50 protein-coding genes, 2 tRNA genes and 1 pseudogene (2 of these 53 cut by a window edge) are annotated in these 56,564 nt (G+C 65.6%); 33 read left to right on the top strand and 20 right to left on the bottom strand.

The features are described from left to right. Together QOL68_RS17225 and glpX are read right to left on the bottom strand one after the other, a co-directional pair. Positions 1-1,033 carry the 5' portion of a TIR domain-containing protein gene (locus QOL68_RS17225; RefSeq protein ID WP_282950228.1) on the bottom strand. Its footprint begins 71 nt before the window's first position, so only the first 1,033 of its 1,104 coding nucleotides appear in the window; the start codon lies at positions 1,031-1,033; its stop codon lies beyond the left edge, outside the window. A 53-nt stretch (positions 1,034-1,086) separates the two neighbouring features. Beyond that, complete coding sequence (gene glpX, locus QOL68_RS17230; RefSeq protein ID WP_058456031.1) at positions 1,087-2,061, bottom strand: class II fructose-bisphosphatase; 975 nt, start codon at positions 2,059-2,061, stop codon at positions 1,087-1,089. 129 nt (positions 2,062-2,190) lie between these two features. On the opposite strand from glpX, the gene QOL68_RS17235 reads away from it, so the two are divergent. Then, positions 2,191-2,592: a hypothetical protein gene (locus tag QOL68_RS17235; RefSeq protein ID WP_282950229.1), complete on the top strand. Its 402-nt coding sequence runs from the start codon at positions 2,191-2,193 to the stop codon at positions 2,590-2,592. Here QOL68_RS17235 and QOL68_RS17240 read toward each other — a convergent pair. Beyond that, positions 2,589-3,908, bottom strand: coding sequence for a homoserine dehydrogenase (locus QOL68_RS17240; RefSeq protein WP_282950230.1), 1,320 nt, complete (start codon positions 3,906-3,908; stop codon positions 2,589-2,591). The two genes, QOL68_RS17235 and QOL68_RS17240, sit on opposite strands and share 4 nt — an antisense overlap. A 111-nt stretch (positions 3,909-4,019) precedes the next feature. Next, complete coding sequence (locus QOL68_RS17245) at positions 4,020-4,814, bottom strand: hypothetical protein (protein WP_231729025.1); 795 nt, start codon at positions 4,812-4,814, stop codon at positions 4,020-4,022. 358 nt (positions 4,815-5,172) lie between these two features. On the opposite strand from QOL68_RS17245, the gene QOL68_RS17250 reads away from it, so the two are divergent. The 4 genes from QOL68_RS17250 to QOL68_RS17265 all read left to right on the top strand — a co-directional run bounded on the left by QOL68_RS17250 (position 5,173) and on the right by QOL68_RS17265 (position 7,820). Next, positions 5,173-5,829 carry an energy transducer TonB gene (locus QOL68_RS17250; RefSeq protein WP_058455922.1) on the top strand — a complete coding sequence of 219 codons (657 nt, stop codon included), beginning with the start codon at positions 5,173-5,175 and terminating at the stop codon, positions 5,827-5,829. A 74-nt stretch (positions 5,830-5,903) separates the two neighbouring features. Next, positions 5,904-6,719, top strand: coding sequence for a MotA/TolQ/ExbB proton channel family protein (locus tag QOL68_RS17255; RefSeq protein ID WP_197410132.1), 816 nt, complete (start codon positions 5,904-5,906; stop codon positions 6,717-6,719). A 124-nt stretch (positions 6,720-6,843) separates the two neighbouring features. Then, positions 6,844-7,362: an ExbD/TolR family protein gene (locus QOL68_RS17260; RefSeq protein ID WP_058455923.1), complete on the top strand. Its 519-nt coding sequence runs from the start codon at positions 6,844-6,846 to the stop codon at positions 7,360-7,362. 32 nt (positions 7,363-7,394) lie between these two features. Then, positions 7,395-7,820 carry an ExbD/TolR family protein gene (locus QOL68_RS17265; protein WP_058455924.1) on the top strand — a complete coding sequence of 142 codons (426 nt, stop codon included), beginning with the start codon at positions 7,395-7,397 and terminating at the stop codon, positions 7,818-7,820. A gap of 270 nt (positions 7,821-8,090) precedes the next feature. Here QOL68_RS17265 and QOL68_RS17270 read toward each other — a convergent pair whose 3' ends face one another. Beyond that, on the bottom strand, positions 8,091-8,342 hold the full coding sequence (locus tag QOL68_RS17270) for a hypothetical protein (RefSeq protein ID WP_282950231.1): 252 nt from the start codon (positions 8,340-8,342) through the stop codon (positions 8,091-8,093). 182 nt (positions 8,343-8,524) lie between these two features. Between QOL68_RS17270 and QOL68_RS17275 the strand changes: the two genes are divergently transcribed. Further along, the gene (locus QOL68_RS17275) at positions 8,525-9,097 is read left to right on the top strand and encodes a superoxide dismutase family protein (protein WP_282950232.1); all 573 of its coding nucleotides are present in this window, start codon (positions 8,525-8,527) and stop codon (positions 9,095-9,097) included. Between the two features lie 7 nt (positions 9,098-9,104). Here QOL68_RS17275 and QOL68_RS17280 read toward each other — a convergent pair whose 3' ends face one another. Continuing rightward, positions 9,105-10,706, bottom strand: coding sequence for a spinster family MFS transporter (locus QOL68_RS17280; protein ID WP_282950233.1), 1,602 nt, complete (start codon positions 10,704-10,706; stop codon positions 9,105-9,107). A 107-nt stretch (positions 10,707-10,813) separates the two neighbouring features. On the opposite strand from QOL68_RS17280, the gene QOL68_RS17285 reads away from it, so the two are divergent. Continuing rightward, complete coding sequence (locus QOL68_RS17285; protein ID WP_282950234.1) at positions 10,814-11,293, top strand: low molecular weight protein-tyrosine-phosphatase; 480 nt, start codon at positions 10,814-10,816, stop codon at positions 11,291-11,293. Here the strand turns inward: QOL68_RS17285 and thpR are convergent. Continuing rightward, positions 11,209-11,817 carry an RNA 2',3'-cyclic phosphodiesterase gene (gene thpR, locus QOL68_RS17290; protein WP_204993458.1) on the bottom strand — a complete coding sequence of 203 codons (609 nt, stop codon included), beginning with the start codon at positions 11,815-11,817 and terminating at the stop codon, positions 11,209-11,211. The two genes, QOL68_RS17285 and thpR, sit on opposite strands and share 85 nt — an antisense overlap. 138 nt (positions 11,818-11,955) lie before the next feature. Here thpR and QOL68_RS17295 point away from each other — a divergent pair, with 138 nt between their 5' ends. Beyond that, positions 11,956-12,693, top strand: coding sequence for a Bax inhibitor-1/YccA family protein (locus QOL68_RS17295; protein WP_215349165.1), 738 nt, complete (start codon positions 11,956-11,958; stop codon positions 12,691-12,693). Positions 12,694-12,765: 72 nt separating this feature from the next. Next, positions 12,766-13,665: a DUF2785 domain-containing protein gene (locus QOL68_RS17300; protein WP_204993456.1), complete on the top strand. Its 900-nt coding sequence runs from the start codon at positions 12,766-12,768 to the stop codon at positions 13,663-13,665. Here the strand turns inward: QOL68_RS17300 and QOL68_RS17305 are convergent. Then, positions 13,662-14,297: a glutathione S-transferase family protein gene (locus QOL68_RS17305; protein ID WP_282950235.1), complete on the bottom strand. Its 636-nt coding sequence runs from the start codon at positions 14,295-14,297 to the stop codon at positions 13,662-13,664. The genes QOL68_RS17300 and QOL68_RS17305 overlap by 4 nt on opposite strands. Positions 14,298-14,402: 105 nt before the next feature. Between QOL68_RS17305 and QOL68_RS17310 the strand changes: the two genes are divergently transcribed. Further along, entirely contained in the window at positions 14,403-15,164 is a 762-nt protein-coding gene (locus QOL68_RS17310) for a competence/damage-inducible protein A (protein WP_058455931.1), read from the top strand. Here the strand turns inward: QOL68_RS17310 and QOL68_RS17315 are convergent. Continuing rightward, positions 15,137-16,372 carry an MFS transporter gene (locus QOL68_RS17315; protein ID WP_282950236.1) on the bottom strand — a complete coding sequence of 412 codons (1,236 nt, stop codon included), beginning with the start codon at positions 16,370-16,372 and terminating at the stop codon, positions 15,137-15,139. The genes QOL68_RS17310 and QOL68_RS17315 overlap by 28 nt on opposite strands. Positions 16,373-16,432: 60 nt before the next feature. Here QOL68_RS17315 and QOL68_RS17320 point away from each other — a divergent pair, with 60 nt between their 5' ends. Further along, a complete protein-coding gene (locus QOL68_RS17320; RefSeq protein ID WP_282950237.1) occupies positions 16,433-17,218 on the top strand; it encodes a transglutaminase-like domain-containing protein in 786 nt (261 codons plus the stop codon). A gap of 8 nt (positions 17,219-17,226) precedes the next feature. Here QOL68_RS17320 and QOL68_RS17325 read toward each other — a convergent pair. Continuing rightward, positions 17,227-17,300: transfer RNA gene (locus QOL68_RS17325), tRNA-Gly, on the bottom strand. A 51-nt stretch (positions 17,301-17,351) separates the two neighbouring features. Further along, positions 17,352-17,822 (bottom strand): Lrp/AsnC family transcriptional regulator, encoded by a 471-nt coding sequence (locus QOL68_RS17330; protein WP_282950238.1) that lies wholly within the window; start codon positions 17,820-17,822, stop codon positions 17,352-17,354. Positions 17,823-17,921: 99 nt separating this feature from the next. On the opposite strand from QOL68_RS17330, the gene putA reads away from it, so the two are divergent. Then, the gene (gene putA / locus QOL68_RS17335) at positions 17,922-21,014 is read left to right on the top strand and encodes a bifunctional proline dehydrogenase/L-glutamate gamma-semialdehyde dehydrogenase PutA (protein ID WP_282950239.1); all 3,093 of its coding nucleotides are present in this window, start codon (positions 17,922-17,924) and stop codon (positions 21,012-21,014) included. Here putA and QOL68_RS17340 read toward each other — a convergent pair. After that, complete coding sequence (locus tag QOL68_RS17340) at positions 21,011-21,949, bottom strand: tetratricopeptide repeat protein (RefSeq protein ID WP_282950240.1); 939 nt, start codon at positions 21,947-21,949, stop codon at positions 21,011-21,013. The genes putA and QOL68_RS17340 overlap by 4 nt on opposite strands. A 158-nt stretch (positions 21,950-22,107) precedes the next feature. Here QOL68_RS17340 and gdhA point away from each other — a divergent pair, with 158 nt between their 5' ends. The 9 genes from gdhA (at position 22,108) to ribA (ending at position 38,649) form a co-directional block, all read left to right on the top strand. Continuing rightward, entirely contained in the window at positions 22,108-23,463 is a 1,356-nt protein-coding gene (gene gdhA, locus QOL68_RS17345) for an NADP-specific glutamate dehydrogenase (protein ID WP_204993449.1), read from the top strand. 48 nt (positions 23,464-23,511) lie between these two features. After that, a complete protein-coding gene (locus tag QOL68_RS17350) occupies positions 23,512-24,972 on the top strand; it encodes a multiheme c-type cytochrome (RefSeq protein ID WP_282950241.1) in 1,461 nt (486 codons plus the stop codon). Between the two features lie 4 nt (positions 24,973-24,976). Further along, a complete protein-coding gene (locus tag QOL68_RS17355) occupies positions 24,977-26,950 on the top strand; it encodes a heme-binding protein (protein WP_282950242.1) in 1,974 nt (657 codons plus the stop codon). Between the two features lie 159 nt (positions 26,951-27,109). Continuing rightward, positions 27,110-28,894, top strand: coding sequence for a hypothetical protein (locus tag QOL68_RS17360; protein WP_282950271.1), 1,785 nt, complete (start codon positions 27,110-27,112; stop codon positions 28,892-28,894). A 3-nt stretch (positions 28,895-28,897) separates the two neighbouring features. After that, positions 28,898-33,229, top strand: a complete 4,332-nt coding sequence (locus tag QOL68_RS17365) for a hypothetical protein (RefSeq protein ID WP_282950243.1) — start codon at positions 28,898-28,900, stop codon at positions 33,227-33,229. 197 nt (positions 33,230-33,426) lie between these two features. Next, complete coding sequence (locus QOL68_RS17370; protein ID WP_282950244.1) at positions 33,427-35,739, top strand: FtsK/SpoIIIE family DNA translocase; 2,313 nt, start codon at positions 33,427-33,429, stop codon at positions 35,737-35,739. Between the two features lie 110 nt (positions 35,740-35,849). Next, positions 35,850-36,491 (top strand): LolA family protein, encoded by a 642-nt coding sequence (locus QOL68_RS17375; RefSeq protein ID WP_282950245.1) that lies wholly within the window; start codon positions 35,850-35,852, stop codon positions 36,489-36,491. 302 nt (positions 36,492-36,793) lie between these two features. Next, the gene (locus QOL68_RS17380; RefSeq protein WP_282950246.1) at positions 36,794-37,585 is read left to right on the top strand and encodes an exodeoxyribonuclease III; all 792 of its coding nucleotides are present in this window, start codon (positions 36,794-36,796) and stop codon (positions 37,583-37,585) included. A 5-nt stretch (positions 37,586-37,590) separates the two neighbouring features. Next, entirely contained in the window at positions 37,591-38,649 is a 1,059-nt protein-coding gene (gene ribA / locus QOL68_RS17385) for a GTP cyclohydrolase II (RefSeq protein WP_502957421.1), read from the top strand. Positions 38,650-38,722: 73 nt separating this feature from the next. On the opposite strand, the gene QOL68_RS17390 is transcribed toward ribA, so the two are convergent. The 3 genes from QOL68_RS17390 to QOL68_RS17400 form a co-directional block, all read right to left on the bottom strand. Then, a complete protein-coding gene (locus QOL68_RS17390) occupies positions 38,723-39,529 on the bottom strand; it encodes a LytR/AlgR family response regulator transcription factor (RefSeq protein WP_282950248.1) in 807 nt (268 codons plus the stop codon). Continuing rightward, positions 39,526-40,656, bottom strand: a complete 1,131-nt coding sequence (locus tag QOL68_RS17395) for a sensor histidine kinase (RefSeq protein WP_058455973.1) — start codon at positions 40,654-40,656, stop codon at positions 39,526-39,528. The genes QOL68_RS17390 and QOL68_RS17395 overlap by 4 nt, the downstream gene beginning before the upstream one ends. Positions 40,657-40,747: 91 nt before the next feature. Further along, positions 40,748-41,257 (bottom strand): winged helix-turn-helix transcriptional regulator, encoded by a 510-nt coding sequence (locus tag QOL68_RS17400; protein WP_282950249.1) that lies wholly within the window; start codon positions 41,255-41,257, stop codon positions 40,748-40,750. A gap of 127 nt (positions 41,258-41,384) precedes the next feature. Here QOL68_RS17400 and QOL68_RS17405 point away from each other — a divergent pair, with 127 nt between their 5' ends. From QOL68_RS17405 to QOL68_RS17420, 4 genes are all read left to right on the top strand, one after another. Further along, positions 41,385-41,714, top strand: a complete 330-nt coding sequence (locus QOL68_RS17405; RefSeq protein ID WP_282950250.1) for a CC_3452 family protein — start codon at positions 41,385-41,387, stop codon at positions 41,712-41,714. 164 nt (positions 41,715-41,878) lie between these two features. After that, the gene (locus QOL68_RS17410; RefSeq protein WP_058456042.1) at positions 41,879-43,972 is read left to right on the top strand and encodes a RelA/SpoT family protein; all 2,094 of its coding nucleotides are present in this window, start codon (positions 41,879-41,881) and stop codon (positions 43,970-43,972) included. 67 nt (positions 43,973-44,039) lie between these two features. Continuing rightward, positions 44,040-45,269, top strand: a complete 1,230-nt coding sequence (locus tag QOL68_RS17415; RefSeq protein WP_282950251.1) for an FAD-dependent monooxygenase — start codon at positions 44,040-44,042, stop codon at positions 45,267-45,269. A 93-nt stretch (positions 45,270-45,362) separates the two neighbouring features. After that, the gene (locus tag QOL68_RS17420) at positions 45,363-46,070 is read left to right on the top strand and encodes a sigma factor (RefSeq protein WP_282950252.1); all 708 of its coding nucleotides are present in this window, start codon (positions 45,363-45,365) and stop codon (positions 46,068-46,070) included. 105 nt (positions 46,071-46,175) lie between these two features. Here the strand turns inward: QOL68_RS17420 and QOL68_RS17425 are convergent, their stop codons facing one another. Together QOL68_RS17425 and QOL68_RS17430 are read right to left on the bottom strand one after the other, a co-directional pair. Beyond that, the gene (locus tag QOL68_RS17425; protein WP_204993440.1) at positions 46,176-46,829 is read right to left on the bottom strand and encodes an LON peptidase substrate-binding domain-containing protein; all 654 of its coding nucleotides are present in this window, start codon (positions 46,827-46,829) and stop codon (positions 46,176-46,178) included. After that, positions 46,829-47,740, bottom strand: a complete 912-nt coding sequence (locus QOL68_RS17430; RefSeq protein ID WP_282950253.1) for a tetratricopeptide repeat protein — start codon at positions 47,738-47,740, stop codon at positions 46,829-46,831. The genes QOL68_RS17425 and QOL68_RS17430 overlap by 1 nt, the downstream gene beginning before the upstream one ends. 160 nt (positions 47,741-47,900) lie before the next feature. On the opposite strand from QOL68_RS17430, the gene QOL68_RS17435 reads away from it, so the two are divergent. The 5 genes and pseudogenes from QOL68_RS17435 to QOL68_RS17455 form a co-directional block, all read left to right on the top strand. After that, positions 47,901-47,975: transfer RNA gene (locus QOL68_RS17435), tRNA-Gly, on the top strand. A 290-nt stretch (positions 47,976-48,265) separates the two neighbouring features. Then, positions 48,266-49,459 carry a DUF932 domain-containing protein gene (locus tag QOL68_RS17440; protein WP_282950272.1) on the top strand — a complete coding sequence of 398 codons (1,194 nt, stop codon included), beginning with the start codon at positions 48,266-48,268 and terminating at the stop codon, positions 49,457-49,459. Between the two features lie 120 nt (positions 49,460-49,579). Further along, positions 49,580-50,065, top strand: a complete 486-nt coding sequence (locus QOL68_RS17445; RefSeq protein ID WP_282950254.1) for a DUF6878 family protein — start codon at positions 49,580-49,582, stop codon at positions 50,063-50,065. 11 nt (positions 50,066-50,076) lie between these two features. Next, positions 50,077-50,442, top strand: a complete 366-nt coding sequence (locus QOL68_RS17450) for a DUF6915 family protein (RefSeq protein WP_282950255.1) — start codon at positions 50,077-50,079, stop codon at positions 50,440-50,442. Positions 50,443-50,562: 120 nt separating this feature from the next. Then, a pseudogene (locus QOL68_RS17455) lies at positions 50,563-51,120 on the top strand (ParB/RepB/Spo0J family partition protein); the annotation flags it as partial. On the opposite strand, the gene QOL68_RS17460 reads toward QOL68_RS17455, so the two are convergent. After that, positions 51,099-51,575, bottom strand: a complete 477-nt coding sequence (locus QOL68_RS17460) for an RNA polymerase sigma factor (RefSeq protein ID WP_349252336.1) — start codon at positions 51,573-51,575, stop codon at positions 51,099-51,101. The pseudogene QOL68_RS17455 and the gene QOL68_RS17460 sit on opposite strands and share 22 nt — an antisense overlap. Before the next feature lie 602 nt (positions 51,576-52,177). Here QOL68_RS17460 and QOL68_RS17465 point away from each other — a divergent pair. Next, a complete protein-coding gene (locus QOL68_RS17465; protein WP_282950256.1) occupies positions 52,178-52,978 on the top strand; it encodes an Abi family protein in 801 nt (266 codons plus the stop codon). A 15-nt stretch (positions 52,979-52,993) separates the two neighbouring features. On the opposite strand, the gene QOL68_RS17470 is transcribed toward QOL68_RS17465, so the two are convergent. Next, positions 52,994-53,719 (bottom strand): thermonuclease family protein, encoded by a 726-nt coding sequence (locus QOL68_RS17470; RefSeq protein WP_282950257.1) that lies wholly within the window; start codon positions 53,717-53,719, stop codon positions 52,994-52,996. Between the two features lie 255 nt (positions 53,720-53,974). On the opposite strand from QOL68_RS17470, the gene QOL68_RS17475 reads away from it, so the two are divergent. Together QOL68_RS17475 and QOL68_RS17480 are read left to right on the top strand one after the other, a co-directional pair. Further along, positions 53,975-54,298: a DUF736 domain-containing protein gene (locus QOL68_RS17475; protein ID WP_282950258.1), complete on the top strand. Its 324-nt coding sequence runs from the start codon at positions 53,975-53,977 to the stop codon at positions 54,296-54,298. Between the two features lie 76 nt (positions 54,299-54,374). Further along, positions 54,375-55,304 (top strand): HEPN domain-containing protein, encoded by a 930-nt coding sequence (locus QOL68_RS17480; RefSeq protein WP_282950259.1) that lies wholly within the window; start codon positions 54,375-54,377, stop codon positions 55,302-55,304. 6 nt (positions 55,305-55,310) lie between these two features. Here QOL68_RS17480 and QOL68_RS17485 read toward each other — a convergent pair whose 3' ends face one another. Further along, positions 55,311-56,564: the 3' portion of a hypothetical protein gene (locus QOL68_RS17485; protein WP_282950260.1), read on the bottom strand. 135 nt of this gene lie beyond the right edge of the window; only the last 1,254 of its 1,389 coding nucleotides appear in the window; its start codon lies off the right edge, out of view; the stop codon is at positions 55,311-55,313.

Here is a 56,564-nt window from a genome sequence, read left to right on the forward strand (position 1 = left end):
TCCGCTGGCGCATCACGCGCGCCACGCACGCGTCGTCGGGGCAGGCGTCGCGCACCGACACGCGCCACGCGCTCTGTTCGGCGGTGAGCAGCGCGCGCCGGTTGATCGCGATCTGGTTCAGCGCGCGATAGGCTTCGGCCATTTCGCGGTCGAGCGCCGCCAGCTCATCGCTCGCGCAAATCCGCCGCTCGCTGTTGGTGATCGCCCGGTTGCAGTTGAAGGTCGGCGGGATGCGCGAACGCACCGGGGCAGAGGCGTCGGCCGCCTGCGGCGTTGCAGGCGTGGCGGCATATTGCGACGGCGCTGCGACCGGCGATGAAACGGGCGTATCGCCCGTGCCGGGCGCGGGGGTCGCTGCGGCGGGGGGCGACATTGTCGCGGCCGGAGCTTCGGTCGAGGCCGCCACCTCGGTTTTGGGCGCCTCGCCGCCGCGCAGAAACAGCATCGCGGCGAGCACCACGACCGCGACGCCCAGCCCCGCCATCACTAGCGTGCGCACCGACACGCTCGCGGGCGCGGGCGGCGGCGTCTCGGCGGCCTGCGACAGGATGGCCGCGTGCAGATTGTCGGCAGCTGCCGCCGAAGCGCCCCCGGGAATCACCGGCGCGCCCTCCCTGACCGGCGGAACGCCGGCGAGCTGCTGCGCCTTGACCGCGATCCGCGCGATCGAATCGTCGCGCTTTTCCAGCCAGTCGATCCATTGCGCGCTGGCAAGGTGATAGGCGAGGTCGTCGGGGACGATTTCTTCGAGCCGCAACGGGATGATTGCTTTGTGCGCGCTGTCGGCCAGGATCAGCTCGCGCTTCACATGCGGGCTCTTGTCCGATTGGCTGCAGAACAGCAGCAGCACGCCCGACGAATCGCGGATCGCCTTCATGATCGCAGTATCGAACGCCTCGCCGGGGCCGACGTCGCGCGGCGCGATCCAGCATTCGACGCCGTGGCGCGAAAGCGCGCGTTCGACGTGCAGCGCGACTTCATACTTGCTCGAATGATGGCTGACGAACAGCTGCGGACGTCCTGCTTCTCCCATAACCGCTACCTTCCCCCTTTGCGGCGCAGACGATGGCACAGCCTTCGTTAACTTCAAGCCACGCGATGTTCGCCCTTCACCCAGCGCACCGTGCCCGACGAGGCGCGCATCACGACGGTCTCGGTGGTCAGGATGCCGCCACGGCGATGCTTGACCCCCGACAGCAAGGATCCGTCGGTGACGCCGGTCGCGGCGAAGATCACATCGCCCTTGGCCAGATCCTCGAGGTCATAGACGCGGTCGAGATCCTCGATGCCCCATTTCTTCGCGCGCAGCCGCTCGTCATCGTTGCGGAACAGCAGGCGGCCCTTGAACTGGCCGCCGACGCAGCGCAGCGCCGCCGACGCCAGCACGCCCTCGGGCGCGCCGCCCGATCCCATATAGATGTCGATGTTGGTTTCGGGGTTCGTCGTCGCGATCACCCCGGCGACGTCGCCATCGGGGATCAGCGCGACGCCGCATCCGATGCGGCGCAGCTCGGCGATGATCGCCTCGTGGCGCGGGCGGTCGAGGACGCAGACGATGATGTCGGCGGGGGCGCAGCCCTTTTCGCGCGCGACCGCCTCGACATTCTCGCGCACGCTGTTGTCGAAATTGACGATGTTCGGCGAATAGCCGGGGCCGACCGCGAGCTTGTCCATATAGACGTCGGGGGCGTTGAGCAGGCAGCCTTCCTCGGCGATCGCGAGCACCGCCAGCGCGTTCGGGCCGGCCTTGGCGGTGATCGTCGTGCCTTCCAGCGGGTCGACCGCGATATCGATCTTCGGACCCTTGCCCGGGGCACTACCGACCTTCTCGCCGATATAGAGCATTGGCGCCTCGTCGCGCTCGCCCTCGCCGATCACGATGGTCCCGTCCATATAGAGCGTATTGAACGCGTTGCGCATCGCCTCGACGGCGGCGGCATCGGCGGCCTTTTCGTCGCCGCGTCCGATCAGCTTCGCGGCGGCGATCGCCGCGGCTTCGGTGACGCGCACCATTTCGAGCACGAGCACTCGGTCGAGGTTGCTGCCGCCGCTGTTCGTCATCGCCTTCACTCTCCGTCTTTACTTGTCCCGCCCCTTCGGCATGGTGCGCGCCATATGGTTGCCCGCGCCGCTTGTCGAGGATGCTTCGCCCGATTCGGTGCCGCTTTTGCGCCATTCTGCGTCATCGCGATGACGGTATCTCCCGTTTCGGCGCAATTGATCGGCCCGCCGGCCCCGAAGCCCGCTAAGTCCGCCGCCGACGCCGCGGTCGAAAGAAGCCGCGAGCTGACCGACCCGGTCAAGCGCTGCAAGCCCGCCGACGACGGGTCGATCACGGTATGCGGCAGCGACACCGACCGCCATCGCCTGTCGCCCGAACTGCGTGCGATCGCAAACGAGGGACGCGAGGCGCCGCCGAAGCTCCCCCGCGCCGAGGCGAAGGCGATGAGCCTCGACAAGCTGCCGTACAACTGGATGCCGATCGGCGGCCGTTATGCGCCCGGCCCCGAATATAATGCGCTCTACGAAATGGCGAAGCGCGCGACCGACCCCGAAACGGGCGTGGCGCCGCCCGAGGAACCGGAGAACTAGAGCGCGAGGATCGGCATATGCATCGGCGTGCCGATGACATGGTCCGACGCCGCGAGGATCTTCAGCGCGGCGTGGATCGCGCTTGCCGGTCCCTCGTGCGTGACGATCGCGATCACGACGCCGTCGTCGTCGTCGGTGCCGCGCTGGATGAAGCTTTCGATCGATACGCCCGCATCGCGCATCGCGGTCGCGATCTCGGCGAGGACGCCGATCCGGTCCTCGACGATCAGGCGGACATAATGTTTGCCGACGCGCGTGCCGGCATCGGCGACGGGCGCGGCGTCGAGCGCGTCGACGGGCATGGCGAAGGCCGGGCCATATTCGTCTCGCGCGATATCGATGATGTCGGCGACGATCGCCGACGCGGTCGGCCCCGCGCCCGCGCCCGCGCCCTCGAAGAACAGGCGGCCGACGAAATTGCCCTCGGCGACCACCGCGTTCAGCGCGCCGGGGACATAGGCGAGCGGATGGTCGGCGGGAACGAGGCACGGCTGGACATGCTGATAAAGCCCATTCGCGTCGCGTTCGGCCATGCCGATCAGGCGAACGCGGTGGCCCAGCGCCTCGGCCTCGCGAATGTCGGCGGCGATCAGATTGCGGATGCCGCTTGCGGTCACCGCGCCGATGTCGAGCCGCGTCCCGAAGCAGAGCGCGGCGAGGATCGACAGCTTGTGCGCGGCGTCGATCCCGTCGACGTCGAAGGTCGGGTCGGCTTCGGCATAGCCCTCGGCCTGCGCGCCCGCGAGCGCCTCGGCGAAGCTCGCGCCGCTGCGCTCCATTTGCGTGAGGATATAATTGCAGGTGCCGTTGAGGATGCCATAGACGCGCGCGATCTGGTTCGCCGACGCGCCCTCGCGGATCGCCTTGATGACCGGGATGCCGCCCGCGACCGCCGCTTCGTACTTCAGCGGCGTGTCCTTCGCCTCGGCGAGCCGCGCGAGGTCGAGCCCGTGATGCGCGATCATCGCCTTGTTCGCGGTGACCAGCGCCTTGCCCGCGGTCAGCGCCTGCCGCGCCAGCGTCAGCGCCATGCCGTCGGCGCCGCCGATCATCTCGACGACCACATCCACGTCGCCCGCGGTGACCAGCGCGCCGAGATCGTCCTCCCAGCGATAGCGCGACAGGTCGACGCCGCGGTCCTTGTGCCGGTCGCGCGCCGACAGCGCGACGATCTCGACCGCGCGCCCCGCGCGCCGCGCGATCAGGTCGCGGTTGGCCTCGAGCAGCTTGACGACCCCGCCGCCGACGACGCCGATTCCCGCCAGCGCGACGCGCAAGGGCGGACGGGGCACGGCAGGGGCGGGGGACGGCGACATTCGGGCACTCCTCTACAGGCGGCGTGCGCGATGGCCCGCCCTCGCGAGCGCCCTATCGGCTTTTCGGCCGGACACAAGCCCGACGCGGCTTCGGTAAGCGGAAGGAAAAGTTCAGCTTCCCGTCAGCGGCGCGCGCGTTCGCGTGCATTCGCCGAGGGCGCCGAGTACCACGGCATAGTCCGACGCCGCCTTCTTGCGATCCTCAGGGGCTGTTCCGGCAAGCTTTGCGAGCGGCAGCTGGCGTGGCAGGCCGCAGGCAAGGCGGTACCAGGCCAGCGTGTCGCGCGGCGGCACCGCCGCCGATCCGTCGACGATCTCGCCGAACGCCGCCGCCCAGCGCCGCGAGCCATCGGCGGCGGTCAGGATCGTCAGCGACACCGGCTCGCCGGTCTTCGTATCGAGGAACAGCTGCGTCTCGCCCTCGCCGGGCAGGGTGCCGGGGACGTGGAATCCGTTGGCAATGCCGGTGATCGCGGGCGGCGCGCCGGGCTTGACCGCCTCGGTCAGAATCGCGCGCAGCGTCGCCTCGGTCGCCGCGTCCCAGGGAAGTTGCGCGTCGGGGGCGACCAGCCGGATGCTTCCGGTATCGCGTGTCCCCGGCGCACTGCCCGCGACCGGACGCGCGAAGATCAGCACCGGCTGCTTCTTCTTGAGCTTCGGCGCCTTGCCCTTCGCGTCGAGCGGCAGGTCGACCAGATAGTTCACCCGTGCCGCGAGCGGCCCCGATCCGCGAATCAGGCTGATCACGTCGGCCTCGACATAAAGTCGCGCCCGACCGGCTTTCAGGCCGGGCGCCTGCTCGGGCTTCAGCACCGCGGTCTTGTAGATTCGCCCGTGGATCGCGATCGGCGCGATCGTCGCCAGATCGGCGATGTCGGCATAGCTATAGGGGGAGGGAGTTGCCACCGGTGTCGGAGCCTGCATCGCCGAAGCGCTGTAAAAACAGCTACTTGCGGCCAGAATACCCAGGGCCAGAGCCGGCAGACGCGCGCGCATGATCGAACCACCTTCTATAGTAACAAGCGCCGGAGCGGCGCCAAATACCCTTTATGGGGAAGCGGACATTAACCGCTGATAAAGGGTTTGCGAATGTGCCGCCACCGCGATAGGACGTGCGGCGAAGTGTCCGGCAAGAGCATAATAAGCCGGCTGCTACGCCGCCGGGTCTGTGGAACGCATCGGAAATCATCCGGGCATTTGGCAACCGAACCGGTCGGTGGGGATTTTGGTGTCAGGATGATCTAGCAAGGAGCGTCGTCCCTGAATGGCTTATGGTGATAATGTCGACCCTAAAAACAGGGTAGTGGCAATTGTCTTGGTGGGTTTGCTGACGGCGGTGCTGGGCTATGGCCTGGTCAACGGTCTGAACATCAGCATCGTCAAGAAGCTTGCCGAGAAACTGGACGTCGTGGACGTCGAGGAACCGCCGCCGCCGGAGGAACCCCCTCCGCCGCCGCCGCCGGACAACAAGCTGCCGCCGCCGCCGCCGGTGGTGACGCCCCCGTCGCCGATCCCGCCGCCGGTGACCTCGAACACGATCCAGTCGGTTCCCGAGGCACCGCCGCGTCCGCCGCTTCCGATTCCGCCCATCGCGGCGCCGCCGGCCCCCCCGCCGTCGCCCGACCTCAGCGCTCCCGGCCGACCGAAGGGCAACCCGGCGCGCTGGGCGACCAACGACGACTATCCGGCCCGCGCGATGCGTGAGGAACGCGAAGGCACGACGGGTTTCCGCGTCAGCTATGACGCGAGCGGCAAGCCCACGGGCTGCGACATCACGTCGTCGAGCGGCCATGCCGATCTCGATGCGGAAACCTGCAAGCTGGTGATGCGCCGCGCGCGCTTCGATCCCGCGAAGGATCGCGCCGGCAACCCTTCGGGGGGCAGCTTTTCGAGCCGCATCAAATGGGTGATTCCGAAGTGATCCCGATCGGGATCGCTTGACCGAACGCCTTGGAAATTTTGATCTTTATCGTATTTTGAGAGGGAATATCCGAAATGTTTAACCTGATTGCAAATGCCGCCGCCGCGGCACCGGCAGCCGCCCACGACGCCGGCTTCAGCCTGATGCCCGCGTCGATGTGCGTGAAGGAAGAAGGCACCAACCCCTACGGCCTCGTCCCCGCGCTCTGCGAAGGCGGCATCGTGTCGCAGGTCACCTTCCTTGTCCTGCTGATCATGTTCGTCGGCACGCTCTACATCCTGTTCACCAAGCTGTTCGAACAGAATAAGGTGATCAATCAGGGCAAGGCGGTCGACGCGAACTTCTGGCGCGCCCCGACGCTCGCCGACGGTGCGGCAAAGCTCGAAAAGAACAGCGCCTATCGCCAGGTCGTCGAAGACGGTCTGCGCGCCAACGAAGAGCACAACAAGCTGACCGACCCCGTCGAAGCCCACGACTGGATGCACGGCACGCTCGAACGTTCGCAGAACCACATCAACTCTAAGCTCAACGGCGGCCTCGCCTTCCTCGCGACCGTCGGTTCGACCGCGCCGTTCGTCGGCCTGTTCGGTACCGTTATCGGTATTCTCCGCGCGCTGGTTAAGATCGGCGCGTCGGGTCAGGCGTCGATCGACACCGTTGCCGGTCCGGTCGGTGAAGCGCTCATCATGACCGCCATCGGTCTGATCGTGGCGGTTCCCGCGGTGCTCGCATTCAACTGGCTGCAGAGCCGCAACAAGGCGATCGCCCGCCGTCTCTCGACCTTCTCGAACGACGTTCTCGGCTCGATCATGTCGGGCGGCCAGGTGAAGCCGGCGACGATCGCTCCGGCGAAGGCTGCCGCCCCGGCCGCGGCGCCGAAGAAGGCCTAAGGGTCTGCGGAGCCCCGGGTGTCGCGCGAAGGCGATACACGGGGGGCCGCACTGGACGGGGCGGGGCGCGATGCGTGCACCGTCCCGGTCCATGACAGTAATTTTGTGACAGGATGCTAATCCTATGGCGATGAGTTCAGGCGCAAAGGGCGAAGATGCCCCGATGTCCGACATCAACACGACGCCACTCGTGGACATCATGCTTGTGTTGCTCATCATCTTCCTCATCACGGTTCCCGTGGTTTTGGAGACGGTGAACCTCAAGCTGCCCGACGTGGTTTTCGAACCGACGACGACGAAGCCCGAAAACGTGCTTCTCTCGGTCCGCTCTGCCGATACCGATGGCGACGGCGAACCCAATGCCGACAGCTCGGCTTGCGAAGTCTATTGGGGCCAGACCCCGGTCGATTCGCGCGAATTGCTCGACCGGGGCCAGAAGAAGCTCGAACAGCTTCTCGAGGACATCGGCGGTCCGCAGAATATCACCGAAGAGAACTTCCCCGAAGTGCACATCCGCGGCGACATCAACACGCCGTACCAGTGCATCGGCGGCGTGATCTACACGATGCAATATGCCGGCTTCCAGAAGATCGGGTTCATTTCCGAACCGGCTCCTGGTTCGGGCACGCTGGGCCGTCTCTGAGGCGGTCCGGTCAGTTATGAAGGAATAGACCTATGTCTATGGCTGTTGGGGATCGGGACGACAACGAACCGATGATGGAAATGAACACGACGCCGCTGATCGACGTCATGCTCGTGCTCCTCATCATGTTCATCATCACCATTCCGGTCCAGACGCACGCGGTGAAGATCGACCTGCCGGTTCCGACCGACGCGAAGAACAACGTCGACCCGGAAAAGAACAAGATCACGATCGACCCCGCGGGGACGATCGCATGGAACGGCACGCCGGTCGATCTGGCGCAGCTCTCGCAGTTTCTGGAACAGACCAAGGCGCTGCCGGTCGAACCCGAACTGCAGGTGCAGCCCGACCCCTATGCGCGCTATATCGTCGTCGACCGCGTGATGGCCGTCGTCAAGCGCAGCGGCGTCGGCAAGCTCGGCTTCGTCGGCAACGAACAATATGCACGCGTCTTCTGATCGCTGATCGGAACCGCGTACAGGCGAAGGGCCGCGGAGCGATCCGCGGCCCTTTCTCTTTGACGAGAGGACGCTCGGCGGCGAGCGAAAGCTGCCCTTTGCGGCCGATCTGGCTTTGCCACAGGGAGGATTTCCCCTCACGTCACCCCGGGCTTGACCCGGGGCCTGCCTTGTCTTCTACGGCTCGTGAGAAGGAAGGCGGGTCCCGGGTCAAGCCCGGGATGACGAATAGGGGAAGGACCGCTCCCCACCCCGAAGCAGCCGCTGCCATCAGTCGCCCTTGCCAGCTTCGCGAAATCGCAAACGGCCATCGATCTCGACGAAAAACGACGTCTCGCCTTTTCGCTTCAGATCGTGAAGCGCCTGCCGCCGGCACTCGGGGTCGTGGCTGATTCGCCAAGCAATCGGGCGCCGCATCTCCGCGTCGGCGAAAGCCAACTCGGGCGCTTCGTCGATCCCGACGCCGAATTTCGCGCGCGTCCGCTTCACCAGCGCGACGAATTCGGAATTGGCGAAAGTCATCGGAGCCTCTCCCGGCAAGAGCCACCGGGCAAAGCGGCCCGCTTCCAAGGAGATGGCCGGCTGGCGTGGGCCGGCCCTTCGCCCATATCGCGCTTGGCAGCGCGACGAGTCGAGGGCATCATCGCGGTGGATCGAAATCGCCGCCGATGGCGTTATGATCGTCAAGCAACCGGAGAAGAGAGATGACCCAGCCCGCCGACCGCCGCCCGAAACTCGCCGCCGCGCTGCTGGGGGCCGCGACGCTGGCGCTGGCCGGATGTGCCGGGATGGGGGGCAAGCCGACGCAGACGCTGCCGCCCGCCGACGCCTCGGCGCCGCTGTTCGACGCGGCGGGCGCCGATCGCGGCCGCGCCGATTTCTACAAGGACAGCGACGGGCTGCGCATCGAACTCGTCGCGCGCGGCTTTGCGCCCGGCACCTATGGCATGCACGTCCACGCCGTCGGCCAGTGTACGCCGCCCGATTTCGCGAGCGCGGGACCGCACTGGAACCCGACCGGCGCGCAGCACGGCCGCGACAATCCGATGGGAGCGCATCACGGCGACCTGCCGAATCTTGTGGTCGAAAGCGGCGAGATCGGCCGCGCGACGCTGAAGATCGTCGGCACCCGGCTCAGCGGCGAGGGCGGGCTGCTCGACGCCGACGGCGCGGCGTTCGTCATCCATGCCAAGCCCGACGACCTCAAGACCGACCCCAGCGGCAACAGCGGCGCGCGCGTCGCGTGCGGGGTGATCGCGCTCGGGTCGGCGAAATAAACGCCCGTCAGGCGGCCGCGGCCGCCGCGCGCTCGGCGATCGTCGCCTCGGCGCGCGGCACCGCGCGATAGGCGTAGACGAGGAGGCTGAGCGCGACCGGCGCGACCGCGATCAGCGACAGGATTCCGGTGCGCAGGTCGCTGACCGGCTTGCCGTCGACGATCGTCCCCGCGAGGTCGGAAATCTGACCGACCATATAGGGACCGAAGGATAGGCCGACCAGCGTGGTGCCGAGAAAGAAGGCGGCGGTCGCGGTGCCGCGCATCCGCGGCAGAACCAGATCCTGCGTCGTCGCTGCCGCCGCGCCGAGCGCGGTCGCGCCGAACATGCCCGCGAGGAAGTTCATCGCATAGAAGAGCGTCGAATTTTCGGTCGTGTAGCCAATCCAGATCGGGATGATCGGGGCGACGACACCGAAGATGATCATCAGGATGCGGCCTGCGGGATTCCGTTCGCGCAGCGCATCGGCGATCCGTCCGCCGACGATCACGCCGATGAAGCCGCTGAGTGCACCGTTGGCGCCGAGGATGAGGGCCAGTTCCTGCTTCGGCAGGCCCAGCACGGTTTCGGCATAGGGCGCCGACCAGAAGCCGAGCGCATAGGCGGCGAGGCTGACAAGGCCGTATCCCAGCGTCGTGCAGATGAAGGCAGGGGTGCCCCAGATCAGCCGGAACGTGGCGGGGTCGTGCGCCCGGAGGGTGCAGGCCCAGGAGAAGACCGCATAATAGCCGAGCGCGACCGCCGACCATTGCGGGAAATTGCCGGTCAGTGCGATCATCCACCAGGCGAAGGCCGACACCGCCGCTGCAAAGCCGATGTTGACCCCCAGCGCCGCGGGTCCGCGCTTCCATGCGCCATAGAGCGTGAGCGGCGGGACGATCATCGACAGATCCTTGCCGAACGCGCGGAAAGGGGTCGCCGAACTCGGGCTTGCGACTCCGTCCATCGCTCCGCGGACGGGTTCGCGCAGCGTTGCAACCCAGAGGGCGACGATCAGCCCGGGAATGCCGACTGCTAGGAACGCCGCCTGCCAGCCGACGAGCCCCATCGGGCCGCCTGCCGGATAGGCGCGGTTCCACGCCTCGACGATCGCCGCGCCGATAAACAGCGACACGCCGCCGCCAAGGTAGAGCCCCGACGAATAGATGGCGAGGGCGGTCGCCTTCTGCCGCTTCGGGAAATAGTCGGAGATCAGCGAGTAAGCGGTCGGGCTCGCGGTCGCCTCGCCGACGCCGACGCCCATGCGCGCGAACGTAAGCGTCACCTTGTTGTACGCGAAGCCCGACAGCGCGGTCATCGTCGACCACAGAGTCAGGCCGATCGAGAGCAGCTTCACGCGGCTCCAATTGTCCGCGAGCCGGCCGAGCGGAATACCGAACAGCGCATAGAAGACCGCGAACGCAGCGCCGCCGAGGAAGCCGAGGTCCGAATCCTTGAGCCCGAGGTCGGCCTTGATATCGACCGCAAGGATGCTCAGGATCTGCCGGTCGATGAAATTGAGGATATAGACGACGACCAGCACGAACAGCACGTACCAGCTATAGCCGCTGGCCTGCGGCCCGGCGGGCGGCGCCCCGGCCGTCTCGTTCACGCTCGCGCTATCGGCCATCTGGCAACCCTCTCCCTGACCCATTATCCTTATGTCGCGGTGGTCGCACGAGGCGCCGCCCGGCGCAAGTTGAAAGTCGGTTCACCTTTGGAGCGAAGACGGACGATATGCGCGAAGATCGACCAAATGCCCCCGCGATTCTCTTCCTCTGCCTCGGCAATATCTGCCGCTCCCCGCTTGCCGAAGGGGCCGCGCGCGCCGCCTTTGCCGCGGCCGGGATCGCTGCGAGGCTCGATTCGGCGGGCACCGGCGACTGGCACGTCGGCCACCCGCCCGACCATCGCGCACAGGCCGAGGCGCGGCGGCGCGGTGCCGATATCTCGGACCTTCGCGCGCGCCAGCTCCGCCGCAGCGACTTTCATGATTTCGACCTCATCCTTGCCGCCGACGAGGCCAATCTGCGCGACGCCCGCGCGCTTCGTCCCATCGGCGCGACCGCCGAGCTCAGGCTGATGCTCGATCTGGTCGCCGGCCGCGAAGGGGAAAGCGTCACCGATCCCTATTATGGCGCCGATAACGGCTTCGCCGAAACATGGGACGATGTCAGCGCGGTCGCTGCCGCGCTCGTCGCCTCGTCGAGAGGATAGCGCGCGACCGGATGATAACGCGAGCCGCCGTGCCCCATCTCGCTTTCGTAGAGCGTGACATGGCCGAACGGAAAGGGTTCGCTGGCAAAGTCGCTGTTCAGCGCAAGGAAGGGCGCGACCGGGCCCGATCCGCGGTTGAGCCGCGCGAGCGTGATATGCGGCACGAAGGCCCGGGTTTCGGGCACGACCCCGACGCGCGCGAGCAGCTGGTCGACCTTGCGATGCAGCGCGGCGAGCGGCGCGTGGGGTAGAGCCCCTGCCCAGACCATGTGCGGCCGGCCTTGCCGCTCGAACAGGCCGACCCCGGCGATCCGCGCCTCGATCGCGGGCGCGTACAGGCTGCCCAACGCGGCGGCGATGTCCTCGGCGCGGTGGCGGTCGACTTCGCCGATGAAGCGCAGCGTGAGGTGGAGCTGTTCGTCATCCTGCCAGCGCGCGCCCGAAATGCCGTGCATCGCGGCGAGCAATTGTTGCCGGATCGGGCGCGGCGGGCGCAGGGCGACGAACAGGCGATGGGTCGACATGGCGGTGCCAGCATAGGGCGGTGCGCGACGGCTGCGAAGCCGAAACATGGCGCATGTCCGGTTTCGCTTGAAACGAGCCGCGAATATCCCGATATTATCGCCACGGCCGGTATCGTCTGGCCGGTGATGGAGATGAAAATGGCTAATTGGAACGACCCCAATATGGCGGCGTCCGGCTTCCCAGGCAGCGCGAGCGCGATGGATCAGGCCGTCGATGCGGGCCTGCGGTCGTACATGCTGTCGGTCTACAACTATATGGCGTCGGGCGTCCTGCTGACCGGCGTTGTCGCGATGCTCTTCTCGCAGTGGGAAGGCGCACCCGCGCTGCTGTTCGGTCCGGGACCGGTCAAGTGGGTGATCATGCTCGCCCCGCTCGCCTTCGTGATGGTGCTGAGCTTTGGCATCAACAAGCTGTCGACGGCTGCGGCGCAGGCGCTTTACTGGGCCTATGCGGCGGTGATGGGCGTGTCGATGGCGGCGATCTTCTTCGTCTTCACCAACACCTCGATCGCGCAGACCTTCTTCGCGACCGCGGCGGCCTTCCTCGGCCTGAGCCTCTATGGCTACACGACCAAGAAGGATCTGTCGGGTTTCGGCACTTTCCTGATCATGGGCCTCGTCGGCATCATCGTCGCGATGCTGCTCAACGCTTTCGTGTTCCAGTCGGGCGCGCTGGCGCTGGCGATCAGCGTCATCGGCGTGCTGCTGTTCGCGGGCCTGACCGCCTATGACACGCAGAAGATCAAGAGCATGTACTTCTATGTCCGCGGGACCGACTTTGTCGGCAAGTCGGTGGTGATGGGCGCGCTGACGCTCTACCTCGACTTCGTCAACATGTTCACCTTCCTGCTCAACCTGCTGGGCAACCGCGAATAGGCGGCCGGACATCGACACGACACGGGCCCGGCGGAGCGATTCGCCGGGCCTTTTTCTTGGAGCGGGGGTGACATGAGGTTGGTGGGTATCATCGCCGTTGCCATGGCGACGCTGGCGCCGACGGCGGATGCAAAGGACGACGGAGCCGCGCCCTGCAATGTGGCGCGGCCGGCCGATGGCGACCTTGAAGCCTATGCCGCCGCATTTTTCCCGAGGGCGAGCAAGACCGACCTCGATGCGCTCGCCGCCTGCCTTGGCGATCCCGATCCCGCGGTGCGTGACGATTTCGCCTATGCGCTCTGGTCCGAAGGACTGCGCGGCAACCATCTGCGCACCGACCAGATGCGCCACGCGCTTGGCCGACTGACGGCTATGGCGACCGCGCCCGATGATCGCGCCGGCTTCGCGAAGCCCTTTGCCGCGCTTGCGCTGTCGGAAGTCGCGCGCACCGATCGCCTCGCGCCGTGGATGAGCGAAGCCGAGTTGCGCGCGCTTGCGGCGACGGGTGCCGCTTATCTGCGCGGCGTCAGCGACTATCGCGGCTTCACCGCCGGCGAGGGGTGGCGGCACGGCGTGGCGCATGGTTCCGACCTCGCGCTCCAGCTCGCGCTCAATCCGCGGCTGACGCGTGCCGATGCCGAGTTGCTGCTCGGCGCGATAGCGGCGCAGGTCGCGCCGGCCGCCTCGCCCTATTATCATCATGGCGAATCGGCCCGCCTCGCGCGGCCCGTGCTGTTTCTCGCCAGGCGCCCCGATATCGATGACGCGGCCTGGGCGGCATGGTTCAAGGCGCTGCATCCCGATACGAGTGCGCGCTGGACGGACGCCTATACGAACGATGCCGGCCTCGCGGCGGTTCACAACACAACCGCATTCGCGAACGCCATCTATGTCAGCGCGGCCGAGACGCAGGATCCGCAGATCAAGCGCCTTGCCCCGCTTGCGATCGCGTTGCTGAAGGCGCTGCCCTAAGCGGGGCTTGCTGCCTGCATCTCGGCAATCAGCGCGTTGTCGATCGCCTTCGCCGCCTTGTAACCCGTGCGCTCGCGAAGGCCAGCGGCATAGGCCTCGAACGCCGGGCGCGACGGGATCGTCCCGAACTGCAGGCCCCAATCGACCTGGCTACCGACATAGACGTCGGCCGCGGTGAAGCGGTCGCCCGCAACATAAGTCTTACCCGCGACCGCGCTTTCAAGCGCGTCGAGCGCATGCTCCAGCGTGCCGAAGCCTGCCGAACGCTGCTGGTCGGCATCGGGTTCGATCCCGAGATGCTTGGCGGTGATCGCCTGCTCGACCGGCCCGGCGGCGAAGAACAGCCAGCGATAATAATCCGCACGGTCGGTCGTTGCCGGCGCGAGCCCCGCCGACGGAAAGGCATCGGCCAGATAGGCGCAGATCGCGGCGCATTCGGTGACGACCTTGCCGTTGTGGACGATCGCCGGAACCTTGCCCATCGGATTGATCGCCAGATAGGCCTCATCCTTCATCGAGGTGCCGTAGCCGAGGATGTTCGTCTGATAGGGCGCGCCGACCTCTTCGAGCATCCAGCGGACGATCTGGCCGCGCGACATGGGATTGGTATAGAAAATCAGCTCTTCTGCCATGATGCGTCTCCCTTTTGGGCGTGCGAGTCGGGTAAGAACATATCAGGAACAGTTTCGATGTTCCAGCGGGCTTGTTTTGTCACCGTTCGCGGTTAAGGCAAAGCGATGAGCGACGAACGCATCTGGACCGCCGCCGTGCTGGTGATCGGCGACGAGATTCTCTCGGGCCGCACGCAGGACAAGAATGTCGCGCAGATCGCGACCTGGCTCGACGTGCAGGGGATCAGGCTGCGCGAAGTGCGGATCGTGCCCGACGTCGAGCAGGAGATCGTCGACGCGCTGAACGCCATCCGCGCGCGTTACGACTATGTCTTCACCACCGGCGGGATCGGGCCGACGCACGACGACATCACGGTCGACGCGGTGGCGAAGGCGCTGGGCGTCGGGGTGATCATCCACCCCGCAGCGCGCGCGATCCTCGAACGTTATTATAACGGGCGCGGGATCGAGCTGACCGAGGCGCGGCTGCGCATGGCCCGCGTTCCCGAGGGCGCCGACCTGATCCCGAACCGCATGTCGGGCGCGCCGGGCATCCGCCTAGGAAATCTCTTCATCATGGCTGGCGTCCCCCACATCACCGCGGGGATGCTCGACGCGCTCACCGGCGAACTCGAAGGCGGCGCGCCGCTCGTCGCGCATACGATCGGGGCCTGGTCGCCCGAAAGCGAGGTCGCCGACCTGCTCCGTCAGGGCGAGAAGGACCATCCCGGCGTCGCCATCGGCAGCTATCCCTTCTTCCGTGACGGCCGGGTCGGCGCGAACTTCGTGATCCGATCGACTGACGGGGATGCGGTCGCCGCTTGCGTCGCGATGCTCACCGCTGGGCTCGAAGCGCTCGGCTATGCAGTGACCGACGGCGGGATTTGATCGGCCGGCTGCGCGCGCGGCAGGCGGCGCAGCATCACGATTGCCAATAATCCGAAGATCGCCGCCACGACGAAGGCCGCCCCGGGGAAATGCACCGGCGCGTCGTCCCCGGTGAAATGGGCCATCGTTCCCGTGAGCAGCGCCGGCGCGGCAAGCTGTCCCAGCCCCATCGCCATCGCCGAAATTCCCTGCACCTCGCCCTGCGTTTCGGGCGTCGCGCGGCGCGACATCATTGCCATCAGCGACGGCTGCACCGGTGCCTGCAAGGCAACCGGGATCAGCAGCAGGAAGGCGCCGAGCGTCGAGGTCGTGAAGGCATAACCGATATAGACCGCAACGGCGATCAGGATGCCGAGCGTGGCGGCATCGCGCTCTCCGAATCGCGCGACTGCGGGCCCGACGACGAAGGCCTGACCGATCGCGATGGCAACCCCGACCGCAGCCAGGCTCGCACCGATCATCCCCGACGTCCAGCCGAGCTGCGCGATGCAATAAAAGCTCCACGTCATCGGATAGACGAGGCTCGCGATCTGCCAGAGCACGAGGACGGTCGCGATTCCGCCCATGCCAGGGAGGCCGCGCATGGTCTTGAGCGCACCCAGCGGATTGGCGCGGCGCCAGTCGAAGGCACGGCGGCGCTCGGGCGGCAGCGTCTCGGGGAAGATGATCAGGCCATAGAGCATATTTGCCGCCGCCAGAATCGCCGCCGCGACGAAGGGTGCGCGCGGGCTCATCTCGCCGAGCAAGCCGCCGATTGCCGGGCCGACGACGAAGCCCACCCCGAACGCCGCGCCGACAAAGCCGAAGTTGCGCGCGCGGTCTTCGGGCTTGGTGATGTCGGCGATCGCCGCTTGTGCCGCCGCATAGCTGCCGCCGAATATCCCCGAAATCGCCCGCGCGACGAACAGCCAGGGCAGGGTGCCGACGACTGTCAGCAGCGTGTAATCGGCCGCCAGTCCGCCGAGCGAGAGCAGCAGCACGCGCCGCCGGCCGAAGCGGTCGGACAGATTACCGAGCACCGGCGAAGCGAGGAAGGTCGCGACCGCCATCACCAGTCCGATCCAGGCGCCGACCTCGATCGCGTGCGGCAGATCGATCTTGCCGACCTCCATGACTAGCTGCGGCAGCACCGGCATGATGATGCCGAACCCCATTGCGTCGATGAAGATGGTAACGACGATGAACGGTATCGTGCGCGCGGGCGTCACTTGTTATTTCCCCCGACAGTCATTAGCGGCACCGATCCCCCTTCTGTGCGTTGGCGATAGATGAAACTCGAAATTTCCGCTTCCCTAAATTATCGCCTATCCGAACCCGTCGACCTGATGCTGCAGATCGAGGCGGCGAATGGGCATGGCCAGCAAGTTGTCGAAAGCTCGCTCGACCTCGGAAATCCCGAATTTGTGTCGCGGGTCCCGGCGGTTGACGGGCTGTGCGAGCCAATCTGGCTGCGCGCCTCGGGCACGCTCCGCGCCGAGTATCGCGCGGCGGTCGTGGTCGACCGGCCGGCGGTCGACTTTCGCACGCTTCCGGAGGTCGCGCTGCATCGTCTGCCCTCCGCGGTCGTGCCCTATCTCAACGAATCGCGCTATTGCCCGTCGAACAAGTTCCACGCCTTTGTCGAACGCCGTTTCGGCGAGCATGAGGGCGGCGCGAAGATCGCGCGGATGCGTGACTGGATCGAAAGCCGTTTCACCTATCTTCCCGGCACCAGCGACGCCGACACCGGCGCGCTCGACAGTTTCGTCGAGCGGCGCGGCGTTTGCCGCGACTATGCGCATGTGATGATCGCGCTCGCCCGCGCCGCGCATATCCCGGCGCGCATGGCGAGCGTCTACGCGCTCGGCGTCGATCCGCAGGATTTCCACGCGATCGCCGAAGTCTATCTCGACGGCGGCTGGTACATGGTCGATGCGACGGGCATGGCGCGGCCCGAAGGCACCGCGCGCATCTGCGTCGGCCGCGACGCCGCCGACGTGGCGTTTCTTACGGCGTACCGCGCGATCGAACTCGTCGAACAGCGGGTGTCGGTGAAGGAGCTTGTCGACGCCTAGGAAGCGGCTGGAGCGGGTGAAGGGAATCGAACCCTCGTCGTAAGCTTGGGAAGCTTCTGCTCTACCATTGAGCTACACCCGCGATCCCGCGCGATTGGCACAGCGGGCGGCGACGGTCAATGGGCCTGCCGCCTCAGCGGGCCGCCTCGCGCACCGTTTCCATCACGACGAAGGTCGAGGTGTTCGCGACGTGCGGCAGGCTCGAGATTTTCTCGCCGAGCACCGTGCGATAGCGCCGCATGTCCGAGGTGCGGACCTTGAGCAGATAGTCGAAGCTGCTCGCGATCATGTGGCATTCCTCGATCTCGGCGATCCGCCGCACGGCGGCGTTGAACTCGCGCAGCGCCGCCTCGCGCGTGTCGGACAGGCGGACCTCGGCGAAGGCGACATGGTCGAGCCCGACCTTCGCCGGATCGACGATCGCCGCAAAGCCCGAAATCACGCCCTGTTCGACAAGCCGGCGGACGCGCTGCTGGCACGGCGTCTTCGACAGGCCGACCTGCTGGGCGAGGTCGGTGAAGGTGATACGGCCATCCTTGCGCAGAATCGCAAGGATCTTCCGGTCGAAATCATCCAATTCGACTGTCTTGCCGGCTTCCGTCATGATTATCGACTAAAACAAGCCACAAAATAGGTCAAAACATAAATCCTTGGCGCGATATTAGGTCGGATCGCCGCGATGCGATGTTGTAGGGTGCGCGTCATGACCCAGCCCAACGACCGCGCCGCGCTCCGCGCCCTCGCCCGCCGTTCCGAAACCGATATCGTGGCCGACCTGCGCGCCGAGCTCGCCCGTTCGCCCGCGACCGTCGCGGCGACAACGGCGCGCGGGCTTGCGCTCATCCGCAAGGCGAAGGCCGAGGGCGACCGCGAGACGCTCGTCGCGCAGCTGATGAACCGCTACCGCCTCTCGACCGAGGAAGGCGTCGTGCTGATGTGCCTCGCCGAGGCGCTGCTGCGCGTCCCCGACAGCGCGACCGCGAATGCGCTGATCCGCGACAAGATCGCCGGGCGGCACTGGAAAGAAGGCGAGGACGAGGACAGTCCTCTGATCGTCGCGCTCTCCGCGCGCGGGCTTTCGCTGGGTTCGGCGACGTTGATGCTCGATGCGATGGGCAGCAAGGCGAACCCGCTGAGCCTGCTCAAGTCGATGATCCGTCGCTCGGGCGAGCCGGTGATCCGCCAGGCGGCGCTCGCGGCGATGAAGCTGCTCGGCCAGCAGTTCGTGATGGGCGAGACGATCGACGCCGCGGTCAGGCGTGCCGACAAGGAGAAATCGGAACTCGCGAGCTTCGACATGCTCGGCGAAGCCGCGCGCACCGCCGAGGATGCGCGGCGCTATTACGACAGCTATGCGGGTGCCATCGCGCGCATCGGGAAGAATGCGAAGGCGGGCGACCCGCACGCCAACCACGGCATCTCGATCAAGCTGTCGGCGCTCCATCCGCGCTACGAATATTTGCAGGCCGACCGTGTCCGTGACGAACTGATCCCGAGCGTCATCACGCTCGCGCGCGCGGCGCGCGATGTGAACATCCCGCTGATGATCGACGCCGAGGAAAGCGACCGGCTCGAACCGCATATGGATGTGTTCGCGGCGCTCATCGACGCGGGCATCGCCGATGGCTGGACCGGGCTCGGCATCGTGATCCAGGCGTATCAGAAGCGCGCGCCCGAGGCGATCCGCTGGGTCGCCGCGCAGGCGCGCGCCCGCGGTGTCAAACTGTCGATGCGCCTCGTCAAGGGCGCCTATTGGGATACCGAGATCAAGCGCGCGCAGACGATGGGGCTTGGCGACTTCCCGGTCTTCACCGCGAAAAACCACACCGACCTCAATTACATGCAGTGCGCGCAGATCCTCCGCGATGCGCAGGACTGCATATTTCCAGCCTTCGCCAGCCACAATGCGATGACCCTCGCCTTCGTGACCGAGCTGTTCGCGGGCGCCGACTACGAGCTGCAGCGCCTCCACGGCATGGGTGAGGGCGCACACGATGCGATCCTGGCGCTCTATCCGCCGCCGCGGCCGGTGCGCGTCTATGCGCCCGTAGGCACGCACCGCGACCTGCTCGCCTATCTCGTCCGCCGCCTGCTCGAAAATGGCGCGAACTCCAGCTTCGTGCATCAATTCTCGGACCCCGACGTCACCCCCGAACAGCTAGCGGTCGACCCGCGCGGTATCGCGAGCAGCCCGCGATCGATCGCGACCGGGCTCGAACTCTTCGATCCCGCACGCCGCAACTCGCGCGGCTATGACCTCGGCGAGCCCGGTGTCCCCGAAGCGCTCACCGCCGCGATCGCCAACGCCCGCCAGAGCAACCATGTCGCCGCCCCGATCGTCGGCGGCGTCACGCAGAGCGGCACCGCCGAGCCGGTGCGCAACCCTGCCACCGGCGTCATCGTCGGGCAGGTGATCGAGGCCGATCGCGCGACGGTCGACGCTGCGGTCGCCGCAGCGCGCAAGGCGCAGAACGATTGGAGCCTTGCCGGCGGCAGCTTCCGCGCCGAACGCCTCGAACGCGCCGCCGATCTGCTCGAGGAGCGCGACGCACTCTTCCTCGGCCTCGCGATCGACGAAGCCGGCAAGACGCTGGTCGATGCGATCGCCGAGGTGCGCGAAGCGGTCGACTTCCTCCGCTACTACGCCGCGCAGGCGCGCGCCGACTTCACTTACCCCGTCGCGCTTCCCGGTCCCACGGGCGAGCGCAACGAGCTGATCCTCGAAGGCAAGGGCGTCTTCGTCGCGATCAGCCCGTGGAACTTCCCGCTCGCGATCTTCCTCGGACAGGTCTCGGCCGCGCTTGCGGCGGGTAACAGTGTCCTCGCCAAACCCGCCGAACAGACCCCGCTCATCGCGCACGCCGCGGTCGAGCTGCTGCTCGAAGCGGGGGTTCCGGGCGACGTCCTTGCGTTTCTCCCGGGCCGCGGCGAGACCGTCGGCGCGGCGCTTACCGGGCATGACGATATCATCGGCGTCGCCTTCACCGGCTCGACCGAGGTCGCGCGGATGATCAACCGCAGCCTTGCGGCGCGCGACGGACCGATCGCGACCTTGATCGCCGAGACCGGCGGCGCGAACGCGATGATCGTCGATTCGACCGCGCTTCCCGAACAGGTCGCGCGCGACGCAGTCGCCTCGGCCTTCCAGTCGGCAGGGCAGCGCTGTTCGGCGCTCCGCCTGCTTTGCGTGCAGGAAGATGTCGCCGACACGATGATCGAGATGGTCGCGGGCGCGATGGCCGAGCTCAATGTCGGCGACCCCGCGATCCTTTCGACCGACGTCGGCCCGATCATAGACGACGAGGCGCAGGCGAATATCGCCGCCTATGTCGCCGAAGCCCGCGCGGCGGGCCGGGTAATCGCCGAGGCGGGCCGGACGAACCTGCCCGCGGCCGGCCATTTCGTCCCGCCGGTCCTCATCCGCCTCGACCATGTCACCGATTTGAAGCGCGAGATCTTCGGGCCCGTATTGCATGTGGCGACGTGGAAGGGCGGCGAGCTCGACCGGCTCATCGATGCGATCAACGCCTCGGGCTACGGCCTGACATTGGGCGTCCATACGCGGATCGACGGCGTCGCGGCGCATATCGCGGCGCGCGCGCAGGTCGGCAACGTCTATGTCAACCGCAACCAGATCGGCGCGATCGTCGGCTCGCAGCCGTTCGGCGGGCGCGGCCTGTCGGGCACCGGCCCGAAAGCCGGCGGCCCGCACTACCTCCACCGTTTCGCCGAGGAAAAGTCGATCTCGACCGATATCACCGCCGCGGGCGGCAATGCGGCGCTGATGGCGGGTTAGGCCCCCGGCACGCCGAGCAGCTGCCCCTGCGCCTTCAGCCGTCCGGCGGCGGCCGGATTGGCGGCAATGCCGTCCTGAAGCGCCTGCGCGGCTTTCGCGGTCTCGCCCAGCGTCATCCGGCTGCGCATCAGCATGATCCAGCGGTCGACATCCTTGGGGTTGGCTTTCAGCTTGGTTTCGAGCCCGCTGACCATCCCCTCGATCATCGCATCCTGCTGACCCTTGGGCAGCTGTGACGCTGCTTCCATGTCGGCGCGGGTCGGTCCCGGGATCGCCCGCGCCGCGACCGGCATCTCGTTGGCGGTCAGCGGCCGCGCCTGCGTATTCTGCAGCCGCATCGCGACGTCGATCTTGTGGATCGCGCCGACCTGCTCGATCGTGCGGCGGAGGTCGGCCTCCCAAGGGGCGCCCTGCGGCGTGTCGGCGAGCAGCGCGAACCAGTCCTCGATCGCGCCCTTGTGGTCGCCGCCGATATCCTTTTTCACCGCAAGGAAATAGCGCGCACGCGGATCCTTCGCGTCGAGCGCGATCGCCTTGTCGAACGCCGCGAGCGCCCCTGCGGGCATCGGGTCGCGCTCGCTCGCCATTACCCGCGCCTCGCCGAGTGCCGACCAGAGCCCCGCCGAGTCGGAAGAAAGCGCGGTCGCTTTCTCGTAGGCGGCGACCGCGCCCGCGTATTCGCCCATGTCGAAGCGCGCTGCGCCGAGCTGCATCCACGCCTCCGCGCTGCCCGGTTCGGCGCGCGTCCGTGCCTCCAGCGCGGCGAGCTGATCGCCCGGTGCCGCGGTGGCTTCGACGGACTTCTGCGGTGCAGAATCGGCGGAATCGCGCCAGATTGCATAGCCGATCGCGGCGACGAGCAGCAGCGCGGCGGCTATCAGGATCGCCCGATTCGTGGGCGTCATCCCGCCTGCCATCTTCTTGCTCTCACTCATCTTTGTCCCCTCGTCCGGCTCGCAAAAAACATGGACGCGACGCGCTCGCGTCTTGCCTTTGCCTCGCGATGGTGTAGCCTTCGACCCGCGAGGTCGGTCAACGACAAAATCGTCAGTGGGGTCGCACCGATTTTCCCAGCCAACAGGGGGAGGGGTGCATGGCAGTTTCGGATCACGTCGATTTTCCGACGTTTATGGAAGGGGTGAAAAAGCGCAACCCCGGCCAGGATGAGTTCGTGCAGGCGGTCCAGGAGGTCGCCGAAGATATTTTCGACTTCATCGCCGACAAGGAAGAATATCACGCGCAGCAGATATTGCGGCGCATCGCCGAGCCCGACCGGGTCGTGTCCTTCCGCGTCTGCTGGGAGGATGACGCCGGCAATATTCGCGTGCAGCGCGGCTGGCGCGTCCAGAACAACAATGCCATCGGCCCGTACAAGGGCGGGATCCGCTTTCACCCGAGCGTGACCGAAAGCGTCCTCAAATTCCTCGCCTTCGAACAGACGTTCAAGAACGCGCTCACCGGGCTGCCGATGGGCGGCGGCAAGGGCGGGTCAAACTTCAACCCGAAGGGCAAGAGCGTGCGCGAGATCATGCGCTTCTGCCAGAGCTTCATGACCGAGTTGTACCGGCACATCGGCGCCGACGTCGACGTGCCTGCGGGCGACATCGGCGTGGGCGGGCGCGAGATCGGCTTCATGTTCGGCCAGTACAAGCGCATCACCAACGAATTCACCGGCGTCCTCACGGGCAAGGGGCTCGAATGGGGCGGCTCGCTGATCCGCACCGAGGCGACGGGCTATGGCGCGGTCTATTTCCTCGCCAACATGCTCGCCGCCAAGGGGCAGGATCTCGTCGGCAAGACCGCGGTCATCTCGGGCTCGGGCAATGTCGCGACGCACGCGGCGGAAAAGATCGTCCAGCTTGGCGGCAAGGTGCTCACCCTGTCCGATTCGGGCGGCTTCATCCACGATCCCGACGGCATCACGCAGGACAAGATCGACTGGGTGAAGGCGCACAAGACGCACCGCCGCGGCCGGATCGAGGATTATTGCGCCGAATTCAAGGGAGCGAGCTTCACCGCAGGCAAGACGCCATGGGGCGTTCCCTGCGACGTCGCGCTGCCGTGCGCGACGCAGAATGAATTGCTTGGCGAGGACGCCAAGACGCTGGTCGCCAACGGCTGCATCGCGGTCAGCGAAGGCGCCAACATGCCGACCAACCTCGAGGGCGTGCATCACTTCAAGCATGCGAAGATCATGTTCGCGCCGGGCAAGGCGGCGAATGCCGGCGGTGTTGCGGTCTCGGGCCTCGAAATGAGCCAGAACAGCGGCCGGCGCAGCTGGAGCGAGGCCGAATTGCAACAGATGCTCAAGGACATCATGGACGGCATCCACAAAAGTTGCCTGACCTATGGCGATCAGGGCAATGGCTATATTGACTATGTGAAAGGCGCCAATATCGCGGGCTTCAAGAAGGTGGCCGACGCGATGCTGGCATTCGGAGTGGTGTAAGTCGCAGTCTAGGCGCAAAAGCGCCAGGCGGGAAAAGGGGACATGGGCATGACGACCGACGCGATTGTGGGGCGCGGCGAACGACCGTGGGCGACCGTCTGGACGCTCGCGGCGTTGCTGCTGGCGCTGACGATCGCCGCGATCGTCGCGGCGCCCCCCGCGCGCTCGCAGGGCGAGGCTGGCGGCCGCTATACCGGCGTCGCCTCCTGCGCGGGATCGACCTGCCACGGCCGGATGGAGGGCGACGGCACCGTCGTCCGCCAGGACGAGCTGATGCGCTGGCAGGAGCCCTCGACCCCCGGCGGCGCGCATAGCCGCGCCTGGGCGGTGCTCAGCAACAGTCGCAGCCAGTTCATCGCGAAGAATCTCGGGATCGGCGATCCGTCGACCGCGCCGATGTGCCTCGGCTGCCACAGCACGCAGGGCGCGATCGCCGCGTCGGGCGGCGCGCGGCGCGGATCGGTGCCGCTCGAGGACGGGGTCGGCTGCGAATCGTGCCACGGCCCGGCGGGCGGCTGGATCGCGAGCCATTATGCCGGCGTCGGCACCAACGCCAACCCCGACGCCGAGATGCGCGACAAGCATCTCTCGAACCTTCGCGCCGGCCTCTGGAAGCTCGAGGATCCGGTCGTGCGCGCAGGCGTCTGCGTCGACTGCCATTTCGGTTCGGCAAGCGAAGGGCAGTTCGTCACCCACCGCATCATGGCCGCAGGGCACCCGCGCATCTCGTTCGAACTCGATCTCTTCTCCTCGCTGCAGGCGCATCATCAGGAAGACGCCGACTATGGCTGGCGCAAGTTCGGCGCGGGTTCGGGGCGCACCAACCATGTCCAGATGTGGGCGGTCGGGCAGGCGGTCGCGCTCGAACGCAGCCTCGCGCTCTTCCAGTCGCGGCGCGGGACCGAAGGGATGTTCCCCGAATTCTACTTCCTCGACTGCCACAGCTGCCACCGCCGCATCTACGACCAGGCCAAGCCGGTGAAGACCAGCCTCGACAATCCGGGGCGGACGAACATTCCCGAGGGCATGCCGCCCTATAATGACGAGAATCTGATCATGCTGTCGGCGGCGGCGCGCGTTGCGGCGCCCGCGCTCGCCGACCAGCTCGCGGCCCGCACCGCCGCCTTCCACAAGGCGATGACGATCGACCGCGCGAGTGCGGTCAGCGCCGCCGCGCAGCTTCAGCAGACGGTCTCGGCGCTGAAGGCCGCCTTTGCCGCACGCAGCTTCTCGGGCGCCGACGCCTTCACGCTCGTCGATGCGATTTCGGCGAAGGCGGTCGGCGACCGGCTGACCGACTATTCGGGGTCGCAGCAGGCGGTAATGGGGGTCGACACGCTGCTCAACGCGATGGTGTCGTCGGGCCGGATCACTGTCGGCGCCGCGGCCGGCATCCGCGCCGACATCGACCGCGCCTATACCGCGGTCAAGGACCCGAACGCCTTCCGCCCCGCCGATTTCCAGGCCTCGCTGGGGAGCGCGGTGCGCGCGATCGGGGCGCTTCGGTAAAGATATGCAACCCACATCCCGCCTCTTTCATTCGGTGGCCTTCGTCGCGGCTGCTTCGCTTCTGCTCGCCTCCTGCGGCGGCGGGGGAGGTGGCGGCACGCCGACCCCAGCGCCGACACCGACACCCACCCCGACCCCGACCGGCGGGCTGTTCACCCCGCCCGCCGCCGAATCGCTCAGCGTCACCGAGGTCCAGACGATCCTCGCCAACGCGATATCGGAGGCGCAGGCGCGCGGGCTACCGTCGGTGATCGCGGTGACCGACCGCGTCGGCAATGTCCTCGCGGTTTTTCGCATGAACGGCGCGCGCGCGACCGCAACGACCTCGCCCGCGCCGAACGGCCAGAATATCGACGCGCAGAATGTCACCTTCCCGGCAGAGGGCGGCGCGATCGCGAAGGCGATCACCGGCGCCTATCTGTCGAGCGGCGGCAACGCCTTTTCGACGCGCACGGCGAGCCAGATCGTCCAGGAGCATTTCCCGCCCGCGCCGACCACCGTCGGGCTCGAAAGCGGGCCGCTGTTCGGGGTGCAGTTCAGCCAGCTTCCGTGCAGCGATTTCTCGTCGCGCTTCGGTGCCGCGGGCAACGCCGCGCTGATCGGGCCGAAACGCTCGCCGCTCGGCCTCGCCGCCGATGCGGGCGGGCTGCCGCTCTACAAGAATGGCGTGCTCGTCGGCGGCATCGGGGTGATGGGCGACGGCGTCTATGGCAGCGACCCGAACATCCTCGATATCGAGAACGACCCCGAGGAGTTTATCGCGCTTGCCGGCACGCGGGGATTCGAGGCGCCGGCGGCAATCACCGCCGACAAGATCAGCGTCGATGGCACGACCTTGCGCTTTTCCGACGCGACCTTCGCGGGCGTGATGTCGAGCGGCGGCGCCAGCTTCGCCTCTTTCAACGGAACCGCGGGCAATCTCGTCGCGGTTCCCGGCTATGCCACCGCGGCGGTCATGGCGGGCGTTGCCTATGGCACCGAGGCGTCAGGCATTCGTGCGTCGACCCCGGCAGAATTCTCGAACCGCGACGCGTTCATCTTCACCGACGGCAGCGGCAACAACCGCTATCCGATCCGCGCGGCCACCGACGGCGCGGCGGTGGCCACCCCGCTTTCGCAGGCCGAAGTGCGCGCGGTGCTCGAAGAGGCGTTCACGGTGATGAGCCGCGCGCGCGCGCAGATCCGCAAACCGCTCGACAGCCGCGCGCAGGTCACGATCACCGTTGTCGACACCTTCGGCACCCCGCTCGGCATGGTCCGCTCGCCCGACGCGCCGATCTTCGGGTCCGACGTGTCCTTGCAAAAGGCGCGCACCGCCGCTTTCTTCTCGAACCCCAATGCGGGCGCCGAGCTCAGCGCGAATGCCAGCGCCGACATCCGCCGGTTCGTGACGGCGGTCCGGACGTTCCTCAATAACCCCGCCGCGCTGACGGGCACGATTGCCTTCCCCGACCGCGCGGGCGGCAATCTGTCGCGCCCCTATTTCCCCGATGGCGAGGTGGGGCGGCCGAACGGCCCCTTCTCCCGCCCGATCCTGCAATTCAACCCCTTCTCGACCGGGCTCCAGTCGGCGCTGATCATCGGCAACCTCGGCCAGCATGTCGGCTTCCTGCAGGGTGCGAATCCCGACACGCCGGCGCGTTGCACGACCCTGCCCGATGTCGCTGCAGGACAGAATCGGCTGCAGAACGGCATCCAGATCTTTCCCGGCTCGGTGCCGATCTATCGCGGCAGCACGCTGGTGGGCGGTATCGGCGTGTCGGGCGACGGTATCGATCAGGACGATATGATCAGCTTCCTCGGCACGCATAATGGCGGGGCGAGGGTCGGCGGGATCGGCAATGCCCCGATGGCGATCCGGTCGGACAATGTCGTCGTGACGCTCGCCGACGGCAAGACGGTGCGGCTGCGCTATGTCGGCTGTCCCTTCGCGCCTTTCCTCGACACCAGCCAGCAAAATGTCTGTCAGGGGCTTTAGCGGGTGAGCGTCGACGTCAGCCTGCTGCCGATCATCGCGACGCTCGCGGCGCAGGGGACGCCCGCGGCCGAGGCGCCGCCGCCGCCCGCGACCGATCCGGCAACCGCTGACGGAAGTGCCGCGCCATCGGCGACCGATCAGGCGCCGCCGGTCGAGGAACTGACACCGCCGCCGCCACCCGTCGACTGGCAGGAAGTGATCAAGGACGATCTCGTCACCCAGATCATCGAGGGCCGCCGCCGCCCGGGCTATATTCCCGATCTTCCCGACCAGTTGACGCAGGATAATGTCGGCGCACTCCGCCCGCCGCCGCCGCAGGCCTTTCCGGGGATCGAGGACCAGCTTCCGGTCCCCGACCGCTGGCGCCTGATCGAGACGCTGGGCGTCGTCAAGGAACGCTGGTTCGACCCTTATCACCAGAACACGTTGAAGGGCGACCGCGCTATCGATCCCGAAAAGGTCAAATGGCTGCCGATCAAGGGCGACGACTGGTTCTTCGTCGCCAATGCCGTGTCCGATACGGTGTTCGAGCCGCGCACCTTTCCGATCCCCGTCGGCGTCCAGACGACCTCGCGACCGGGCAGCCTCGACGTGTTCGGCAAGAACCGCAGCTTTGTATTCGCGCAGACCTTCATCGCCGGTGCCGCGCTGATCAAGGGATCGACCGCGTTCAAGCCGCCCGATGTCGAATATCGCGTCACGCTCGCCTATCAGGCCAATTATGTCGACGTGCCCGAACGGCGCGTCCTCGACGTGCGTCCGTCGAAACCGAGCCACCGCTACGACAGCTTCCTCGGCGTGCAGGAACTGTTCGTCGACAAGCACCTCGGCAACGACAGCGACCGCTACGATTTCCATTCGATCCGCATCGGCATCCAGCCTTTCCAGAGCGATTTCCGCGGCTTCCTGTTCAACGACAGCCAGCTCGGCATCCGCCTGTTCGGCAACCGCGACAACAACCGGTTTCAATATAATGTCGCGGCCTTCTGGCGGCTCGAGAAGGATACCAACAGCGGCCTCAACGACATCACCCAGACGCCGCGCGACGATTTCATCTTCACCGCTAATCTTTATCGCCAGGATTTCCCGTTCGTCGGGCTGACCAGCCAGGTCAGCGTGACCTACAATATGAACCGCGAAAAGAAAGACGTGCAGATCGACCACAATGGTTTCCCGGTGCGGCCGGCGCTGCTCGGCGATCTGCGCGGGCGCGAATATGACGTCGCCTATCTCGGCTACAGCGCCGACGGACGCATCGGGCGGCTCAACGTCACTGCCAGCTTCTACGCCGCGCTCGGCGAGGACCGGAACAGCTTCTTCACCAGCAAGCCCGCGAAGATCCGGGCGGGCTTCGCTGCCGCCGAGCTCAGCTACGACCATGACTGGATGCGCTTCCGCCTGTCGGGCCTCTATGCCAGCGGCGACCGCAACCCGTATAATAATGTCGAGGGCGGGTTCGACGCGATCTTCGAGAATCCAATCTTCGGCGGCGCCGACACCAGCTACTGGATCCGCCAGACGATCCCCTTCGCGGGCGGCGGCCGCGTCATCTCGATCAACGGCCGCAACGGCATATTGAACTCGCTGCGCTCGTCGAAGGAGGAGGGGCAGTCGAACTTCAACAATCCGGGCACGGTGTTCGTCGGCGCGGGCGCCGATTTCGACCTCTCGCCCGAAACGCGCGTCAGCTTCAATGCCAACCACCTCTGGTTCGACAATACGAAGGTACTCCAGAACCTCCGCGTCGAGGGCTCGATTCCGAAGGATATCGGTTTCGACCTGTCGGTCGCGGGGATCTGGCGGCCGAAGGCGACGCAGAATATCGTCGGGCGCCTCAGCGCCGCGGTTCTCCTGCCGGGCAAGGGATTCAAGGATTTGTTCGACAACAAGGAACGCGACAAGGCCTATGTCTCGATCCTTGCCAATGTGATCGTGAGTTTCTGACCGATGGCGCGCAAGCTCTTCGCTCTCTTCGCTTTCCTGATGATGGCGCTGGCGTTCGGCGGCCAGGCGGTGCGCGCGTCCGAGGAGGAAAAGCCGGTCAAGGTCGTCTATCGCTTCACGCCCCCGGCACCGAAGGAGCAGAGCGAGGCCGAAATGGCCGGTAAATCGGCGGGTTGCTATAGCTGCCACGTCCGCACCGACCAGCCGACGATGCACAAGACGCCCGCCGTGCGGCTCGGCTGTACCGATTGCCACGGCGGCGATTCGACCTCGCCCGCAGCCTTCGGCAAGCCCGAACTCGGCTATGAAAGCGCCTATAATCTCGCGGCGAAAAGGGCCGCGCACCCGCAACCGACCTTGCCCGGCGCGTGGGGCGACAGTCCCGCGAACCCGAAGCGCAGCTATACTTTGCTCAACAAGGAAGCGCCCGAATATATCCGTTTCGTCAACCCCAGCGACTATCGCGTCGCGCGGGAGGCGTGCGGAGCGTGCCACCTCGAGGTGATCGAGGCGACCGAGCGTTCGCTGATGTCGACCGGCGCGATGCTGTGGGGCGGCGCCGCGTACAACAACGGCATCGTCCCCTACAAGAATTACATCTTCGGCGAGGCCTATACGCGCGACGGCAAACCCGCGTGCATCCTTTCGCCCTCGTCGCGGCTGACGAAGGAGGAATATGCCGAGGCGTGCAAGCCGAGCTTCGGTTTCGACAAGATATTGACCGATGCCGAGAAGAAACGCGGCGCGCTGGCGAAAATGTATCCGCTCCCGCGCTGGAGCGTGATTCCGCCCGGCGACGTCTTCCGCGTGTTCGAGCGCGGCGGGCGCAACATCAACACCCAGTTCGCCGAAATCGGCCTGCCGAACCCGAGCGGCAGCATCCAGCGCCTCGAAGAGCCGGGCCGTCCCGACCTCAAACAGTCGAACCGCGGTCCCGGTACCGGGCTGCGCGTCGCGATCCCGGTGCTCAACATTCACAAGACGCGCCTCAACGATCCCTTCATGTGGTTCATGGGCACCAACGACCAGCCGGGCGACTATCGCCATTCGGGCTGCGCGGGCTGTCACGTCATCTATGCCAACGACCGCGAGCCGCGGCACAGCCTGATCTATGCCCAATATGGCCGCGACGGCGAGACCGCGACGGTTGACCCGACGATCCGGGACCGCAAATGGAAGCCCGACGATCACGGGCATGGCGGCGGGCACGGCGACACCCATGGCGGCGGCGCGTCGGACCATGGCGCCGGCGCGCAGCACGCGCCCGACCCCGACCAGCATGGGGCGCTCGTCGACCCCGCCGCCGCAAAGGCCGGACCGCAGGCCCAGGCAAAGAAGGAACGCCTCGAATCAGGCCACCCGATCGGCCACGCCTTCACGCGCGCGATCCCGACCGCGCAGTGCATGACCTGCCACATGCACCAGCCGAACATCTTCCTGAACTCCTACCTCGGCTACACGATGTGGGATTATGAGTCAGACGCGCCGCAGATGTGGCCGGGGCCGAACAACACCGCGCCGCGCCCGCCGGGGATGAGCGACGAGGACTATCAGAAGAAATACAAGCAGCAGCATTATCCGACCGCGGCCGAGGTCCATAAGACGCTCGAACGCAATCCCGAAGGGGCGGCGACGCGCGGGCTATGGTCCGACGTCGAGTTCCTGCGCGACGTCTATGACGTCAACGACACCAACCAGAACACCCAGTTCGCCGACTATCACGGCCACGGCTGGAACTTCCGCGGCATCTTCAAGCGCGACCGCAACGGCAATCTGCTCGATGCCGAGGGCAATATGTCGACCTATGGCACCGACAAGGCGCATATTGTCGACCCCGCCGATCCCGAGAAATGGCGCAAGAGCTGCAGCCAATATACCGAGGCGAAGGAGCGCGAACTCTGCCTGTCGACCGCGGCCCCCGACGGCCGCGAGGGCAAGTTCGTGCCGCCGGGCCTCAACCCCGGCAAGGCGGTGCACATGATGGACATCCACGCCGAAAAGGGGATGCAGTGCGCCGACTGCCACTTCGCGCAAGATGCGCACGGCAACGGCTATATCCAGGGCGAGGTCGCGAACGCGGTCGAGATCGGGTGCAAGGATTGCCACGGCACCGCCGATGCGTTGCCGAACCTGCTCACGTCGAACGTCGCGGCGCGGCCGCAGGGCACAAATCTGGCGCTGCTGCGCAACAGCGACGGGCGCCGCCGCTTCGAATTCCAGTATAATGACGATGGCGAGGTCACGGGCCTGATCCAGCGCTCGATCGTCGATCCAAAGCTCGAATGGCAGGTCAGCCTCGTCAAGCAGGCGGTGACCCCGGGACCGCATTTCAATGCGAAGGCGGCGCGCGCGAAACTGATGTCGCGCTCGGGTGCCGACGACGGCAAGTTCGAATGGGGCCCCGGCGTCGCGAAGGAGGATCGCGCGCACGGCGACGACAAGATGACCTGCTTCACCTGCCACCTCTCATGGACGACGAGTTGCGGCGGCTGCCATTTGCCGATCGAGGCGAACTGGAAGACCAAGATGCACCATTTCGAGGGGGAGGAGACACGCAACTTTGCGACCTACAACCCGCAGGTGGCGCGCGACGAGATGTTCCAGCTCGGCCGCCACATGCTGACCAAGCCCGGCGAACCCGGCCCGAACGGCGAGGTGCGCGGGATCATCACGCCGGTACGATCTACCTCGGCACTGATCCTGTCGTCGACGAACCTCAATCGCGAGCGCATCTATGTGCAGCAGCCGCCGATTTCGGCCGCGGGCTTCTCGAGCCAGGCGTTCGCGCCGCACTTCCCGCACACGGTACGGCGCCAGGAAACCAAGCAATGCACCGACTGCCACCTGTCCGAAGCCGACGACAATAATGCGATCATGTCGCAGCTCTTGCTGATGGGCACCAACTTCGTGAACTTCGTCGGGCTCAACGTCTGGTCGGGGCAGGAAGACAGTTTCCAGGCGACGCGCGTCACCGAATGGGACGAGCCGCAGGCGGTGATCGGCAGCTATCTGCAGAAATATGCCTATCCCGATTATTGGGACATGCACGTCAACAAGAATGGCCGCGAGCTCAAGAACTGGGTGCGCGGCAAGGTGTTCGACAAGAAGATTTCGGGCGAGAAATATGCGCTCGAGGAATTTGCGAACATCAACCAGGGCACGAGCGGCCGCGTGAACTGCCTGCAACAGCGCGGCGAATATATGTTCGTCGCCGAGGGCAAGGGCGGCTTCCGCGTCTATGACGTCGCCTCGATCGGCAACAAGGGCTTCTCCGAACGCATCGTCCGCGCGCCCTTCTCGCCGCTGGGTCACGACACGCATGTCAAGACGACCAACGCGACCTGCATGGCGATCGGCACCAACCAGCCGATCAGCATCTCGCGCAACGACCATATCGTGAAGGATTTCCCCGAGAATCACGAACAGTCCTTCCACCCGCTCTATCGCTACGCGGTGATCACCGACAGCGTCGAGGGGCTGGTCCTCGTCGATATCGACACGATGGCGAACGGCGAATTCCGCGACAACAAGCTGACGCGCGCGCTGACGTGGAATCCGGACAATGTCCTCAAGGGCGCGAGGCATGTCACGCTGGCTGGCAATTACGCCTATATCACCACCGACGCCGGGCTCGTCGTCGTCGACCTGTCGGCGCCGCTCGAACCCAAGGTCACGGCGCAGTTGCCGCTGGCCGACGCGCGCGCCAGCGCGGTGCAGTTCCGCTACCTCTGGGTCACCGATGCCGGGGGTGTCAGCCTGTTCGACATCACCAACATGGCGCAGCCGGTGCCGGTGCCCGAAGGCAATGTGCGGCTTGCCAATGCGCGGAAAATCTATCTCGCGCGGACGTATATGTATGTCGCGGCGAAGGCCGACGGCCTGGTGATCGTCGACGTGACGCGGCCCGCGGCGCCGGTCGTCTGGCCCGCGCTGACCTTCGACGGCAAGCTCGATGATGCCGAGGATGTGATCGTCGCGTCGACCAACGCCTCGCTCTTTGCCTATGTCGCCGACGGCCGGAACGGCATCAAGGTGCTGCAGCTGACCAGCCCCGACAATCCCGGCCTTTACGGCTTCTCGCCGAAGCCGACGCCCGAGCTGATCGCGTGGGCGAAAACCCCGTCGCCGGCGATCGCGCTGTCGAAGGGTCTCGACCGCGACCGCGGGGTCGACGAGAGCGGCGGGCAGATCGCCGTGTTCGGCCGCGTCGGTTCGCGACCGTTCACGCGGAGCGAGATGGAAAAGCTGTTCCTCAACAGCAAGAGCCAGGTGTACAAGGTCCGCGACGAGGTCGATCAGGCGGCGTGGCGGCCGCCCTTGCTCTACGCGAACTGAGCGTCGCAGGCCCGGCACGGCGCCCGTTGCGTAAGCGTACCGGCTCCCTGCGACAGTCGGCGTCCAAAACGCCGCCAGCAGAGGCGGAAGCCGGATCGCGTCCGGCCTGACCTTTACCGGGGCCCCCTGCTCGCTTGACGGCGAGTCCGCCCCATGCGCATATCGCCCTGCACTCACCCATGGGGACCGAAAACAGCATGGCCAGCCGCAAGCCCGTCGCCGGAAAGGCCGATTGGCGCACCATTTTTCGCCAGAGCATCGCGCGCAGCCTCGTCATAGCGGCGGCGGTGGGGCTGGCCGCCTTTACGATCTTCCTGACCCTCGCTTTCCTGACCTATGACAGCACCGATGCAGCGCTCAATACCGCCGCGAACGGCAATGCCGCGAACTGGATGGGCGGCGCGGGGGCGTGGTTCGCCGACCTTGGCCTGTCGATCGGCGGGGCGCCGATCGTGCTGCTGCTCCCCTTGCTCGGGATCATGGCGTGGCGGCTATGGGCGGGCGAGCCGCAGCCCTTTTGGCCGCGCCAGCTCGCCTATAGCTTTGCGGGTATATTGCTCGTCGGGCTCGGCGCCGAACTATGGGCGCCCGCGAACGGCGCGCCGATGCCCGCGGGTTGGGGCGGTATCATCGCGCTTGTCGTCGGCGGGGCGGTGACGCCCTTGTTCGAGCTGGCGGGCGATCCCGTCGCCGCGCTCGCCCGCTTCGGGACGATCCTGCTGCTCGTCGGGCTCGGCCTCTGGCTCGCCTTCCGCGCGCTGCGGCTCGAAAAGGGATGGGCGTCGCGGCTGAAGCTTCCGGCGGCCGAAGGGGGGCGGATTGTAGAGCCCGCGCGCGCCGACGACGGCGGTGCGAGGGCGCCCAACCTGATGGAGCGCGTGATCCGCCCGCGCCCGCGCGCCGAGCCGATCGACCGTGCCCCGCCCGAGATCGCCGAACCGGTGCAGCGCGCCGCGCCGTCGAAGCCCAAGGCGAAGCCGCAGACCGAGCTGTTCACCAACTATCAGCTCCCCTCGATCGACCTGCTCGCCCCCGCGCCCGAGCGGCAGGGGGGCGCGATCGACAAGGCGGCGCTCGAACGCAATGCGCGCCTGCTCGAATCGGTGCTCGAGGATTTCCAGGTCAAGGGCGTGATTACGGCGGTGCGTCCCGGCCCCGTCGTCACCATGTACGAACTCGAACCCGCGCCGGGCACCAAGGCGAGCCGCGTGTCGAACCTCGCCGACGACATCGCGCGCAACATGTCGGCGCTGTCGGCGCGCATTGCGCCGATCCCCGGCCGCACCGTGATCGGTATCGAGCTGCCCAACGCGCACCGCGAGGCGGTGGTGCTGCACGAGATCATCGGCAGCGCGCTGTTCCAGGACCAGACCGGCGCGCTGCCGATCATCCTCGGCAAGAATATCAGCGGCGACGCGATGATCGCCGACCTTGCCCCGATGCCGCACCTGCTGATCGCGGGTACCACCGGCTCGGGCAAGTCGGTCGGCCTCAACGCGATGATCCTGTCGCTGCTCTATCGCCTCGGTCCCGACCAGGTGAAGATGATCATGATCGATCCCAAGATGCTGGAACTCAGCGTCTATGACGACATCCCGCACTTGCTCGCGCCCGTCGTGACCGAGCCCAAGAAGGCGATCCGCGCCCTCAAATGGGCGGTCGAGCAGATGGAGGATCGCTACCGGATGATGTCGTCGCTGTCGGTGCGCAACCTCGCGAGCTACAACGACAAGGTGCGCGGCGCGCTCGCCAAGGGCAAGTCCTTGGGACGCCGCGTCCAGACCGGCTACGATCCCGACACCGGCCAGCCGGTCTATGAGGAAGAGACGCTCGACTATGCGCCGCTGCCGCAGATCGTGGTGGTGGTCGACGAGCTGGCCGACCTGATGATGACCGCGGGCAAGGAGGTCGAGTTCCTGATCCAGCGCCTTGCGCAAAAGGCGCGCGCGGCCGGCATCCACCTGATCCTCGCGACGCAGCGTCCGTCGGTCGACGTCATCACGGGCGTCATCAAGGCCAACCTTCCGACGCGCATCAGCTTCAACGTCACCTCGAAGATCGACAGCCGCACGATCCTGGGCGAGGCCGGCGCCGAACAGCTGCTCGGCAAGGGGGATATGCTATATGTCCCGGGCGGCAAGCAGATCACCCGCATCCACGGCCCCTTCGTCTCCGACGACGAGGTGCGCGCGGTCGCCGATCACTGGAAGGGGCAAGGCCGTCCCGACTATATCGAGAGCGTCACCGAAGATCCCGAGGACGGCGGCTTCGCGATGGAGGGCGCGCCGGCGGGCGGCGACAGCGCCGAGGACCGCATGTATGCGAAGGCCTGCCAGATCGTCGCCGAAAGCCAGAAGGCCTCGACCAGCTGGCTGCAACGACAATTGCGGATCGGCTACAACAGCGCCGCGCGCCTGATCGAGCGGATGGAAGAGGAAGGCATTGTCAGCGCGCCGAACCATGTCGGCCGCCGCGATGTGCTGACCGACCAGTACGGCCAGCAGCGGTAAGGGAACCAACGCCGCGCTTGTGACGTGAACAGCATCTAAAGCCGGGGTTCAGGGCGGGTTCAATGCCCGCGCGCCATGTCCGGCCGACACTTTGCAGAATAGAGAGCCCGATGATCTTCCAGACCAAGCTCAAACGCCTTGCGGCCTTCACCCTCGTTCCGGCGCTTGCCGCGGGTTTCGCGATCGGCGCGCCGGCGATCGCGCAGTCGGCCAGCACCTTGTCGTCGGTGCAATCGCACCTCAAGGCGACGAGCTCGATGACCGCCGATTTCGTCCAGACCGACCGCAACGGCCAGCGCCTGTCGGGCAAGCTGACCCTCAAGCGCCCCGGCAAGATCCGCTTCCAGTATCAGAAGGATGTGTCGCTGCTGATCGTCGGCGACGGCAGCCGGCTGACAATGATCGACTATCAGGTGAAGCAGGTGCAAAGCTGGCCGGTGAAGAATTCGCCGCTCGGTGCGCTGCTCGATCCCGAACGCGACCTGTCGAAATATGCGAAGGTCATTCCGACCGGCAGCGACGAGGTGCTGAGCGTCGAGGTCAAGGATCCGAAGCGCCCCGAATATGGCACGATCACGATGGTGTTCATCCGCGACGGGTCTGCGCCGGCCGGCCTGCGTTTGCGCGGCTGGGTCGCGCTCGATTCGCAGAACAACCGCACGCGCATCGACCTCAGCAACCAGAAGTTCAACGTCGCGGTCGCCGATTCCGCCTTCAAATGGACCGATCCGCGTCCGCGCAAGAAGGTGTGATCGGGATGCTTCGACGAACGGCGCTTCAGAGCCGACGAACGACAGGCGATGGCACGCTGTTCAGCTTGGCGACAGGGAAACCGGGCTAAACAACTCTCGAAGACGCCGCCACGGCCTCCGGATTTGGGTTTCCCCCTGTTGCCCCAGCCGGAATGCCAGGCATCTTCATTCAAGAGCGTGACGAACGCTGACCTTGAACCCCCGTTCCACCGCCCCTGGAACGGGGGTTTATGTTTGCGCGTTTCGTTTTTGCCGCTCGCGCTCCGTTGCTAACGACGCGCTGCGCCGATAGAGCCAGCCGAATGACCTTCAGCATCGCTTCGTGGAACATCAACAGCGTCCGCGCCCGCATCGGCATCGTCGAGAAATTCCTGCGCGAGGAAGCGCCCGACGTGCTCTGCCTGCAGGAGACGAAGGTCGAATGCGGCCTTTTCCCGAAGGCCATGTTCGAACAGCTCGGCTACACGCATATCGTCACCAACGGCCAGCGGATGCACCATGGCGTCGCGACGGTCAGCCGCGTGCCGCTGACCGAAGTGCGTAAATATGACTGGCAGGCGAATGGCGAGGCACGCCATATCGGCGTGACGCTGCCGTCGGGCGTGCGGCTCGACAATGTCTATATCCCCGCCGGCGGGGACGTTCCCGACCGCGACCTCAATCCGAAGTTCGGGCAAAAGCTCGATTTCTTCGGCCGCATGACCGATTGGTCGGCGACGCTCGTCGATACGCCGACGATCCTGACCGGCGACTTCAATGTCGCGCCGCTCGAAAGCGATGTGTGGAACCACAAGGCATTGCTCGACGTCGTCAGCCACACGCCGGTCGAGGTCGAAACGCTTGCACGGTTGCAGTCCGCGTCGAACTGGATTGATCTCGGCCGCCACTTCATCGAGGCGCCGGCGCCGCTCTTCACCTGGTGGAGCTACCGCGCGAAGGACTGGGAAGCCTCGAATCGCGGCCGCCGGCTCGACCATATGTGGGTCACCCCCGACCTGATGGCAAAGGCAGTCGCGCACCGCACCGTCCAGCCCGCACGGAGCTGGGAGCGCCCCTCGGATCACATCCCCATCGTTACGGAGTTCGCCTTTTGAGCGAGATCGCCGACCAGCCGCGCGCGCGGCGGGCCGCGCGCGCGATTGACGCGCTACGCCGTGGCTGGACATTCCGCGTGACCGGCGCCGACGGCGCACTCGATCTGCTCGCGGTCGAGAGCGCGCGCGATGCGGCGCTGAGCGACTTCGGAAGCGAGGATCTGCTGCTGTCGGGCGAACGCGCGGTGACGCTCAAGCTCACCAACCAGCGTCCCGCCGCGACGCCGGGGCCGGTGCGGCTCGCGGGCGCGGCCGACACCGTCGCCGCCGCGCTGGCGATCGCCGACCCCGCGCTCGATCTCGCCCACCCGCTCAAAGGGCCGTTCCAAACGATTGCGACCGGCGGCGAGGCGGCGGCCAGCGCGGCGATGACGATGGCGCGTCACGCTGGCCTCCTCCCCGCCTTTTTTGTCCGCGAAGCGAAGGGTGCGGCGGAGACCGAATGTTCAGTCGATGACGTCGCCGCGCTGCTCGACCCGTCGCGGCTCGAGATTGCGGCGCGTGCGCGCTTGCCGGTCGAGGCGAGCGAAACGGCCGAGATCGTCGCCTTTCGTAGCCCCGAGGAAGCCTCCGACCATGTCGCGCTCGTCATCGGCAGGCGCGATCATAATCCGCCGGTGGTCCGCTTGCACAGCGAATGCCTGACCGGCGACGTGCTCGGCAGCCTCAAATGCGATTGCGGCCCGCAGCTTCATGCCGCGCTGCACGCGATGGCCGACGCGCCGTGGGGTGTGCTGCTCTACCTCCGGCAGGAAGGGCGCGGGATCGGGCTCGTCAACAAGCTGCGCGCCTATGCGCTGCAGGACCAGGGGTATGACACGGTCGACGCCAACCTCAGGCTGGGTTTCCCGGTCGAGGCGCGCGATTTTGCGATTGCAGGACGGATGCTGGAGTTGCTGGGCATCCCGCGTATCCGGCTGATGACCAACAATCCGGAGAAGGTCGCGCGGCTGGAGAAGGAAGGTGTCGACGTTGTCGAGCGCATCCCGCTCGCGCTGCCGACGAACAAGTATAACGAGCAGTATCTCGCGACGAAGCGGGATAGGACCGGGCATCAGCTTTAGAAACACGTCGCCCCCGCGAAGGGCGTTTAGAGTCACGTGCCTCTGAACGCCCTTCGCGGGGGCGACGGTTTGTTTAGTGGACGAAGCGCGCGACCACGTCGCGATAGCTGCGGCTGACCTTTACCTGTGCGCCCGAGCCCAGCACGAGGAAGCATTCGCCATTGGTGTGCGGCTTGACCTGCTTGACCTGGCTGAGATTCACGATCGTCGAGCGATGCACGCGCTGGAAGTTGCGCGGATCGAGCCGCTTTTCCAGATCCTTCATCGTCTCGCGCAGGATCAGCGAATTGTCGGCGGTGTAGATGCACATATAGTCGCCCGCGGCGTCGATGCGTTCGATGCTGTCGACGTCGACGCGGAAAATCTGGCCGCGGTCCTTGATGTTGATCATCTTCTCATAGCGGTCGGCGGCATGCGCGTCGGCCTGAACCTCGGCGTCATAATCCTCGACCGCTTCGGGTGCGACTTCGGCGAGCACGGTCTTCAGCCGCTCGACCTCGGCCGCGCCGCGCTTTTCGGCGAGGCGCTGGCGGACGCGGTCGAGCGCGTCGGCCAGCCGTTCCGGCTCGACCGGCTTGACCAGATAATCGACCGCCTGCGCCTCGAACGCGCGGATGGCATGGTCCGAATAGGCGGTAACGAAGACAACCAGCGGCGGCTCGACCTCCATCAGGCCCTGGATCACCGAAAAGCCGTCGAACCCCGGCATCTGGATGTCGAGGAAGACGAGGTCGGGCTTGTACGTCTTGATCTTTCTGATGGCCTCGCGGCCGTTCTGCGCGGTGTCGACTACCTCGACATCCGGATGCGCTTCGAGCCGCAATTGCAGGCCCTGGGTCGCCAGTTTTTCATCATCCACCAGGATGGTTCTGATCGTCATGTCCGTTCGGTTCCAATCGTCGTCACTTGTCCATCGGGCTGAAACGGAAACTCGATAATCACCGTGAAACCGCCATCGGCGCCCGACTGCACCTCGAACCGCTGCTGGTCGCCATAAGCCTGCGCCATCCGGTCCCGGATATTGGCTAAACCCACACCGGTCGATTCCGTTGCAACGGCGCCCGTGGTGGGATCAACGCTTCCCTCTGACAATCCCGCCCCCGTGTCCGACACGGTGATCCGCACGTTTTGACCGGCAAGCTGAGCCGAGAGCGTGATGTCGGCGCCCTCCTCCTGCGGTGTGACGGCATATTTGATCGCATTCTCGATCAGCGGCTGGAGCAGCAGCGAGGGCAGGCGCGCGCGCTGGACCGCGGGGTCGATGCGGAAATGCGGGCGCAGCCGGTCCTCGAACCGCATCTTCTCGATATCGAGATAGAGCTTCAAAGTCTCGATCTCCTGCGCCAGCGTGACTTGCGCGGTCGGCTCGTTGGCAAGCGTGTAACGCAGGAAGGCCGAAAGGCGCGAGAGCATCGCGTTCGCGGGCTCGGACTGCTTGAGCAGCACCAGCGTCGAGATGCTGTTCAGCGTGTTGAACAGGAAATGCGGGTTGAGCTGATAACGCAACATCGCGAGCTGCGCCGACGCCGCCTGCGCCTCGAGCCGCAGCATCCGGTCGTTCTGTTCCTCGAGCTGGAGGAAATAGTTGATCGCGAAATAGAGCGCCGACCAGGCGCCGAGCGAGGTCGCATCGATATAGATCGCGCCAAGCAGCAGGCTGGTGAAGCCCGCCTCGCTCGCCGGATTCTGGATCTGCGCGACCCACGCGTCGATGAACGCCCAGAGCGCGACGGCGAGGCCCGCGAGCCCGAAGCTGACCCCCCACATCAGGATCGGCCGCCGATTGATCAGCGCACGATAGCAGACCGACAAGATCAGCGTCAGCGAGAAGCCGGTGATCGCCGAAATCGTCTGTGGGATCAGGAAGGTGAAGGGCTGGCCGTTGGCGAGACCCGACACCCCGCGCAGACCGAGCCAGGCGGCCCAGCCGAGGATCTGGAGATTCCAGAAGGCGCGCACCTTGTTGCCGAAAAAGGGGCCCGGCGACGAAAAGCCGAACAAAGGCATCGAGGAGGATGCCGACGCGGATGCGGAGGCGGGCTTGGTCGCCATGGTCAACGGGGCTGGATCAAAGGCTTTGCGCGCGGGGCGGCAGCGATCATTCGGCCGCGACCGCCGCCATTCGCACGCGCGCCTGACCGAGCGGCTGTAATTCGGAGCGATGTTTCCATACCAGCTCGCCATAAGCCAGCGAGCGGCCGTCGTGCGCGGTGATCATCACCGGTCCGATCGGCTGCTCGTCGCGCGTGTCGACGAGCACGGGGGTCGACGGTACGCCCGCGCCCCATTTCTCGCCCCACTGGCGCAGCGCGATCATCGCGGGCAGCAGTTCGACGCCCTTTTGCGTCAGCTGATATTGCACCTTGCGGCGATCCTCGGCCATCACCTCGCGTGCCATGATGCCATGATCGACCAGCTTCGACAGCCGGTTCGACAGGATGTTGCGCGCAATCCCGAGCTCCTGCTGGAACTCCTCGAAATGATGGACCCCGTTGAACGCGGCGCGAAGGATCATGAACGACCACCGCTCGCCCATCGCCTCCAGCGCGAGCGGCAGCGCGCAGTTGTTGCCGTAAATGTCGTTCAGCGGTTCGCGTAATTTTCCCATGCCCCATGCCCTAACGTAATTTTGCCCCTCGCACAAAAAAATATGGACCCTCAGTTGCATTTTGCAACCCGCAAACCCAATTGCATTTTGCAACCCTTCGGGTTGCGCAAAACAGGAAGGACTCCCCATGATCAAGCTTTCTTCGCCGGCGCCTCTGCTGGCGGTCGCCGGCGCCATGCTCGCCGGCTTTGGCGCGCTTGCCCCCGTCGCGGCGAACGCCGCCGGCGGCAGCTATTACCGCGCCGAGCTCGCCGGCCCGGCGCCGACGGCCAAGTTCGTCGCGCGCGATGTCGTCTGGGTTTGCGACGGCGCGAATTGTGGTGCCGGCCGCGGCACGAGCCGGCCGCTACTCATCTGCACGGGCCTCGCCAAGAAGGCCGGCGAAGTGAAGAGCTTCGTCGCGGACGGCAAGGCGCTCGAGGCCGACGATCTCGCACGCTGCAACAGCGTGAAATAAGCCGACCGGCCGGGCGGCGCGTGAATGCTCTCCCCTCCGCCGCCGCCCGGCCCACCCCGGTGAACGAAGCTTTTAACGAGACTTAGCAAAATTGCGGCGACCTCGCGCTCCGCGCAAGCAAATTTCGCATTGCAATTGCGCCCGCATGAACGACATTGGGCTTGATGCTCAGGCAATATGAACTTGTCGAGCGCGTGCGCGCTTATGACCCCGACGTCGACGAGGCGTTGCTCAACCGCGCCTATGTCTTCACCGTGCAGAAGCACGGTAGCCAGAAGCGCGCCTCGGGCGACCCCTATTTCAGCCATCCGGTCGAAGTCGCGGGGATTTTGACCGACCTGCACCTCGACAGCGAGACGATCGTTACGGCGCTGCTCCACGACACGCTTGAGGACACGCTGACCACCCCCGACGAGATCGAGCGACTGTTCGGCAGCGACGTCGGGCGGCTCGTCGACGGCGTGACCAAGCTTTCGAAGATCGAGGCGCAGACCGAGAATGAGCGCGCCGCCGAAAATCTGCGCAAGTTCCTGCTCGCGATGTCCGACGACATTCGCGTGCTGCTCGTCAAGCTCGCCGACCGGCTGCACAACATGCGCACGCTGCATTTCATCAAGAATCCCGACAAGCGCCGCCGCATCGCCAAGGAGACGATGGATATCTATGCGCCGCTCGCGGAGCGGATCGGCATGTATGAATATATGCGCGAGATGCAGCTGCTGGCGTTCCGCGAGCTGGAACCCGAGGCTTATGCGACGATCACCGGCCGCCTCGCCAAGCTGACCGCGGGCGGCAAGGACAAGGTCGCCGCGATCAGCCGCGAGATCAAGGATCTGCTGGCGGAGGCGGGGATCGAGGCCGAGGTCTCGGGGCGCGAGAAACATCCCTATTCGATCTGGCGCAAGATGCAGGAGCGGCACGTCAGCTTCGAGCAGGTGACCGACATCATCGCCTTTCGCGTGATCACCCCGTCCGACGCCGATTGCTACGCCGCGCTGGGACTGATCCATCGCAAATGGAAAATGGTTCCCGGCCGCTTCAAGGATTATATCTCGACCCCGAAGCGCAACGGCTACAAGTCGTTGCACACGACGATCATGCATCAGCAGAATATGCGGATCGAGATCCAGATTCGCAGCCTGGGCATGCACCAGCAGTCCGAATTCGGGCTCGCCGCGCATTGGGCGTACAAGCAGGGCGGCGCGGCGCCCGATGGGCAGGCGGGGTGGATTCGCGATCTGCTCGAGATCCTCGAACAGACCCACGATCCCGAAGAATTCCTCGAAAATACCCGCATCGCGATGTATCAGGACCGCATCTTCGCCTTCACGCCGAAGGGGAGTTTGCACCAGTTGCCGAAGGGCGCGACCCCGGTCGACTTTGCCTATGCCGTGCATACCAAGCTGGGCGACCGCACCGTGGGGGCGAAGGTCAACGGCCGGCTCGTGCCGCTCCGGACGCAGCTCGCCAACGGCGACACGGTCGAGATTCTTTCCTCCGACAAGCAGACGCCGCAGCCGGCCTGGCTCGGCTTCGCGGTGACCGGCAAGGCGCGCGCCGCGATCCGCCGCCATGTCCGCTCGAAGGAAAAGGTCGAACTCGCGGCGCTCGGCCGCAAGATGTACGACGAGATCGTCGCGCGGCTGCCCAACAAGGTCGGCGACAAGGCGCGCGCGGCGGCGCTGACGCGGCTCAAGCTCGAGGACGACAGCGCGCTCTATGTCGCGATCGCCAAGCAGCGGGTGTCGGACAATGCGGTGCTGGAGGCGCTCGTCCCCGGCATCACCGCCGAGATGAAGACCAAGCCCGGCAAGCTGGCGCAGGGCGCGGCGGTGTCGATCGCGGGGCTGACCCCCGGGGTCGCGTACCAGCTTGCCGATTGCTGCCATCCGGTGCCGGGCGATCGCATCGTCGGCCTGTCGCGCCCCGGGGAGGGGATCGAGGTGCATGTCATCGACTGCCCCAGGCTTGCCGACGGTGTCGACGCCGACTGGATCGACCTCAGGTGGCAGGAGGATAGCGAAGGCGGCAACGCGCGGCTGTGCGTCGTGATCCTCAACGAACCCGGCACCCTTGCCGAAATGTCGGGTATCCTTGCCGCCAATTCGGCGAACATCACCAATTTGCGTCTGTCGAACCGCGAGGGCGGCTTCCATACCTATGACGTCGTCGTCGAGGTGCGCGACGTCCACCATGTGATGCGCATCCTGTCGGCGCTGCGCGCGTCGGACAGCATCGTGCAGGCCGAGCGGCTTTAGGCGAAAACCGGTCCGGCGTGATGGTGGGAAATCTTTCCTTCGGCGGGAAAGATGCTAGGGCCAATCCATGACCGAAATTCTGCGCAGCGATGTCTTGATCTCCGGCGGCGGCCTTGTGGGTCAGGCGCTGGCACTGGCGCTGGCGCATCATGGCCTGTCGTCGCAGATCGTCGATCCGGCCGACCCGGTCGCGACGATCGCACCGGGTTTCGACGGCCGCGCCTCGGCGATCGCCAGCGCGACCTGGCAGATGTTCGAGGTGCTGGGGATCACCGACCGGCTCGCCGGGCATGGCTGTGCGATCCATGCGATCAAGGTCAGCGATGGCGGACAGGCTGGCGAACTCGACTTCGTGACGTCGCCCGAGGACCGCGCGCTCGGCACGATGGTCGAGAATCGCCAGCTTCGCCTCGCGCTCGCGGCGGCGCTTGGCGAAGCGCCGCTCGTGCGGCTGTTCATGCCGTCAACAGTCGTCCAACGCGACATGGGCACTCATGGCGTCACATTGACGCTCGGCGACGGCACCAGGCTCGCCGCGCCGCTGCTGATCGTCGCCGAGGGGCGTCGGTCGCCGACGCGCGATGCCGCGGGCTTTGGTATCGCGAACTGGTCCTATCATCACCACGCGATGATCGGCGCCGTGGCGCACAGCAAATCGCACGGCAATGTCGCGCACGAAATCTTCTTCCCCTCCGGGCCCTTCGCGCTGCTGCCGCTCGTCGACGACGACCAGGGGCGCCACCGCTCGGCGTTCGTGTGGACGGTGTCCGAGAAGGACGGGCCGGGCTTCGCGAAGCTCGGCGATCGCGGCTTTACCGCTGAACTCGAAAAGCGCGCTGGCGACCTGCTCGGGTCGATGGCCCTCGTCGCGCCGCGCATGACCTATCCGCTCGGTTTCCATCACAGCGCAAAGATCGTTGGCGACCGCATCGTGCTCGTCGGTGACGCGGCGCACGGGATCCACCCGATCGCGGGGCAGGGGCTCAACCTTGGCCTGCGCGACGTCGCCGCACTTGCTGAAGTGCTTGTCGAGGGTGCGCGGCTGGGGCTCGATCTCGGCGATGCGGCGCTGCTCGCGCGCTACCAGCGCTGGCGCGGGCTCGACAGTCTGATGGTCAGCCTCGCGACCGACGGGCTCACCCGCCTGTTCGGGATCCCCGGCCGCACCGCGTCGGCGGTCCGCCGCGCGGGGCTTGGCGCAGTTCAGCGAATGCCGATGCTCAAGCGCTTCTTCATGGACGAGGCGCGCGGTGAAGCTGGCGACCTCCCGCGCCTGCTCGCGGGCGCCGAAATATAGGTATTATCACCTAGGCGCGCGCCATGCGCCCGCTAACCATCGCCGCCTATCCCTGTCGCACGGCCGCCGGACGGCCTCGATGGGGGAACGATCATGTCAGCGAAAAGCGATGCTCTCGAACAGGCGGTCACCGCGTTGATCCAGGCGCGCGCCGCGCTCGAAGCCGCGCCGGGTGCCCGCGCCCGCGCCCGTGTCGACCGCGCCTTTGCGCAGCTCGCCAGGCTGGCGGCGCCGCGCATCCGCTATTTCACGCGCACTTACGGCTTGTCGGACGTCGCTGAGGACGCGCACCAGGCTTGCGCGATCGCGCTGCACCGCGCGGCGGACCATTATGACCCCGCGCGGGCGCGCTTCACCACCTATGTGAACTGGCAGATTCGCGCCGAACTGCAGGCGCTTCGCCTCCGCCTGCACGGCGACCAGCGTTGCGCGGGGCGTCGGCAGGTCGCCGCCACCTTGTCCTACGAAGCGCTCGCCGACGAGGGCGTCGACGAATGGCTCGTCGATCCGGCGGCCGAGGAAGCGACCGAGCAGGCCGCGTCGGACCGAATGGCGGCGCTCGTCGCCGACCGGCTCGTCGCCGAATGGACGTCGCGCCGGCAATCGGCGCTGCTGCGAACGCCGCGCGGCGCGGCGGCGCCGGCGCGGGTTGCGGCAAAGGTGCGCGACGAAGGCGTCCTCGTCCGGCGCCAGCTTACCCACACCGAGGCGTTGGTCGAAAGGCTTGGCGAGGCCGACCGCCATACGGTACGCCGCGCCTTCGCGGAGATGGCACGGCTTGCCGGCGCCAAACCGCACTGATTCTCCGCTGACGTGGAAGGCGATGCCGGCCCGCTCCCCACCCGGCCTCCCAGACGATAGTGGCCTATGGGAGGCCGGTGGGGGAGGGGGCCGGTACCGCCTGGATCACTGCAACGTCGCGCGTCCGTCCTCGCCGTCGAAGCGGCCGAAGAATTTCATCATCTGGACGACCAGTTCGGCGCGCGCGTCGATCGGGCTCGCCTCGAGCAGCGCTTGCTTCGCGGCCGCGTCGAAGGGCGCGACCTGCGCGATGCCGTTGACCAACGTCGCGTCGTCAAGCTGGCCGACCGAATCCCAGTCGACGACATAGCCCTGCCGCGCCGCAAAGCGCTTCGCCTCACGCTCAAGGCTTGCGCGCTCGATGCTGGCGAGGACGGCGTCCTCTTCGGCTTCGACCTCGATCTCGGCCTCGACCTGCCGGAACGGCGTCGTGACGTCGAGCTCGCGGCGGACGCGGAAGCGCGCGACACCTTCGAGGACGAGGTTGAAGCGGCCTTCGTCGAGTGCCTCGACATCGACGATCCGCCCGACGCAGCCGACGTCGTAGAGCGCGGGCGGCTCGACATTTTCCTCGCCGGGGATCTGGCGCGGCTGGATCATCCCGATCTGCCGGTCGCGCGCCAGCACCTCCTGCACCATCGCCTTGTAGCGCGGTTCGAAGATATGAAGCGGCAAATGCAGCCCCGGGAACAGCACCGCGCCGGGCAGCGGAAAGATCGCGATCCGCTGGATGGTATGCAGGGGAGCGGTCGCGCCCATCAGCCGAACAGGATCAGCGACAGGCGGCGCCGCTGCGCCGCGACCCACGGATCCTCGAGGCCGACGGCTTCGAAAAGCGACAACAGCTTCGTACGTGCCGCGCCGTCGTTCCACTCGCGATCGGCGGCTATGATATGGAGCAGATTGTCGGCGGCGGCGTCGCGCCGTCCGGCGCCGATCTCGGCGGCGGCGAGGTCGAAACGCGCCTGATGGTCGTCGGGATTCGCGGCGACCGCGGCCTCGAAGCCTGCCAGCTCGCTCGCGTCGGGCGCATCGGCGGCGAGCGCCAGCGCGCTTTTGGCCTGCACAATCGCGGGATCGCTCGCAATCTCGGCGGGTACTGCGTCGAGCGCGAGCCCCGCGCCCTCGGTATCGCCCGTCAGCAGCAGCGCCCGAATCAGCCCGCCGTGGGCGGCCGCATTGTCGGGCGCCATCTCGGCGATCTGCGAAAAGATGCCGACCGCGCGCGCGCCATCGCCTTCGACAAGCACCGCCTCGCCCATTTCGATCAGCGGCGCGATCTCGACCGCCAGATCCTTTGCGGCGCTTTCGACTGGAAGCTGCGCGAGCAACTGGTCGAGAATCGCCTTCAGCTGGCTTTCGCTGCGCGCATTGGTCAGGTTGGCGACCGGTTGGCCCTGGAAGATCGCATAAACGGTCGGGATCGACTGGACCTGGAACTGGCTGGCGATGAAGCCGTTCGCGTCGACATCGACTTTCGCCAGCACGACGCCCCTGTCGGCATAATCGGCCGCCACCTTTTCGAGCACCGGCGCAAGCTGCTTGCACGGCCCGCACCATTCGGCCCAGAAGTCGAGGATCACCAGTTTCGACATCGACGGCTCGACGACGTCGCGGCGGAAGGCTTCGACGGCTTCTTTTTCCTGCGGGTTCAGACCGAGAGTGGCCACGGCGGCGGTGCTCCTTTTTGTGCGCTTGTCCGCTTATGTGGGATTTGCGCGCGATATGCCAACCCTTCGCAGAAAATCGCAAACAGGGCTTGCCGACTCCGAAAGCCGATGCTAATCGCCCGCCTCACCCGCTGGGAGCCACCCGTTTCCAGCCGCCAGAGCGGGCGTAGCTCAGGGGTAGAGCACAACCTTGCCAAGGTTGGGGTCGAGGGTTCGAATCCCTTCGCCCGCTCCAGTTTTCCACAGAAAATCAGTCACTTAGTGTCGCGCGGTCAGCGCATTTTGTGGTGACACGGGCAATGATACGCCGCTTTGTCTCCACAATGTCTCCAAAAAATATCGCAGATACGGATAGGCGCGGCAGCTTTAGGGTGGCCAGCTTGTCTCGCGCGCGGCATGCGCCGCGCCAGCCCGAGGGCCCGGCGCGCTACGCCAGCTGGCCCATAGAGTGAGAGGGGAACGGGGAAACCCGTGACGGGCAAGGGCTTGGAGAGAGGCTCCGGGCGCTCGTCGCGGAGATTTGCCATGACCCACCCTATCCAAGCGGCGCCCGCCGATCACGCGCCGGGCTACAAGGTCGATATTTCGCGCGGTCAGCGCATTGGCCGCGTTTCATCCGAATGGTTCTCGCGCCCCGAGGACGAGCGCTACCTTTCCTTGAACGAGCTTTTTGACGTCGTCCGCGCGCGTGCCGAGGCCGCAACGGCCCGGACAGTCGAGACGCGCGCGATCCGCGTAGAGGCTGCCACCGACAATCCGGAGCGCCTCGCTCTCGTGCTTCCTGACCACGACGCGCCTGTGGCGCCGACCCATTGGTCCTTCGGCCAGCTCTGCAGCCTTGTGGGCGCACCATCGAGCTATTTGCGCCAGCTGCCTGCGGCCCTGGCGGGGATCAACATGCAGCACGGGTTGCTCGCGCATCGCGGCGAGTTGGTGAAAACCCTCGAGACGGGCGACGGCCGCACCGAACTGCGTGCCGTCACCGGCCCGGATTATGGGCGCATCTGGGACCATGAGCTGGTGTCGGCGGTTATGAAGATCGCGGGCAATGGAACGGGCGACACGCGCTGGAAAGTGCCGGGCATGCTTGACTGGTCGACGATGCGGCACAATCCATTGGTCGAGGTCACAAAGGACACGACGACGCTCTATGCGAGCGACCGCGACGTGTTTCTCTTTCTCGTCGACGATATGAACCCGATCGAGGCGGGGCGACTGCCCAACGGGGATCCCGATCTCTTCTTTCGCGGCTTCTACTGCTGGAACAGCGAAGTTGGGTCGAAAACGCTCGGCATGGCGACCTTCTACCTTCGGGCTGTTTGCTTGAACCGGAATATCTGGGGCGCGGAAGGCTTTGAGGAAATCAGCATCCGCCACAGCAAGTTCGCCGCGGGACGATTCGCGCAGGAGGCTGCGCCAGCTCTTGAGCGCTTCGCGTCGTCATCGCCAGGTTCATTCCTGGACGGAATCAAAGCGTCTCGGGCTGCCATCGTTGCACGCGATGCCGACGAGCGACAGAATTTCCTGCGCAAGCGGGGTTTCTCGAAAGGCGAGACCGAAAAGATCATCGCCACCGTCCTTCAGGAAGAAGGGCATCCCCCATCGTCGATTTTCGATTTCGTGCAGGGCATCAACGCTGTGGCCCGTGACCGCCCGCATCAGGACGCGCGGCTGGAGCTTGAAGGAAAGGGAGCAAAACTGCTCGCGTCGGTGCGCTGATCCGGCGTCGACTCTTCGTCCGGCGTGGTCCGCTTCCCTTGAGGAAGAGGGCTGCGCCGGAACCATGGCGGGTTGAAAGCCGGGAGAGAGTCTCGCGGCGGCCCGTCATGGAGACGAGTCATGACCAATGAAAAACCCTCGACAGCCCTTACGCCGCGTCCCGAGGCCCTTGAATTTCTAGAGCGCTACCAATCGTTTGAAGTGCGAGCAGCAGAACTCCAACCCGTCAATAAGGCGGCGCTTTTCTCTGCACTCAAGGCTTGTGACATCGCGAAGATCATCGTCCGCTTCGACGGATACGGAGACAGTGGGCAAATTGAGGAGGTGACCGCATTTCTCGCTGACGATCAGGAATGCGCGCTTCCGGACGAACTTGTTGAGCTTCAGAAGATTCAATTCGGTGAGGAGGCCCAGTTGGCGGTTCGCACTTCGCTCACCGAAGCGATCGAAGCGATCGCATACGCATACCTCGCGTCCACCCACAGTGGCTGGGAAAACAATGAAGGCGCTTTTGGCCAGTTCCTCTTTGACGTGTCGGCGGGGACGGTCACGCTCGATTATAATGAGCGCTACGAAACGAGCGAAAACTTCAGCCACGAATTCTGACGGAGGTCGTCATGGGACATTGCTATCATCACGCCCTATCGAGCGTGAAAAAATGGGGTGGGGAAGCGGAAGACTATCTTTCGCTGCACCAGTGGTTCGATGAGCCATCCAAACTCATCACTGCTGACTTCCGCCATCGAGCACTCCGCCATCATGCGGAGGGCATCTTCATGCTCGAGCGGTTCTTCGGACCGGCAATCCATATTTCCAGTGGGCGTATCGTCCCCGTCCGGCTGATCGGCGAGCAACATGTCCGCGAAGATCTCGGCTTCATTCCTTCGTTCGCCGACTGGGTCCGGTGCATCCGGCCAGAACCCTGGATGGGGAAGGCGCAGCCTATTCACGCGGCGGTAGATCCGTTTGCGGCTGTAGCCTGATTCTTCCGCTTTTGTCAGCCGAGCGCGGTCCGCTTCCCCCGAGGAAGAGGGCTGCGCCGGAGCCATGGCGGGTTGAAAGCCGGGAGAGAGTCTCGCGGCGGCCCGTCATGGAGACGAATCATGACGAAACATGCGAAGATCACGCTCAGTGGCGCGCGGGACATCCCGTTCAGTGCCCTCATGCTGAGCCAGGCCAATGTGCGGCGCGTCAAGGCCGGCGTGTCGATCGACGGCCTTGCGAGTGACATCGAACGGCGCGGCCTGCTCCAGAGCCTGACAGTTCGGGCGCAGCGCGACGATGAGGGCAACGAGACGGGGCGCTACGAAGTCCCTGCCGGCGGGCGCCGCTTCCGGGCGCTGCAGCAACTCGTGAAGCAGCGCCGCATGGCCAAGACGGAACCGGTGCCCTGTATCGTGCGCGACGATGACGCCGTGTCGGCCGAAGAAGATTCGCTGGCCGAGAATGTCCATCGCGAGCCTTTGCACCCGCTCGACCAATTTCGCGCCATGCAGAAGCTCGTGGAACAGGGCAGCGACATCGAAACCGTCGCGGCGACCTTCATGGTCACACCGGCAGTCGTGAAGCAGCGGCTCAAGCTCGCCGACGTGTCGCCGAAGCTGCACGACATCTATGCCGAAGACGGCATGACCCTCGATCAGTTGATGGCCTTCTCGGTGAATATAGAACCAGTTTGGGGCTTTAATTTCTCGATCGCCTCGCCGACGCGCCGCATCGTGTCGCGCGCCTCGAGCGCTGCATGGGGGTCGGGGCCGGCGATATCCTCATCCTCGAAACTGTGATGCAGCGACGTCAGGCGCGCGGTGTCGGCGCGCGCGCGATCGGTGAGCAGGTTGCGGGCGGTGCTGACGAGATAGGCTCCGGGCTTTTCGATCAGAGCCAGCTTCCCGCCCTTCGCCATGGCAAGGCGGCGGAAGCATTCCTGGACGAGATCGCCGAGATCCTGCTTCGGCGCGCGGCGGCGCAGAAAGCGTGCCAGCGCAGGCTGATGCGCAGTATAGATCGCTTCCATGCTCGCCGTTGAACCAAAGCCCGTCCAGTCGGACGGCGGCACCGGGTCGCTGCCGCTCAAGGCCTGCGCGCGCTTCTGTTCGTCCTCGAAATCCATGTCCATCGCCTACCGGTCGGACCGGAAAACGGGATGCCGGGAGGTAAGAACATACTCGGAAAAATATGCGCCGCCGCCTTTAGCCCGAAAGCCTGGACATACGCGTCGGCCACCCGGCAACGGATGGGAATATCATAAAGGCCCGAGCAGAATTCTTACGTTCCGGCACCGCGCGCCTTCTGGCCCGGTGCATGGTAAGCATAGCCGGACGTAACGTCAGGGCAAGCCCGCGCCGCGCAATTGGGTCCAGATTGAGTCTTTTTGGCTTGGGATCTGACTTGGCGCCTCGGATCTCAATTTGCCGCGATAATCCTTGTCTTTGCCCGCCCGCTCGGCCGGTCCTATTTCGTGTTGCGCTGCAACGCTTGTTATTGATTTGTTCGCATCCGTACCCTATGTGGGCATCAATCGCACCCGCCCGGCCTCTGTTCGCAAGGACATGCACACTGGGCGGGTCTTTTATTTTGGGCTCAGCTGACGCATGAACAAGCTTCATGTCACGGTCCTATAGCAAGCCCACCCTCACCTACGCGCAGCAAATCGCCCATCTCCGTGCAAATGGGATGGAAATTGCCGATGAACCAGCCGCTGAGGCTTGGCTTCGCCATGTGAGCTATTATCGTCTCAGCGCCTATTGGCTCTATTTCGAACATCCCAAGGGACATCAAGGGCCGCGTTTTTTCACCGGCACGACCTTCGAACGCGTCACCGCCTTGTATGATTTCGATCGCCTGCTCCGGCGCCTGCTAATGCGGGGAACCGAGCATGTCGAGGTCGCGCTGCGCGGAAGCTGGGCCTATCATCTCGCCGAACTCGGCGACGGTCACAGCTATCTCGACGCCAGTCTCTACAGCGACCGCAAGGACTATCATCTCCGCCTCTCGAAGCTCGCCGGCGAAGTCGGGCGTTCGAACGAAACCTACATCAAACATTATCGGCAGAGCTACGATGTACCGGCCTTGCCGCCGGTCTGGATGGTTGCCGAAATGATGTCGTTCGGCCATCTTTCGCGCTGGTACTCGAGCCTTGCCGACCGGGCGCTCCGCAACCGCATTGCGGTCCCGCTCGGTCTCCCCGAAACGGTTCTCGTTCCGCTTGTCCGCCATGTGACCGATATTCGAAATATCTGCGCACACCACGGCCGGCTCTGGAACCGCGGCTTCCTCGCGCCGCCGAAGCTCGCGCAGAAACCGAAATCGCTACAGGCCACGATCGATCAGAATGCGACCCAGGCTCCGGCGAAGATCTATAATGCGATTTGCATGATCGGGCATGTCGTCCGCACCGTGGCGCCGGACTCGACTTGGATCGCCGACATCGCAGCGCATCTCGCGACCCAACCCGAAGGGGACCTTGGATCGATGGGGTTCCCGGCGAATTGGCAGCAGCGCCCGCTCTGGTTGCCCTGAAAAGCTGATGACGCGCTAACGGCCGCGATAGGGCTCGCACGCAATGCCGTCGCCGTCGCCGTCCATTTCGGGCCGGTAACCGGGCTGGCCTTGCCGCAGCGGGGCCGCGCCCGCTGCCCAGGCCTCCTTGCAATTGCGGAAATAGCCGCCCGAAGGAGCGGGCGATGGCGCGCGGTCCGGCGCACGCGCTCGCGCCGCATCGCGCGAAAGGCCCGGCGTCCGCTGCCCCGGCCTCGGATGCGCGGCGCGATAGTCCGCTGGCATCTGGAACTTGCCGTTCCACAAGCCGACACTGGCCGCGCGGGCGCGAGTCTCGGATGCGACATAGCGGTCGCTGAAATGCGGCAGGGCAACGGCAAGCCCCGCGTCAATCATCGCGCCGCCGAGGTCGATCGAGCCCGCGCGGCAGGTGGCGACGATCCGGCCATAATCGTCGATATCCATCTGCTCGCACATGACCGATTTACCGGCAACGAGGCTCGCGAGCTTGGAGGCCGCCTGCTTTCCGCATGCCCAGGATGCGCCGCCGCGCTCGCAGTTTTGCGCCAGCTCGGGCGCATCGACCCCGAAGAGCCGCACCGAAATTCCGCTGAGGTCGAGCGAATCCCCGTCGGCCGCGCGGGCCGGGCCGCTGACCTGCTGCGCCGAGGCAGGGAGGGCGAAAAGAAGGAAGGCGGCGGTGATCGTCGGTCTCATACCCGGCCCATAGCGTGATCCGGTGAGCGAATCCTTGCTGTTCATCTCCATTCCGGCACGCACGGAGCCATCCGGTGCAGATCCGGCGAGATGAATGGCGCGTCCGCGCGCGCAACGGCGCCGCACTGCCTTTTTCCCCGGCCGCAGGCGGCCTCCTCGCGGGCGCTTCGCGCGCAAAAAGCCGGTGCAGCGCCGTCCTTCGCTGGTGCTTCGGCCCTTCGGGTGCGCGAGCGGGCCAGACGCCATTCCCTGGCCGCCGGTGCCCCGGGGATGGCCCCGGGCTTCGCAGGAGCAAATATCATGGCCGCAATCGGTCTTGTCAGCGGAACGAACGAGAAGGGTTTTGTCGGCCAACTTGCGACGATCTCGATCCGCGTCCCCATCGAAATCCGCCCCAACCCGAGCAAGAACGGCGAAGTCCAGCCCGACTATCGCGTCTGGTCGAACGGCGTCGAATGCGGCGCCGGCTGGCTGCGCCGCAGCGAGACGTCAGGCAATCTCTATGTGTCGTTGACCCTCGAAGCCCCCGAGTTCGGGCCGCGCCGCATCTATGCCAATCTCGGCCGCGCGGCGGGGCAGGACAATCCCGACATATATGCCCTGCTGTGGAACCCGGCAGATTGACCGCGGTCGGCGGCATCCTCGCAGCTGGTTCAATCTCGGCGTGCAAGGGTGTCGCCACCTTGTTAGGGTGACCGCAATGCGCAGCAGCCTCGATCATCTCCCCCCGCACAAACAGCGCGAACTCGAACGGATCGTCCAGATCGTCTTCGAAGAATTCGAGGATGCGCTGGCACTTGCGACGCAGGATTGGAAACGTAAGGGACGGATTTCCAAGATCATCCTCTACGGCAGCTATGCGCGCGGCGGATGGGTCGACGAGCCGCACACCGCGAAGGGCTATCAGTCGGACTATGACCTGTTGATTATCGTCAACGACGATCGGCTGACGGACCGCGTCGAATATTGGTCGAAACTCGACGACCGGCTGATCCGCGAGCTGTCGGTCACGAAGACGCTTCGCACCCCGGTGAACTTCATCGTTCACAGTGTTGGTGAGGTGAATGCCGGTCTGTCGCAGGGGCGCTATTTCTTCATGGACGTCGCGCGTGACGGGATCGCGATTTATCAGGCGGTCGATGATGAACTGCCCGAGCCGCAGCCGAAGACGCCACATGCGGCGCTTGAGATGGCGCGCGAATATTACGACGAATGGTTTTCCACTGCGACGGACTTCTTCGACAGCGCAAACGATGCAATCAAGCGCGGGAAAACTAAGCTCGCAGCCTTCCTCATGCACCAAGCGACGGAGCGATATTATCATTGTGCCTTGCTGGTCTGCACATTTTATTCGCCCCACATCCATAACTTAGCCTTCTTGCGAACTCAGGCTGAGAAGATTGATCGACGGTTAATCGAAGTTTGGCCCCGTGAAGTGAAAGCTGACCGATCTCGGTTCGAGAAGCTGAAGGAGGCTTACATCAAGGCCCGCTACTCGAAGCACTATCGCATTTCCGAAGATGAGCTTTCCTGGCTGGGCGCAAGGGTGTCGGTATTGGCGGAACTTGTCGGGACCATTTGTGCCGAGCGCATTACGCAGCTTGAGGAAACGGCACGAGACGCTGGATAGAAGAACCTATGTCCGCGGACGTTTAAGCGGGTATTGGTTTGCCGGATCCCAATGGACGCCGTGGTTGGTCTTCGCTTCAGGCGTGAGCAGCATGTGATACGGCAGAGGTTCACGCGTGCGATGGCTGCCCACGCGATAGGATGCGGACGTCTCCTCAATGGCCCAACCTTCATCAGAGCGAGTTGATACCTCGGGCGCGAAATATTCGCCGTAAACCCATCGCAAGCGCGACGTACCCGGGTCAAAATCCATCATCTCCAGCTTGTTGAGAAGATGTCGAACGCCATCGGCGAGGCTGCCGGCCCACGTTTCCACGCCAACATGGACAACTCCCGGCTGATCGGTTGGCAATTGTGCTGTCGCTTTCGCGACTGTCGCACGGAAATGCTTCGCTTTCTTGCGAATCGCCGTAGCTGATTGATTGCGCCACCCGACAACGCTCGCCTGGTAGACTGCACTTGCCCAGAAGGGGCGCGTGCGGCTCGGCAGCCACTTGCCGGACATCGAATGCGCAAAATCATGATCGTAACGACCGATGAGCAGTTCGACCATCCGGCTTGAACCATAATATACATCGTCTTCCGCGAGGACCTCGCGGGCTAGCGTCCAGTCGATTTCTCGGATCGTGCCAATTCCATGCTCATCGCTCCAATAATTTGCGCCGGCGGCGCCCAAATAGGCGGACGCATGCAACGCGAGATAATCGTCCGGGATAGCGTCGAGTTCGGCATCGAAGGCGATCTGCATGTAAATCGAGCGTCCGGCGGCAAGCGCGAGGCGATGTACGGGTCGCGCGAGTTCTTCGCCTCGGACACGCTCGCGCGCTTCATAGCTCGAGCGGTCCATACGCTTACACTCGACCGCCCACCTGCTTCTTCCTTTGCGCACATTGAGATCATGGGTTTTTGCGACCCCGGGACGCTCGGGCGCGAATGCAGTTTCCCAGCCATCGCGATAATATGCGAGCGCAACGAGCAGTTCAAAAAGCCCGCCATCCGGCTGACTGCGATCAGCATTCATAAGTCGGCGTGCTCGATCCTCTGCTCCTGGGATAGCGAGCAATTTGGTCAGCTCTTCTCCGATGCGAGTAAGCGTTGGAACGATGCGCACCGCTTCCTCGGGCACCCAGTTCATACGATCGGTTGCATATGCGTTGCCTTGGAAAAGATACCAAGAGGCCGTGTCAGCGGGATTGTAGAATGGGACTGGCTCGCCGCGCGACCAACTCTCTTTCGCAATAAGGAACGACCGGCGCGTTTC

The sequence above is a fragment of the Sphingopyxis sp. Geo25 genome (assembly GCF_949769135.1).
Taxonomy (GTDB): Bacteria; Pseudomonadota; Alphaproteobacteria; order Sphingomonadales; family Sphingomonadaceae; genus Sphingopyxis.

Bases quoted from the DNA above. Each gene is read 5' to 3' on its own strand.
- glpX (WP_058456031.1), bottom strand. From the start codon at position 2,061: ATGACGAACAGCGGCGGCAGCAACCTCGACCGAGTGCTCGTGCTCGAA.
- QOL68_RS17470 (WP_282950257.1), bottom strand. From the start codon at position 53,719: ATGAACAGCAAGGATTCGCTCACCGGATCACGCTATGGGCCGGGTATG.
- QOL68_RS17235 (WP_282950229.1), top strand. From the start codon at position 2,191: ATGACGGTATCTCCCGTTTCGGCGCAATTGATCGGCCCGCCGGCCCCG.
- QOL68_RS17380 (WP_282950246.1), top strand. From the start codon at position 36,794: ATGACCTTCAGCATCGCTTCGTGGAACATCAACAGCGTCCGCGCCCGC.
- QOL68_RS17275 (WP_282950232.1), top strand. From the start codon at position 8,525: ATGACCCAGCCCGCCGACCGCCGCCCGAAACTCGCCGCCGCGCTGCTG.
- QOL68_RS17350 (WP_282950241.1), top strand. From the start codon at position 23,512: ATGACGACCGACGCGATTGTGGGGCGCGGCGAACGACCGTGGGCGACC.
- QOL68_RS17450 (WP_282950255.1), top strand. From the start codon at position 50,077: ATGGGACATTGCTATCATCACGCCCTATCGAGCGTGAAAAAATGGGGT.
- QOL68_RS17370 (WP_282950244.1), top strand. From the start codon at position 33,427: ATGGCCAGCCGCAAGCCCGTCGCCGGAAAGGCCGATTGGCGCACCATT.
- QOL68_RS17410 (WP_058456042.1), top strand. From the start codon at position 41,879: ATGCTCAGGCAATATGAACTTGTCGAGCGCGTGCGCGCTTATGACCCC.
- QOL68_RS17260 (WP_058455923.1), top strand. From the start codon at position 6,844: ATGGCGATGAGTTCAGGCGCAAAGGGCGAAGATGCCCCGATGTCCGAC.
- QOL68_RS17365 (WP_282950243.1), top strand. From the start codon at position 28,898: ATGGCGCGCAAGCTCTTCGCTCTCTTCGCTTTCCTGATGATGGCGCTG.
- QOL68_RS17400 (WP_282950249.1), bottom strand. From the start codon at position 41,257: ATGGGAAAATTACGCGAACCGCTGAACGACATTTACGGCAACAACTGC.
- QOL68_RS17375 (WP_282950245.1), top strand. From the start codon at position 35,850: ATGATCTTCCAGACCAAGCTCAAACGCCTTGCGGCCTTCACCCTCGTT.
- QOL68_RS17420 (WP_282950252.1), top strand. From the start codon at position 45,363: ATGTCAGCGAAAAGCGATGCTCTCGAACAGGCGGTCACCGCGTTGATC.
- QOL68_RS17415 (WP_282950251.1), top strand. From the start codon at position 44,040: ATGACCGAAATTCTGCGCAGCGATGTCTTGATCTCCGGCGGCGGCCTT.
- QOL68_RS17445 (WP_282950254.1), top strand. From the start codon at position 49,580: ATGACCAATGAAAAACCCTCGACAGCCCTTACGCCGCGTCCCGAGGCC.
- QOL68_RS17310 (WP_058455931.1), top strand. From the start codon at position 14,403: ATGAGCGACGAACGCATCTGGACCGCCGCCGTGCTGGTGATCGGCGAC.
- QOL68_RS17395 (WP_058455973.1), bottom strand. From the start codon at position 40,656: ATGCCTTTGTTCGGCTTTTCGTCGCCGGGCCCCTTTTTCGGCAACAAG.
- QOL68_RS17480 (WP_282950259.1), top strand. From the start codon at position 54,375: ATGCGCAGCAGCCTCGATCATCTCCCCCCGCACAAACAGCGCGAACTC.
- QOL68_RS17390 (WP_282950248.1), bottom strand. From the start codon at position 39,529: ATGACGATCAGAACCATCCTGGTGGATGATGAAAAACTGGCGACCCAG.
- QOL68_RS17270 (WP_282950231.1), bottom strand. From the start codon at position 8,342: ATGACTTTCGCCAATTCCGAATTCGTCGCGCTGGTGAAGCGGACGCGC.
- QOL68_RS17300 (WP_204993456.1), top strand. From the start codon at position 12,766: ATGAGGTTGGTGGGTATCATCGCCGTTGCCATGGCGACGCTGGCGCCG.
- QOL68_RS17460 (WP_349252336.1), bottom strand. From the start codon at position 51,575: ATGGACATGGATTTCGAGGACGAACAGAAGCGCGCGCAGGCCTTGAGC.
- QOL68_RS17295 (WP_215349165.1), top strand. From the start codon at position 11,956: ATGGCTAATTGGAACGACCCCAATATGGCGGCGTCCGGCTTCCCAGGC.
- QOL68_RS17440 (WP_282950272.1), top strand. From the start codon at position 48,266: ATGACCCACCCTATCCAAGCGGCGCCCGCCGATCACGCGCCGGGCTAC.
- QOL68_RS17265 (WP_058455924.1), top strand. From the start codon at position 7,395: ATGTCTATGGCTGTTGGGGATCGGGACGACAACGAACCGATGATGGAA.
- QOL68_RS17285 (WP_282950234.1), top strand. From the start codon at position 10,814: ATGCGCGAAGATCGACCAAATGCCCCCGCGATTCTCTTCCTCTGCCTC.
- QOL68_RS17240 (WP_282950230.1), bottom strand. From the start codon at position 3,908: ATGTCGCCGTCCCCCGCCCCTGCCGTGCCCCGTCCGCCCTTGCGCGTC.
- QOL68_RS17330 (WP_282950238.1), bottom strand. From the start codon at position 17,822: ATGACGGAAGCCGGCAAGACAGTCGAATTGGATGATTTCGACCGGAAG.
- QOL68_RS17475 (WP_282950258.1), top strand. From the start codon at position 53,975: ATGGCCGCAATCGGTCTTGTCAGCGGAACGAACGAGAAGGGTTTTGTC.
- putA (WP_282950239.1), top strand. From the start codon at position 17,922: ATGACCCAGCCCAACGACCGCGCCGCGCTCCGCGCCCTCGCCCGCCGT.
- QOL68_RS17425 (WP_204993440.1), bottom strand. From the start codon at position 46,829: ATGGGCGCGACCGCTCCCCTGCATACCATCCAGCGGATCGCGATCTTT.
- QOL68_RS17280 (WP_282950233.1), bottom strand. From the start codon at position 10,706: ATGGCCGATAGCGCGAGCGTGAACGAGACGGCCGGGGCGCCGCCCGCC.
- QOL68_RS17405 (WP_282950250.1), top strand. From the start codon at position 41,385: ATGATCAAGCTTTCTTCGCCGGCGCCTCTGCTGGCGGTCGCCGGCGCC.
- QOL68_RS17305 (WP_282950235.1), bottom strand. From the start codon at position 14,297: ATGGCAGAAGAGCTGATTTTCTATACCAATCCCATGTCGCGCGGCCAG.
- thpR (WP_204993458.1), bottom strand. From the start codon at position 11,817: ATGTCGACCCATCGCCTGTTCGTCGCCCTGCGCCCGCCGCGCCCGATC.
- QOL68_RS17355 (WP_282950242.1), top strand. From the start codon at position 24,977: ATGCAACCCACATCCCGCCTCTTTCATTCGGTGGCCTTCGTCGCGGCT.
- QOL68_RS17250 (WP_058455922.1), top strand. From the start codon at position 5,173: ATGGCTTATGGTGATAATGTCGACCCTAAAAACAGGGTAGTGGCAATT.
- QOL68_RS17340 (WP_282950240.1), bottom strand. From the start codon at position 21,949: ATGAGTGAGAGCAAGAAGATGGCAGGCGGGATGACGCCCACGAATCGG.
- gdhA (WP_204993449.1), top strand. From the start codon at position 22,108: ATGGCAGTTTCGGATCACGTCGATTTTCCGACGTTTATGGAAGGGGTG.
- QOL68_RS17320 (WP_282950237.1), top strand. From the start codon at position 16,433: ATGAAACTCGAAATTTCCGCTTCCCTAAATTATCGCCTATCCGAACCC.
- QOL68_RS17255 (WP_197410132.1), top strand. From the start codon at position 5,904: ATGTTTAACCTGATTGCAAATGCCGCCGCCGCGGCACCGGCAGCCGCC.